The sequence below is a fragment of the Salipiger pallidus genome, assembly GCF_014643635.1.
Taxonomy (GTDB): Bacteria; Pseudomonadota; Alphaproteobacteria; order Rhodobacterales; family Rhodobacteraceae; genus Salipiger; species Salipiger pallidus.
In genome coordinates this window covers 1-55,720 of sequence record NZ_BMJV01000002.1, presented here as the reverse complement: position 1 = coordinate 55,720, position 55,720 = coordinate 1, and the positions used below count along the sequence as shown (strand labels likewise).

The 55,720-nt window shown below is 64.5% G+C and carries 55 protein-coding genes, 2 tRNA genes and 2 pseudogenes (1 of these 59 cut by a window edge); 26 read left to right on the top strand and 33 right to left on the bottom strand.

The window, feature by feature from the left end; translation table 11 throughout:
- Positions 1-21 carry the beginning of a 3-hydroxybutyryl-CoA dehydrogenase gene (locus tag IEX41_RS05905; protein WP_188789320.1) on the bottom strand. It extends 855 nt beyond the left edge of the window, so only the first 21 of its 876 coding nucleotides appear in the window; the start codon lies at positions 19-21; the stop codon falls past the left edge of the window.
- Between the two features lie 154 nt (positions 22-175).
- Between IEX41_RS05905 and IEX41_RS05900 the strand changes: the two genes are divergently transcribed.
- A complete protein-coding gene (locus IEX41_RS05900; protein WP_188789319.1) occupies positions 176-1,003 on the top strand; it encodes a DUF6473 family protein in 828 nt (275 codons plus the stop codon).
- A 230-nt stretch (positions 1,004-1,233) separates the two neighbouring features.
- On the opposite strand, the gene IEX41_RS05895 is transcribed toward IEX41_RS05900, so the two are convergent.
- Positions 1,234-1,518 (bottom strand): YrhK family protein, encoded by a 285-nt coding sequence (locus IEX41_RS05895; RefSeq protein ID WP_188789318.1) that lies wholly within the window; start codon positions 1,516-1,518, stop codon positions 1,234-1,236.
- A gap of 54 nt (positions 1,519-1,572) precedes the next feature.
- Positions 1,573-2,643 carry a phenylalanine--tRNA ligase subunit alpha gene (pheS, locus tag IEX41_RS05890; protein ID WP_188789317.1) on the bottom strand — a complete coding sequence of 357 codons (1,071 nt, stop codon included), beginning with the start codon at positions 2,641-2,643 and terminating at the stop codon, positions 1,573-1,575.
- Positions 2,644-2,767: 124 nt separating this feature from the next.
- On the opposite strand from pheS, the gene IEX41_RS05885 reads away from it, so the two are divergent.
- Together IEX41_RS05885 and IEX41_RS05880 are read left to right on the top strand one after the other, a co-directional pair.
- Positions 2,768-2,844: transfer RNA gene (locus IEX41_RS05885), tRNA-Arg, on the top strand.
- Positions 2,845-3,110: 266 nt separating this feature from the next.
- Positions 3,111-3,338, top strand: a complete 228-nt coding sequence (locus IEX41_RS05880) for a DUF1826 domain-containing protein (RefSeq protein WP_277874166.1) — start codon at positions 3,111-3,113, stop codon at positions 3,336-3,338.
- A 198-nt stretch (positions 3,339-3,536) separates the two neighbouring features.
- On the opposite strand, the gene IEX41_RS05875 is transcribed toward IEX41_RS05880, so the two are convergent.
- The 5 genes and pseudogenes from IEX41_RS05875 to IEX41_RS05855 form a co-directional block, all read right to left on the bottom strand.
- Positions 3,537-4,439, bottom strand: coding sequence for a DMT family transporter (locus tag IEX41_RS05875; RefSeq protein WP_188789316.1), 903 nt, complete (start codon positions 4,437-4,439; stop codon positions 3,537-3,539).
- A gap of 606 nt (positions 4,440-5,045) precedes the next feature.
- A pseudogene (locus IEX41_RS05870) lies at positions 5,046-6,388 on the bottom strand (PepSY-associated TM helix domain-containing protein).
- Between the two features lie 131 nt (positions 6,389-6,519).
- A complete protein-coding gene (locus tag IEX41_RS05865; protein ID WP_229672963.1) occupies positions 6,520-6,819 on the bottom strand; it encodes a hypothetical protein in 300 nt (99 codons plus the stop codon).
- Between the two features lie 3 nt (positions 6,820-6,822).
- On the bottom strand, positions 6,823-7,296 hold the full coding sequence (locus IEX41_RS05860) for a copper chaperone PCu(A)C (RefSeq protein WP_188789315.1): 474 nt from the start codon (positions 7,294-7,296) through the stop codon (positions 6,823-6,825).
- 212 nt (positions 7,297-7,508) lie between these two features.
- The gene (locus IEX41_RS05855; protein WP_188789314.1) at positions 7,509-7,868 is read right to left on the bottom strand and encodes a polyketide synthase; all 360 of its coding nucleotides are present in this window, start codon (positions 7,866-7,868) and stop codon (positions 7,509-7,511) included.
- A gap of 848 nt (positions 7,869-8,716) precedes the next feature.
- On the opposite strand from IEX41_RS05855, the gene IEX41_RS05850 reads away from it, so the two are divergent.
- From IEX41_RS05850 to IEX41_RS05835, 4 genes are all read left to right on the top strand, one after another.
- Positions 8,717-9,289 (top strand): DUF2087 domain-containing protein, encoded by a 573-nt coding sequence (locus tag IEX41_RS05850; protein ID WP_188789313.1) that lies wholly within the window; start codon positions 8,717-8,719, stop codon positions 9,287-9,289.
- Positions 9,290-9,311: 22 nt separating this feature from the next.
- The gene (locus IEX41_RS05845; protein WP_229672962.1) at positions 9,312-9,662 is read left to right on the top strand and encodes a GFA family protein; all 351 of its coding nucleotides are present in this window, start codon (positions 9,312-9,314) and stop codon (positions 9,660-9,662) included.
- A gap of 452 nt (positions 9,663-10,114) precedes the next feature.
- Positions 10,115-10,705, top strand: a complete 591-nt coding sequence (locus IEX41_RS05840; protein ID WP_188789311.1) for a DUF6998 domain-containing protein — start codon at positions 10,115-10,117, stop codon at positions 10,703-10,705.
- Positions 10,706-10,929: 224 nt separating this feature from the next.
- The gene (locus IEX41_RS05835; RefSeq protein ID WP_188789310.1) at positions 10,930-12,708 is read left to right on the top strand and encodes an SLC13 family permease; all 1,779 of its coding nucleotides are present in this window, start codon (positions 10,930-10,932) and stop codon (positions 12,706-12,708) included.
- Positions 12,709-12,712: 4 nt separating this feature from the next.
- On the opposite strand, the gene IEX41_RS05830 is transcribed toward IEX41_RS05835, so the two are convergent.
- Complete coding sequence (locus IEX41_RS05830; RefSeq protein WP_188789309.1) at positions 12,713-13,687, bottom strand: calcium/sodium antiporter; 975 nt, start codon at positions 13,685-13,687, stop codon at positions 12,713-12,715.
- A gap of 361 nt (positions 13,688-14,048) precedes the next feature.
- On the opposite strand from IEX41_RS05830, the gene IEX41_RS05825 reads away from it, so the two are divergent.
- Entirely contained in the window at positions 14,049-14,312 is a 264-nt protein-coding gene (locus tag IEX41_RS05825) for a hypothetical protein (RefSeq protein ID WP_188789308.1), read from the top strand.
- 209 nt (positions 14,313-14,521) lie between these two features.
- Here IEX41_RS05825 and IEX41_RS05820 read toward each other — a convergent pair whose 3' ends face one another.
- The 4 genes from IEX41_RS05820 to IEX41_RS05805 are packed head-to-tail and all read right to left on the bottom strand — an operon-like array spanning position 14,522 to position 18,986.
- Positions 14,522-14,833: an AtuA-related protein gene (locus IEX41_RS05820; protein ID WP_188789307.1), complete on the bottom strand. Its 312-nt coding sequence runs from the start codon at positions 14,831-14,833 to the stop codon at positions 14,522-14,524.
- Between the two features lies 1 nt (position 14,834).
- A complete protein-coding gene (locus IEX41_RS05815; RefSeq protein WP_188789306.1) occupies positions 14,835-16,163 on the bottom strand; it encodes an acyclic terpene utilization AtuA family protein in 1,329 nt (442 codons plus the stop codon).
- Entirely contained in the window at positions 16,160-18,019 is a 1,860-nt protein-coding gene (locus IEX41_RS05810) for a TRAP transporter permease (protein ID WP_188789305.1), read from the bottom strand. Before IEX41_RS05810 ends, IEX41_RS05815 begins: the two co-directional genes overlap by 4 nt.
- Before the next feature lie 4 nt (positions 18,020-18,023).
- The gene (locus IEX41_RS05805; protein ID WP_188789304.1) at positions 18,024-18,986 is read right to left on the bottom strand and encodes a TAXI family TRAP transporter solute-binding subunit; all 963 of its coding nucleotides are present in this window, start codon (positions 18,984-18,986) and stop codon (positions 18,024-18,026) included.
- A 50-nt stretch (positions 18,987-19,036) separates the two neighbouring features.
- On the opposite strand from IEX41_RS05805, the gene IEX41_RS05800 reads away from it, so the two are divergent.
- Complete coding sequence (locus tag IEX41_RS05800) at positions 19,037-20,026, top strand: LysR family transcriptional regulator (RefSeq protein WP_188789303.1); 990 nt, start codon at positions 19,037-19,039, stop codon at positions 20,024-20,026.
- A gap of 299 nt (positions 20,027-20,325) precedes the next feature.
- Here IEX41_RS05800 and IEX41_RS05795 read toward each other — a convergent pair whose 3' ends face one another.
- On the bottom strand, positions 20,326-21,153 hold the full coding sequence (locus IEX41_RS05795; RefSeq protein ID WP_188789302.1) for an oxidoreductase: 828 nt from the start codon (positions 21,151-21,153) through the stop codon (positions 20,326-20,328).
- 96 nt (positions 21,154-21,249) lie between these two features.
- Between IEX41_RS05795 and IEX41_RS05790 the strand changes: the two genes are divergently transcribed.
- Positions 21,250-22,140: an AraC family transcriptional regulator gene (locus tag IEX41_RS05790; protein WP_188789301.1), complete on the top strand. Its 891-nt coding sequence runs from the start codon at positions 21,250-21,252 to the stop codon at positions 22,138-22,140.
- A gap of 501 nt (positions 22,141-22,641) precedes the next feature.
- Here the strand turns inward: IEX41_RS05790 and IEX41_RS05785 are convergent.
- Genes IEX41_RS05785 through IEX41_RS05765 form a run of 5 tightly spaced genes read right to left on the bottom strand, consistent with a single transcriptional unit; the run spans position 22,642 to position 27,568 of the window.
- Complete coding sequence (locus IEX41_RS05785) at positions 22,642-23,547, bottom strand: sugar phosphate isomerase/epimerase family protein (RefSeq protein ID WP_188789300.1); 906 nt, start codon at positions 23,545-23,547, stop codon at positions 22,642-22,644.
- A gap of 29 nt (positions 23,548-23,576) precedes the next feature.
- Positions 23,577-24,413 carry an ABC transporter permease gene (locus tag IEX41_RS05780; protein ID WP_229672961.1) on the bottom strand — a complete coding sequence of 279 codons (837 nt, stop codon included), beginning with the start codon at positions 24,411-24,413 and terminating at the stop codon, positions 23,577-23,579.
- Positions 24,410-25,261 carry an ABC transporter permease gene (locus IEX41_RS05775; protein WP_188789299.1) on the bottom strand — a complete coding sequence of 284 codons (852 nt, stop codon included), beginning with the start codon at positions 25,259-25,261 and terminating at the stop codon, positions 24,410-24,412. The genes IEX41_RS05780 and IEX41_RS05775 overlap by 4 nt, the downstream gene beginning before the upstream one ends.
- A complete protein-coding gene (locus tag IEX41_RS05770) occupies positions 25,258-26,322 on the bottom strand; it encodes an ABC transporter ATP-binding protein (RefSeq protein WP_188789298.1) in 1,065 nt (354 codons plus the stop codon). The genes IEX41_RS05775 and IEX41_RS05770 overlap by 4 nt, the downstream gene beginning before the upstream one ends.
- Positions 26,323-26,326: 4 nt before the next feature.
- Positions 26,327-27,568 carry an extracellular solute-binding protein gene (locus tag IEX41_RS05765; RefSeq protein ID WP_188789297.1) on the bottom strand — a complete coding sequence of 414 codons (1,242 nt, stop codon included), beginning with the start codon at positions 27,566-27,568 and terminating at the stop codon, positions 26,327-26,329.
- 167 nt (positions 27,569-27,735) lie between these two features.
- On the opposite strand from IEX41_RS05765, the gene IEX41_RS05760 reads away from it, so the two are divergent.
- The 7 genes from IEX41_RS05760 (at position 27,736) to IEX41_RS05730 (ending at position 35,601) form a co-directional block, all read left to right on the top strand.
- Positions 27,736-28,869 carry an ROK family transcriptional regulator gene (locus IEX41_RS05760; protein WP_188789296.1) on the top strand — a complete coding sequence of 378 codons (1,134 nt, stop codon included), beginning with the start codon at positions 27,736-27,738 and terminating at the stop codon, positions 28,867-28,869.
- A 295-nt stretch (positions 28,870-29,164) separates the two neighbouring features.
- Positions 29,165-30,235: an ABC transporter ATP-binding protein gene (locus IEX41_RS05755; RefSeq protein WP_229672959.1), complete on the top strand. Its 1,071-nt coding sequence runs from the start codon at positions 29,165-29,167 to the stop codon at positions 30,233-30,235.
- Positions 30,236-30,271: 36 nt separating this feature from the next.
- Positions 30,272-31,243 (top strand): ABC transporter substrate-binding protein, encoded by a 972-nt coding sequence (locus tag IEX41_RS05750; protein WP_188789294.1) that lies wholly within the window; start codon positions 30,272-30,274, stop codon positions 31,241-31,243.
- A 4-nt stretch (positions 31,244-31,247) separates the two neighbouring features.
- On the top strand, positions 31,248-32,984 hold the full coding sequence (locus tag IEX41_RS05745; protein ID WP_229672958.1) for an ABC transporter permease: 1,737 nt from the start codon (positions 31,248-31,250) through the stop codon (positions 32,982-32,984).
- Entirely contained in the window at positions 32,972-34,009 is a 1,038-nt protein-coding gene (locus tag IEX41_RS05740) for an MBL fold metallo-hydrolase (protein WP_229672957.1), read from the top strand. The genes IEX41_RS05745 and IEX41_RS05740 overlap by 13 nt, the downstream gene beginning before the upstream one ends.
- A gap of 3 nt (positions 34,010-34,012) precedes the next feature.
- Positions 34,013-34,585, top strand: a complete 573-nt coding sequence (locus IEX41_RS05735; protein ID WP_188789292.1) for a dual specificity protein phosphatase family protein — start codon at positions 34,013-34,015, stop codon at positions 34,583-34,585.
- On the top strand, positions 34,582-35,601 hold the full coding sequence (locus IEX41_RS05730; protein WP_188789291.1) for a LacI family DNA-binding transcriptional regulator: 1,020 nt from the start codon (positions 34,582-34,584) through the stop codon (positions 35,599-35,601). The genes IEX41_RS05735 and IEX41_RS05730 overlap by 4 nt, the downstream gene beginning before the upstream one ends.
- Before the next feature lie 536 nt (positions 35,602-36,137).
- Here the strand turns inward: IEX41_RS05730 and IEX41_RS05725 are convergent.
- Entirely contained in the window at positions 36,138-37,826 is a 1,689-nt protein-coding gene (locus IEX41_RS05725; protein WP_188789290.1) for an acyl-CoA dehydrogenase family protein, read from the bottom strand.
- A 147-nt stretch (positions 37,827-37,973) separates the two neighbouring features.
- Here IEX41_RS05725 and IEX41_RS05720 point away from each other — a divergent pair, with 147 nt between their 5' ends.
- Complete coding sequence (locus IEX41_RS05720) at positions 37,974-38,744, top strand: sulfite exporter TauE/SafE family protein (protein ID WP_188789289.1); 771 nt, start codon at positions 37,974-37,976, stop codon at positions 38,742-38,744.
- On the opposite strand, the gene IEX41_RS05715 is transcribed toward IEX41_RS05720, so the two are convergent.
- The 4 genes from IEX41_RS05715 to dapF are packed head-to-tail and all read right to left on the bottom strand — an operon-like array spanning position 38,741 to position 42,187.
- Positions 38,741-39,436, bottom strand: coding sequence for a CDP-alcohol phosphatidyltransferase family protein (locus tag IEX41_RS05715; protein ID WP_188789288.1), 696 nt, complete (start codon positions 39,434-39,436; stop codon positions 38,741-38,743). The genes IEX41_RS05720 and IEX41_RS05715 overlap by 4 nt on opposite strands.
- A gap of 39 nt (positions 39,437-39,475) precedes the next feature.
- Positions 39,476-40,099: an FMN-binding negative transcriptional regulator gene (locus tag IEX41_RS05710; RefSeq protein WP_188789287.1), complete on the bottom strand. Its 624-nt coding sequence runs from the start codon at positions 40,097-40,099 to the stop codon at positions 39,476-39,478.
- A 1-nt stretch (position 40,100) separates the two neighbouring features.
- Positions 40,101-41,354 (bottom strand): tRNA (N(6)-L-threonylcarbamoyladenosine(37)-C(2))-methylthiotransferase MtaB, encoded by a 1,254-nt coding sequence (gene mtaB / locus IEX41_RS05705; protein ID WP_188789286.1) that lies wholly within the window; start codon positions 41,352-41,354, stop codon positions 40,101-40,103.
- Positions 41,351-42,187, bottom strand: coding sequence for a diaminopimelate epimerase (gene dapF, locus IEX41_RS05700; RefSeq protein WP_188789285.1), 837 nt, complete (start codon positions 42,185-42,187; stop codon positions 41,351-41,353). Before dapF ends, mtaB begins: the two co-directional genes overlap by 4 nt.
- A gap of 114 nt (positions 42,188-42,301) precedes the next feature.
- Between dapF and IEX41_RS05695 the strand changes: the two genes are divergently transcribed.
- A tRNA-Lys gene (locus IEX41_RS05695) sits at positions 42,302-42,377 on the top strand.
- A gap of 771 nt (positions 42,378-43,148) precedes the next feature.
- Here IEX41_RS05695 and IEX41_RS05690 read toward each other — a convergent pair.
- Positions 43,149-43,295, bottom strand: a pseudogene (locus IEX41_RS05690) (integrase core domain-containing protein); the annotation flags it as partial.
- Between IEX41_RS05690 and IEX41_RS05685 the strand changes: the two are divergent.
- Complete coding sequence (locus IEX41_RS05685) at positions 43,274-43,879, top strand: LysR substrate-binding domain-containing protein (RefSeq protein WP_229672956.1); 606 nt, start codon at positions 43,274-43,276, stop codon at positions 43,877-43,879. The pseudogene IEX41_RS05690 and the gene IEX41_RS05685 sit on opposite strands and share 22 nt — an antisense overlap.
- A gap of 429 nt (positions 43,880-44,308) precedes the next feature.
- Here IEX41_RS05685 and IEX41_RS05680 read toward each other — a convergent pair whose 3' ends face one another.
- The 4 genes from IEX41_RS05680 to IEX41_RS05665 form a co-directional block, all read right to left on the bottom strand.
- A complete protein-coding gene (locus IEX41_RS05680; RefSeq protein ID WP_229672954.1) occupies positions 44,309-45,193 on the bottom strand; it encodes a YihY/virulence factor BrkB family protein in 885 nt (294 codons plus the stop codon).
- Between the two features lie 143 nt (positions 45,194-45,336).
- Complete coding sequence (locus tag IEX41_RS05675) at positions 45,337-46,479, bottom strand: DUF3618 domain-containing protein (protein ID WP_188789283.1); 1,143 nt, start codon at positions 46,477-46,479, stop codon at positions 45,337-45,339.
- Positions 46,472-46,867, bottom strand: a complete 396-nt coding sequence (locus tag IEX41_RS05670; protein ID WP_188789282.1) for a phage holin family protein — start codon at positions 46,865-46,867, stop codon at positions 46,472-46,474. The genes IEX41_RS05675 and IEX41_RS05670 overlap by 8 nt, the downstream gene beginning before the upstream one ends.
- On the bottom strand, positions 46,867-47,427 hold the full coding sequence (locus IEX41_RS05665; RefSeq protein ID WP_188789281.1) for a hypothetical protein: 561 nt from the start codon (positions 47,425-47,427) through the stop codon (positions 46,867-46,869). Before IEX41_RS05665 ends, IEX41_RS05670 begins: the two co-directional genes overlap by 1 nt.
- Before the next feature lie 299 nt (positions 47,428-47,726).
- On the opposite strand from IEX41_RS05665, the gene IEX41_RS05660 reads away from it, so the two are divergent.
- Positions 47,727-49,049 carry a mechanosensitive ion channel family protein gene (locus IEX41_RS05660; RefSeq protein WP_188789280.1) on the top strand — a complete coding sequence of 441 codons (1,323 nt, stop codon included), beginning with the start codon at positions 47,727-47,729 and terminating at the stop codon, positions 49,047-49,049.
- 478 nt (positions 49,050-49,527) lie between these two features.
- Here IEX41_RS05660 and catB read toward each other — a convergent pair whose 3' ends face one another.
- The gene (gene catB / locus IEX41_RS05655) at positions 49,528-50,163 is read right to left on the bottom strand and encodes a type B chloramphenicol O-acetyltransferase (protein ID WP_188789279.1); all 636 of its coding nucleotides are present in this window, start codon (positions 50,161-50,163) and stop codon (positions 49,528-49,530) included.
- 206 nt (positions 50,164-50,369) lie between these two features.
- Positions 50,370-50,828, bottom strand: coding sequence for a DMT family transporter (locus tag IEX41_RS05650; RefSeq protein ID WP_188789278.1), 459 nt, complete (start codon positions 50,826-50,828; stop codon positions 50,370-50,372).
- Between the two features lie 86 nt (positions 50,829-50,914).
- On the opposite strand from IEX41_RS05650, the gene IEX41_RS05645 reads away from it, so the two are divergent.
- Positions 50,915-51,844: a LysR substrate-binding domain-containing protein gene (locus IEX41_RS05645; protein WP_188789277.1), complete on the top strand. Its 930-nt coding sequence runs from the start codon at positions 50,915-50,917 to the stop codon at positions 51,842-51,844.
- Positions 51,845-51,946: 102 nt separating this feature from the next.
- Here the strand turns inward: IEX41_RS05645 and IEX41_RS05640 are convergent, their stop codons facing one another.
- Positions 51,947-52,576, bottom strand: coding sequence for a hypothetical protein (locus IEX41_RS05640; RefSeq protein WP_188789276.1), 630 nt, complete (start codon positions 52,574-52,576; stop codon positions 51,947-51,949).
- A gap of 264 nt (positions 52,577-52,840) precedes the next feature.
- Between IEX41_RS05640 and IEX41_RS05635 the strand changes: the two genes are divergently transcribed.
- From IEX41_RS05635 to IEX41_RS05620, 4 genes are all read left to right on the top strand, one after another.
- Positions 52,841-53,323, top strand: coding sequence for a hypothetical protein (locus IEX41_RS05635; protein WP_188789275.1), 483 nt, complete (start codon positions 52,841-52,843; stop codon positions 53,321-53,323).
- 782 nt (positions 53,324-54,105) lie between these two features.
- Positions 54,106-54,591 (top strand): recombinase family protein, encoded by a 486-nt coding sequence (locus tag IEX41_RS05630; protein ID WP_188789274.1) that lies wholly within the window; start codon positions 54,106-54,108, stop codon positions 54,589-54,591.
- Between the two features lie 6 nt (positions 54,592-54,597).
- Entirely contained in the window at positions 54,598-54,777 is a 180-nt protein-coding gene (locus IEX41_RS21840; RefSeq protein WP_188789687.1) for a recombinase family protein, read from the top strand.
- 20 nt (positions 54,778-54,797) lie between these two features.
- Positions 54,798-55,403: a recombinase zinc beta ribbon domain-containing protein gene (locus IEX41_RS05620; protein WP_188789686.1), complete on the top strand. Its 606-nt coding sequence runs from the start codon at positions 54,798-54,800 to the stop codon at positions 55,401-55,403.
- Here the strand turns inward: IEX41_RS05620 and IEX41_RS21435 are convergent.
- Positions 55,376-55,720: hypothetical protein (locus tag IEX41_RS21435; protein WP_229672950.1), on the bottom strand; the 345-nt coding region annotated here is incomplete at its 5' end. The two genes, IEX41_RS05620 and IEX41_RS21435, sit on opposite strands and share 28 nt — an antisense overlap.

Here is a 55,720-nt window from a genome sequence, read left to right as displayed (position 1 = left end):
GCCGATAGTGCTGATGTCCATGACGGTTTTCCCCTCGCTTAGTCGCGGCAACCATAGGCTTGGGCGGCGGGGCGCTGCAAGGCAGCGAAACGAAATCGGCGAGGATTTTCCGTTTAGGAGAATCGTAATCTCTTTGCCGGAAATTGGCCTTGGGTGAGACTAAAAGGTGGGTGTGATGACTTACGAGGTCAACGCGCATCCCGCACTGGACTACTTCCCCTGCCGCTATGGCAGGTCGAGAGTCCTGTTTCGCGGGCCGCGCAGGCCGCTTGATGCTCCGTATATCGGGTTTCTCGGCGGCACTGAAACTTACGGACGTTTCGTGGAGACGCCGTTTCCGATGCTGGTCGAAGATGAGCTGCAGTATTCCTGTGTCAACTTTGGCGTGGTGAACGCGGGGCTGGATCTGTACCTGCACGATCCTGGGGTTCTGAATGTGGCGGACCGCGCCGATGTGACGGTTCTGCAGATCCTCGGAGCGCAGAACATGTCCAACCGCTTTTACAGCGTACATCCACGGCGCAACGACCGCTTCCTGCGGGCGTCCGAGCGGTTGATGGAGCTATACCCCGAAATCGATTTCACCGAATTCCATTTCAACCGGCATATGCTTGGCCGTCTTCAGGAGATCTCCGGTCAGCGCTTTGAAGAGGTGGTCGCTGAGTTACGTCTGGCCTGGCTGGCGCGGATGAAGCATCTTCTGACCATGCTGCGGGGTAGTGTCGTGCTGTTGTGGTTTGCCGATCACGCGCCACCGGACAAGCCGGTGCGCTCGCTGGCACAGGACCCCTTGTTCATCGACCGGACCATGATCGATGCCCTGCGCCCGCGGGCCGCCGGATACGTCGAGATGCCTCGCGCTGATGCGTGTCTCCAGCGAGGCGGCCCCGGACTGGTTTACAACGAGTTCGAGGAAAGCGCCGCCGCCGAGATCCTTGGCCCGGCAGCACATGAAGCCACGGCCGAGGCACTTATCCCGGTACTGCAGGACCTGCTGGCCTGATAGCGCGCCCCGGCGCGCCGGGCCCCGAGCGCACCACTCAAGGCTGAACAAATTCCTTGCAAGGAATTTGGCGGCGGGTTGCATTGCAGCGCGCATGGAGCCGAAACCCGTCTGGCATGGTGATGGCGGCGACCGGCCCTACAGAGCAGAATTCCAGGTGACAGGTCTGAAGCCCTCCGGGATCATGCTCCGCGGGCGCGAGGTTCTCTGGACGAGGCCGTGTCCGGCGCTCAGTCGTCCTGCGCGCGGTCGGCCAGCCGCTCGAGTTTGCCAAGACGATAGAGCTTGATCTCCCGGGCCAGCCGGAGCGACGGCTTGGCCATGAAAAACACCGAGCCGATGGTGAAGAGCCAGATCGCCTGGGTCTCGTACTGCTTCCAGAAGAACAGGACGGAGCCAATGGTGAAACACACCGCCGCCGCGAAATCGACGGCGGTGTGGGCGATCTCGAACAGGGCATAGACGCGGCGCGAGCGGTGGCTGCGCTGGCGGTTCTCATGGCGAAAGAGTTTCATCTTTGGGGCCTCTGGTTTACCAAAATCCCGGGCCGCGGCCCCGCGAGGACCAGATCAGCGGCTGAGGCCGCCTCGGATCGTCGGCACATCCAGCGAGGCGAAGCCATAGTGGCGCAGCCAGCGCAGGTCGGAATCAAAGAACGCCCGCAGGTCAGGAATGCCGTACTTCAGCATCGCGATGCGGTCGATCCCCATGCCGAAGGCAAAGCCCTGCCATTCGTTCGGGTCGATCCCGCCAGCCTGCAGCACCTTGGGGTGAACCATGCCGGAGCCCAGAACCTCGAGCCAGTCGTCGCCTTCACCGACGACCACCGAGCCGTCCTTCCACTGGCACTGGATGTCCACTTCGGCCGAAGGTTCGGTGAAGGGGAAATGCGAAGCGCGGAAGCGGGTCTTTACCGTGGTGCCGAAATAGGCCGAGAAGAACTCCTCGAGCACCCACTTGAGGTTGGCCATCGAGATATCCTTGTCGATGGCAAGCCCCTCGACCTGGTGGAACATCGGCGTGTGGGTCTGGTCGTAATCCGCACGATAGACGCGGCCCGGGCAGATGATCCGCGTGGGCGCTCCGCCCGCTTCCATCGACCGGATCTGCACTGGCGAGGTGTGGGTGCGCAGCACATTGGGCGCACGGTCGTCACTTTCGGCGCGGTGCATGTAGAACGTGTCCATCTCGGCCCGCGCGGGGTGATGGCCGGGAATGTTCAGGGCGTCGAAGTTGTACCAGTCGGTTTCCACCTGCGGCCCTTCGGCCACGGCAAAGCCCATGTCGGCGAAGATCGCGGTGCATTCTTCCCACACCTGGCTCACCGGGTGGATGCTGCCCTGGCGGCGGTCGCGGCCCGGCAGGGTCACGTCGATCCATTCGGAGTTCAGACGTTCGTTCAGGGCGGCATCGGCAAGGGCAGCCTTCTTCAGGCTCAGCGCCTCGTTGATCTCGTCCTTCATGGCGTTGAGCTTGGGCCCCATGATCTGCCGTTCCTCGGGGCTCATCTTGCCCAGGCTGCGCATCTGCAGGCTGATTTCGCCCTTCTTGCCGACGGCCTGCACGCGCAGGTCCTCAAGCGCTGCCTCGTCGGCGGCGGAAGCGATCAGGTCGATGTACTTGTCGCGCAGGTCATCCATGGTGCTGCCCTCGGGTCTGTTCTGGCGTTTTCCCTAAAGCCGGAGCGTCGCAGACGCAAGACACAGCCGGCGCACAGAGCCGATTGCGCAGGCCAAGGCAAGCGGCTAGAAGATCGCGGCATGCGGCCCGTTAGCTCAACTGGATAGAGCAGCCGACTTCTAATCGGCAGGTTGAGGGTTCGAGTCCTTCACGGGTCGCCATGTGCTGCATTCTGCCGAATCTTCCGTTTGAATTTTGGGCCTTACGGAAACCTGTCCCAAGTTTTGGCGTGCGTGTCCCAATTCCGGCTCCCTCAACAATGAGTTCGACCATGCGCCGGTTGTCAGCGCCACCGGTGTAGCGGGCCACCTCTGCGAGGGTCATGTGCAACGCCATGGCCGCGATCTGAGACGCCGACTTGCCCTGCTCTGCCCAATAGGCGCAGAAGGCTTTCCGCGGGCCGTGCAGCCGTGCATCGACGCCCGCGCTGTTTGCCGCGTCAAAAAAGGAGTTGCCCACGCCAGCCGCCGAGGTTCTGACTGTGCCCACGGGCTCACCCATCGTCCTACGCGGCACACGGTGGCCGGAAAGCCCGCTGTCCGGCCTGCTGCACCGTTCGCCGCCGATTGCCGGGACCGGCGAAACCCGGCTTTTGCTCGTTCTGGACCCCGTGGAGGATTCCGAGCGGGACGCCCGCAGGGAATGCATGCACTGAGCGTACGCCTCGGGGAGTCTTCGTCCCCGAGGCACCCCGCAGCGGTCGAGGTTAGCCGCGTGTCGACAGCCCCGAGCCGCACCAGTGGCGTCACATGCTTGCGACTGCCCGCGCGGGGTCCTTCAGCGCCTCGTGCCTCCCGCGTCCACCCGATGCCCCGAAACCTTCAACGGAATACCCAGCTTCTGTCCCCTACCGTCATGCCCGGACCTGCCGGGCTGGCGATCGTTCCAGCGCCGCAAGCGCCGCGCCGCCCAGAAGAAGCGGCAGGGCGACGAGAAACGCCGGCGCCAGTGGCAGACCGAAGATCAGCATATCCGCCAGAACCGCCCAGATCAGCGCAACGTATTCGAAGGGCGCGAGGCGCGACGCCTCGGCGTAGCGGAAGGCCAGCGTCAGGGCGATATGGGCAAAGCCGCCGAAGAGGCCCGCCAGCACCAGCAACGCCAGCGCTTGCCCGCCCGGCATCGTCCAGCCGCCCACTGCAGTTGCCAGCCCCGCCAGCGCGGAACAGAGCGCGAAGTAGAAAGCGATGGCACCGGGGCTTTCGCCGCTTTTGGCAAGGCTGCGCGTCATCGCAAGGGCAAGCGAAGTCAGGACCGCCGTGGCCACCCCAAGCCCCAACCCGACGAGGTGCTGCAGGTCCAGCGCGCCTCCGCCAAGCTGCGGGCCGACCAGCGCCGCGACCCCGGCAAGCCCAAGCGCGATACCGCCCGCGCGGAACACCGTGGCCCGCTCTCCCAGAAGCAGGACGCCGAAGATCGCGGTCAGAACCGGCGACAGGTAGCCGATCAGCGTCGCCTCGGCCACCGGCAGCCGCGCCACCGCCGCGAAGGACGTAAACATCGCCGCCGCTCCGAACCCCGAGCGCAGCATATGTCCCCACGGGCGGGACGTGCGCAGGCCTGCCGGAAGCTCGCCGCGCAGCCGCAGGAAGATCACGAGGGGGATCATCGCAAAGACCGACCGGAAGAAGACGATCTCTCCGAGCGGCACAGCCCCACTGACCAGCTTGACCGTGATCGCCATGCCCGCGAACAGCAGGCCCGACAACAGACGCAATGCGATCCCCCGCTGGGGATGAAGGGCAGGTTCGTTCATGCGGTGTCCTTTCCAAGCAGGGCACTGCGCTTTAAGTTGACTGCGCCAACAGTGACAAGCGCCAAGTTCGTAGCGCCGCAGATCACGCAGCCGCGCCGTGGCGCATCGACATGGGAAAGCTGTTTCTGGCGGTCCGGGCGCTCCACCGCGGCAAACGCCCGGACCGTAGGATCTATCCGCCCTTGCTGGAAGATGCGCCTTCCTGCGGATCGCGCGGAGCTTGCGCCTCAAGGCCACCCTCACTCGCTACGGCCCCCTGTTGCTACGGCGCTGCGGCCAATAGCACCGAAGTGTAAAGCCTAGCGTTGACGTGAAATGTCCGCTTGGTGCGACTACACCCCATGCGCATGCCTGCACTGACGTTAACCCTCATGCTGGGAACCGCAGCGAACGCCCATCCATCCAGCAGCAGGCCCACGAAGGGTGCATGCTTGGGATCACGGGGGACCGCCTCGGCCTCTTCGTAGAGGTCTTCACCGAAGACGCGGCGGATACGCCGCATCTCGGGTGTGGTCAGCCCCCCGGAACAGCGCCAGGCGCGCGGCACGTGACGCCGGAGGATGGCCCTCGGCGTCGAGTTGCGGTGCGATCTGCATGCAAGCGCCCTCACGAAAGCGCGTGCTTGAGGCGCGGAGCGTTGGACAGCACCAGCAGGTCCACGGCTATCACCGACAGCAGCGCCGCCCCCGCCATAGGGAAGGCCATCGCCAGCACCAGCGCCACCAGCACCGCGCCTTTCCACATCGGCATGTCCGCAGGCACCGGCGGCGCGGCCAGCCGCCCTGCCCTGGCCGGCCGCCGCTTCCACCACAGCACCAGCCCCGAGACGCTGACGAAGATCATCGCGACGATGAAGGCGGTGTTCAGCGCAAAGTTCCAGAAACCGAGATCGCCCTCGTGCAACGCGATGCCCCAGGCCATCGCCTTGGCATAGGTGGAATAGTCGGCATAGCGCACATCGGCGAGCACGTTGCCGGAATAGCGATCGATGTGGATGGTGCGATCCGCCGCCGGGTCCGGCCCGTCGTTCGACATGCTGTCGTGGCTGATCGTCCAGACCCCCATTGCACCGTCCGGCAGGTTCAGGTTGAACCGCCGTTCAAAGCCGAGCCCGTCCGCGAAGGCGGCCACGCTGTCGATGGTCACTGGCCTGTCGATGGCCCGCGTTCTGGCCAGCGAGCCCGACAGCGGCATCGGCGTCTGCTCCAGCGTCCAAAGCACCTCGTTGACACCATCATGGTTCATGCAGGCGTGGGTCTTGTCCGACAGCGGCTCACCCCATTTCTCGGCGGGAAAGGTGTTCCACGCCTGCACCATCTTGCCGGTCCGGATCCCGGCCCAGCTGAGGCCCGAGATCAGGAACAGCACCAGCAGGATCGAGAACCAGAACGCCGTCATCCCATGCAGAGATTTCCACAGCGCCCTCCCGCGCTTGTGCAGCGCCGGCACCAGCATCTCGCGCAGGCCCGAAACACTGCGGGGCCAGTGCAGGTAAATCCCGGTGATGACCAGCAGCAGCCCGAGGCTGGCGGCGGCCTCGATCAGCAGGTCTCCGGTGGTGCCTATGAGCAGCGTGCCGTGGATGTCGTTGGCCAGATCATACCAGCCCGCGCGCCACGGGAAGCTGTGCAGCACAGCGGCGGTATAGGGACCAAGCGTGACACCGGCGGCATGGTCGGGGCCAAGGGGCGCGACATACTGACTGGCGGTGCTGCCCGGCACGGCGGATTGCAGGGCGCTGATCGGCAGCGGCGCCTCGCCGGGGATGACACTACGCTTCTCCTCGCCGATGCCTTGGAAACACGCGATCCAGAGCATGAGGAGGCCAGTCACAGCCATCATGATGAAGGTTTGACGTAGAGCCCGGCATAGAAATGTCAGCGCCACGCGGCGAAATAGAAGGCGCGGTCAAGCTTTTGCGTGTCGGCCGCGTCCAGGCGGAATGTCATGCCTATGTGTCCCTGTCGGACGGAGAGAGCTGAATGCCTTCGGGGTCAGACGGGACGTGGCGGCGCAAAGGCTGCTGCGATGCGTAGGGGCGGGCCGCGGGCAAGGATTTGGTGTTCCCTGCGCCGGAGGATCAGGTGGCGCGCCGCCCCCTCCAGCCGGGCGACGGTGAGATCGGGGAGGAGCGTTGGCACGAGCCCTGACAGAATGCAGGACGCGCTGCGTTGATCGTCGCCGGGCACGTCACCAGTATCATCGTCGGAACTGTCTCACCGCTCGCATCGACGGTGATCTCCTGCGGACCACCCCCGGTACAGATCACGAGGCTCATCTCCTCGGGGCTGGACGCGCGCATGAAGCCGGTCGGCACGATGCTCGTGCCGATCAGCGCCGGAAGCAGCAGCGCCCGTGTTGTCGTCCCGAGGAAGGGCATCGATTAGTGCCCGGAATGGTCCGAATGATCGCCGTGATCGTGGCTGGCCATCGCATCCACTGCGAACTCGACCGCGACCTCGCCCGCGTGACGGAAGACCAGCGTGGCCGGGATCAGGTCACCCTTGGCAGCCTTGTCCTGAAGGCCCATGAACATGACATGCAAACCGTCCGGTTGCAGCGTCACCGTCTCGCCGGGGGCAATGGGCAGGCTCATGATGTGGGTCATCTTTGCGACGCCGTCGGAATGCTCGGTGGTGTGCAGCGTGGTCTGCTTGGCAAATTCGGTACGGACCTCGACAAGCGCGTCAGCCTCGCTGCCGTTGTTGGTGATGACCATGTACCCAGCGGCGGATTTCGCCGTGGCCATCGGCTCCGGCATCCAGGGATGGTCGATATGCAGGCTGCCTGCAGTGGTATCGTGGGCCGCCAAAGGCGTGGCAAGGGCCAGGAAGATCAAGGTCAGGGCGCGTTTCATGGCAGTCCTCTTCTGAATTGGCCGGCAAAGCCGGGCACGGGGGAATGGTGGGGGCATGGGGGCGTTCTGCCCCATGGCCGGATGACGAAAGGTTCTGATCGGATCAGGCGCTCGCGCTGCCGTCTGCCACGCAACTGCATCGCGCGAGAGATCAGGCAGACGGCAAAGGGGTGCGATATGTCGGTATGCTCTCGCCTCCGACCGCAAGAGGATCAGACGGTCGGTGGTGCCCGCGCGTGACGCGGGATCACCGCGGCAAGATCGTGCAGGATCGGGGGCTGGGACACCCATTCCACCGGATCGAGCGAGAGTTCGGCAAGGATGAGGCCGACGGCTGGTTGCGGCAGGCTCGTGAAGGAATGAAGCCGACAGGCCTCACAGCCCTTGCCTCCCGATCCAGCTCCCGGATCACCGCAGATCTCCGAAGCATCGACCCCGAAGGCCTGCGTATAGGCGATGGCAGCCTGCTCGTCCGCAGACACGATGCGATGCGCGAAGCCGGACGTCGCCAGAGCGACGAACAGCAGCGCGACAAGCGCGCCGAGGGGGGATATCCGGATCAGCACTCGCATGGTTTCACTTGCATAGCAGCGATCCGCCAATCCGCAAGCGCCCCGATTGTCGCGCCTCGGGAAAAGCAAGGAACGCTCGGAATATCCATTGTTAGCCGGATGCAGCGCATCATTTGGTCCGCTATCTACCTGCGCTGTCCAGTCCGCTCAGCCAAGGCTTTCGGCGTCAACGTCCTGCAAGCTGCAGACATATCGGCTTGTTGATGTCGCGTTCACAGCAAACCGCAGCTTCGTCCGCATCGCCGACCGTCACCATTCGATTTCGCTGCACAATGTCACGACAGGCCGCTTCTTGGAAGCTGCACCACCGCGACAACAAACCCGTGGGACGGTCGACGAGGGCCGGAAGGCCTGGCCAGGCTCGCGGAACAACGTCACTTTCCAATTGCAGACCCTGCGCGACAGAGCCGACCGGCAGGCGCGGGTCGCTGCTGCTCCGCCTGGGTGGTCACCACCAACAGCATACCAATCACCCCCGGCCCTCTCCGGACGTTCGCCAGGATCACGACTGCCGCAGCACGGCTTCCCCGAACCGGACTGTCACAGGACCGCGCAGCATTGTTCAGGATCGAGAGGTCCGTCGTGCGGACGAAGCAGGCTTTCGCTTTGTGCTGCCCGAATGTCCGTATCAATCAGGTACACGCTGGTTACGTGGCCGTCCTTCGAAGGAGTTGGCCCGCGCGGCGTCGTCGGCTACCGTTATTTCACGGTCGGCAGACACCGAGGCGTCGCTGCTCCCTTTGGAGAGCTAAACCTGCCATCACCATCGAACGGCACTGCACCCATGAGGCGCTGCGTCGTCAAGCCAGCGACCGATGACCGTGGACGGCGCCCGACCTGGATGTGACATGCCCAAGACACCTCTTCCGCTCCGGGCGGATGACCTGACACCCTTCCCACGCAGGCTCTCCCGGCAGCTCGGCACGGCGAGCCCATCGCACCTGACCCTGATGAACATGCTGGCCCGCGCGGCTGGGTACGAGAACGTCCAGCACATGAGGGCCGCGCACGCGGCTGCGCTGCGGCTCGGCCGGACCGCCGACGAGCAGCTCGCCGATCCGCGAACGGTGGAGCGGGCATTGCACCAGTTCGACGACGCTGGCCGGCTCCGGCAGTGGCCGTCCAGGCGGAGCGTCCAGACGCTCGCACTTTGGGCGCTCTGGGCCACCCTCCCATCGAGGCGGCCGCTCCACGAGCATGAGGTCAGCGCAATGCTGTGCGCGGAGCATCTGTTCGAGGATCCGGCGACCCTGCGCCGGACCATGATCTCATGTGGTCTGCTCACCCGTCGACCCGATGGCTCGGATTACCGTCGGCGCGAGCAGGAGCCCCCCGCAGAAGCCAAGGCACTGATCCGCGCGCTCGGGCCAAGACGGAGGACGCGGTCCGAGGTGGTCGCCTTGGAGCGGACCAATGCATAGAGGGTCGTGCCTCTGTGGAGCCGTGAAGATCGCGGTCGAAGGCGATCTTCCACGACCGAACGCCTGCCACTGCGTCGCCTGCCGGAAACACGGGGGCCACTACGGAGCGTCCCTCGAGGTCCCCTGCGCCGCGTTGCACGTGGAGGGCGAAGATTTTGTGCGGTGGTATCATTCCTCCGAGAAAGTTCGGCGGGGATTCTGCCGGATATGCGGCTCGACCCTGTTCTGGGATCCGCTCCACCACGACTGGACGGCAATCGCGATGGGGATGTTCGACGGACCGACCGACACATCCCTGTCGATGCATATCTTCGTCTCGGAGAAGGGTGACTATTACGAGATCGCCGACAAACTGCCGCAGAATGAGACTTAAGGTCTGCCCGTGGGAATAAGCCCATGCCTGATGGCCCTGTGAAGCGGTTCAGTCGTTGCAACAGTGGCCCTGCCAAGCTTTTGGAACGTACCAGAAAGCGGACTTGGCACCTTAGAGAACACCGTTTTAAAACCACGGCGCTATCACTGAATTCGACACCCATTGGATGCGCAGCATCACGCAGTTTTGGGCTCGAAGCCGACATGCGGCGCCGCGGAGCTCCGGAGAGATCACTATGTCGGGGCCGCTCGACGCGACTGGCCTTCCGCGATCACCGCAGGAGTAGTCAGCGCCTGACTCTCTTGGGTTCAATTGGATGCCCTGACCTGCCACTCAAATCTGTTACAAGCTCAAATATCTCCTACAGAACCTGTATAGCTGCCAGCCGCGCAGCCTACATCGCGGGCATTGAGGCAGGGATTTCTCCCCAGGAGCTTCGAGCCCACACAGGGGTGATCGGCGAGGCATTCGTCGCGGACTATCTGGGAGTAAAACTAACCTCAACGAATAACGAACGTGGTTTTGATCTGCTCGATTCAGACGGCCTCCGGGTTTCAGTAAAAACCATCACGACTTCGACCGGTGTTGCCTTCAATGAGGCGACGATTGATCTGGTGGACCGCGTGATCGTGGTCTGGATCGACACCGCGGAAGATCAGCTGGCGATTGAAGTCGTGTTCGATGCGAGCACCGAGCAACTGATGCAAGTCGCAAAAGCTCCGTATCGAGGGAAAAGACGCCTGATGCGCAACGCGATGACCTTCCCTAAGCGCATCTCAACTACTGACCGGTTCGACGTCGGCTCCGTGGTAGACACCTATCAACATGGCAATGTTCTGATCCGTCGTCATGCAACGGGATCATTCACAGCCTTGGTGAACGGCGACCCGCAGCCAGCGCGCCAGTTGCTGCTTGCAATGCGTGATGAGATGGGACTGCCGGACAAAGCAACAAATACAACACGCAGCCTTGGAGCTCAGGTGTTCAGCCACCTCAGAGGCGAGAGCTTTTCGGAAGCTTCTCCCAGCGGCGAGAATGAATGAGGACAGCCCCCGTTGAAACCCGCCCCTGGTTCCATGCACGGAAAGACACTTGCTCAAAAGCTGTCTTGGGTCCAAGCGGAGCCCTCCCTTAGAATCCCTATTCTCACCACCCTCAATAAGTGACATGCTCGATCGTCACTGAGAAGGTGTCGTGGGCCGAGGGCCCGACACCTGCGCCTTGCCGACGGCGCCTTTCCAGCGCGGCGTTTATTCGGGTGCTTCCCATGCTTTTCGATCTCGGTTCCTACGCGCCTCAAGGCGCCCTTCTTCTGGTGGCCGCCGTTTTTGCCCTGTTCCTGACCGAGCGCTTCGCCGCCGAAGTCACCGCTTTGGGGGGTGTCGCCGTGGCGCTCCTGCTTGGTCTTGCGAGCACCGACGATGTGCTCAAGGCGCTGAGCAACTCCGCTCCGGCCACGATCGGCGCTATGTTCGTGCTGAGCGCCGCGCTGGTGCGCACCGGGGTGCTCGAGACGGTGGCCGAATGGCTGGGCCGTGGCATGAGACGGCAGCCGCGTCGCACGATCGTGCTGTTCTTTGCACTCGCGGCGATCGCATCAGCCTTCATGAACAACACCCCGGTGGTGATGATCCTGATCCCGGTCGTCTTCGGACTGGCGCGCCAGCTTGGCACCAGCGCCTCACGGTTCCTCATGCCGCTCAGCTTCGTGGTGATCATGGGGGGCACATGCACCCTCATCGGGACCTCGACCAACATCCTTGTCGATGGGGTCGCCCGCGATCTTGATCTGGCGCCCTTCTCACTTTTCGAAATTGCGCCACTCGGCATCGTTCTGGCGCTCGTCGGCAGCGTCTTTCTTGCCCTGGCCGCGCCGCGCCTCCTGCCCGAGCGGATGGCCCTGGCCGAGATGCAGGCGCCGCGTAGCGGGCGGGCATGGCGGGTCGAGCTGTTCGTGCCCGCGACCTCTCCGCTGATCGGCCGCAAGGTCGGTGACATCCCCGACTTCCGGCGCAGCGCCACCCGGCTGGTGGACCTCATCCGCGAGGATGTCTCGCTGCGGCACAGCCTTCAGGCCCAGGTGCTGCAGCCCGGTGACCGCGTGGTGCTGCATACCTCCGACACCGAGGTGGCAGGCTACAGGGGTGAGAGCTCGCGCAGCCTTGCCATTCCCGGTCTTGAGCCGGCAAATGCGCGGCGTCATCAAGTGGTCGAAGCGTTGGTGAAGGGCCGCAAGGGCGCGGTGGCAGAGCTTGGCTGGCGACGCAGTCACGGCGTCTACCCGATCGCGCTTCACCGAAAAGGCAGCGCGCGCGACCTGCTCGAAGATCGGCTGCAGCTGAAGCCGGGCGATACAGTCCTACTGGACGGACCGGCCGAGGACATCGCGCGCCTTGCTCGGGACGAGGATCTGATTTTGCTGGCACCGCTGCAGGCCCGAGCTTTCCGGCGCAGCAAAGCGCCAATCGCTCTGGCGGTGCTGGTGATGGTCGTTCTGGGCGCAGCGCTCGAGCTTGCGCCGATCCTGCCGCTGGCGATCATCGGAGCGGCTTTGGTCCTCCTGACGAGATGCGTCGAGCCGGATGAGGGCATCGGTGCCATCGACGGCCGTCTGCTGCTCTTGATCGTCAGCATGCTGGTTCTCGGCACCACAATGGAGCGCAGCGGGGCGATGGCGCTGATCGTCGATGGGCTTTCGGGGCCACTGGGACAGCTGAGCCCGATCCTCGCGCTGGCGCTGATCTACGCCGTGACCTCGGTGCTGACCGAGGTGGTCACCAACAATGCTGTCGCGGTAATCATGACCCCGATTGCCGTCGGCGTGGCTGGCGCGCTGGGACTGGACCCGCGTGCCTTCGTCGTGGTCGTCATGTTCGGCGCCAGCGCCAGCTTTGCGACCCCGATCGGCTACCAGACCAACACGATGGTCTACAACGCTGGTGGCTATCGCTTCACCGATTTCCTGCGGCTTGGCCTGCCGATGAACATCATGGCAGGCATCGTCACGGTCCTGCTGGCGCCGGTGTTCTGGCCGTTGCAGCCGTAGGGGATCAGGGCCAGAGCACGTAGAGATAGACGCCATAGCCCGCGGTAAGTGAAAGGCCCTCCCAACGGTCGATGCGGCGCGCGGTCGCTGCGAAGACCACGAGCAGGGCACTCACCCCCACCATCAGCGGCGCATCGAAGGTGACAATCTCGGACGGCACAGTGCCAGGCGCAATCAGCGCCGTGGTGCCCCCAATCCCGAGAATGTTGTAGATGTTGGAGCCGACGATATTTCCGAAGGCCACATCGCCCTGCCGCTTCAGCGCGGCGATCACCGAGGTCACGAGCTCCGGCATCGATGTGCCGACAGCCACGATGGTCAGGCCGATCACCGTCTCACCGATACCGAATGCACGTGCCAGAGCAACCGCCCCATCGACCAGCAGTGCGCCGCCAATCACGACCAGGCCGAGCCCGGCAAGAGCAAGCAGCAGCGGCGCGACCAGCCCGGCGTGGCGCGGGGCTGCTTCGAGATTCGGGTCAGCCAGTGGCAGCGCCGCACTCTCGTCGTGAAGCCTGCCCCGCTTTGCTGATCTACGCTCCTGCCGGAGGACCGTCACGATGTAAACGACAAGGCCCGCGACGCATGCCGTGCCGAAAAGGCGGCCCATGGGGAGTGTGAACGCCAGCGCCGCAAAGAGTGCCGCCACCCCGAGCATCAGCGCCGCATCACGCCGTAGCGTGGCCTCGGAGACGACCACCGGGCAGATCAGTGCCGAAATTCCACCAATCAACAGTATGTTGGCAATATTGGAGCCAACGATATTGCCGTAGGCAATACCCGGAGAGCCGCTGAGTCCGGCCTGCACCGAGGTCACAAGCTCCGGCATCGACGTCCCGAAGCCGACAAGTGTGAGGCCGATGACCAGAGGTGAGACACCCAATCGCTCTGCGGCCTGCACCGCTCCTCGCACCAGCAACTCACCACCAGCAACCAGCAGCACCAACCCCGCGATAAGCGGCAGCCAAGTCTCGACCATTTTGAACTCCGGCACCGACCAACGGCGCATCGCGAATGCAAGTGGCGACACCTATGATGGCCTTCAAGTGCTGGGGAGTTGGCGCGCAGAGAAATTTAAACCTGTCAGTCGTGCATCCGTCACCACATTGCGGTGGCGCAGTGCGCAAGGTCTTCAATCCCTAGAAAGGTGTACAAAGGCTCGGACTCCAGATCACTGCGATCCACCCGAATGGCAGCTCTATAGAAATGGACCCAGCAGAGCTGTGACCGCTTCCTGCGTTGAGCTGCCGTCGGCGACCGGCGCAGCGACCTCAGCCGAGGCTCTGCACGAATGCTCCCCGTCATGGCGGCTGGCAGAGCCATGACGAAAGCCCCCATCCATGCCCAAAATCCGCGTCATCCTGAGCAAGCAGGCCGATCCGGCACTCGACGAGGCCGCAATCATCAAGCGTCTCAAGGAGTTCTACGCCACCTTACAGGACAAGCGGCAGTTTTCCGCAGGCATCCCCCAGGAAGGACTATTCGCCCCGCGAAGCTGCCTAGGCAATCCAAGATTTCGCTGGGGTGCATTCACGGCGTCCTGCCCTATGATAGGGTCCGCAATCCCGGTTTCCGGAGCGCGAGTTTTCATCGAGTTTGGCTGACGTACCCGCACCCCGTTGCCCAGTCATGCTGCGCGCAACCGCAGAGATCCGCTTCGTTGACGCTGCCCTGTAGCGTTAGCATGCCCGACAAATGTCCAGAGAGGCCGTGAGCATCAAGCAGTACCGCCAAGCTGGTCATATAGCCCGCCGCAGCACCGCATGAGCGCTTCGAGCCAATTTTGCCAAAGCCTGCACGGCTCACCCATACACTAGTCAACGCTTGGTAGTTCGAGTGCGAGAAGGGTGGCGCCAAGGCATTTGCCGTGCGCGTCGAGGGCGAGCGAGCGGGTCACGCCACCGGCGAGCGCTCCCCGGATGACGAAATTCAGCGCACAGAGCTGGGGCAGCGCATACCGCGTGACCTCGCGCGCGCCGGTCCGGGCGAAATGGCGGGCGACCAGATCTTCTGTGAGCTGCGCCTCGAGCTGCGGCCAGTCAGCCGGGTCATAGGCGATAACCGCGATGTTGGAGGTGTCGCCCTTGTCACCGGTTCGCGCATGGGCGATGTCGCGTAGCTTCATGTCAGGCCTCAAAAATCTCGTATACAGGCATGCTGTCATCGGTCGGGATAAGACCCGAGGCAACGCCAACGACCTCGCGCACGTGGCCGGTCGCCCCGCCGCCTCCCGAGGGGCCGCAAAGATAGAGGCCCTCGACTTCCTCGGCGATGCTCGAGGCCACCTCCTGCGAGGTGCAGCGCGCCGCGTAACGCATCCGTATTTCCGGCGGCTCGGGAATGGCGGGATCGGGCTCGCTGCCGACCGAGTTGTAGCCGATCAGCTCACCACGCTGTTCATGGATCTCGGCCCCGCGCGCCCGGAGGCGATCCCTGACGATGTCGATGGCAAGGCGGCCCCGCGCGATGCAGCCGGGGCCTGCATAAGAGATCTGGCCTTCACCAATCCAGCCATCGCGATATCCGACCGACACCTTCAGCTTGCCCGTCGGCGCGCGCCCGTCACCGCCCCTGACCGCGATGCGGTCGGGGCCGATTTCCTCGAACGTCACGTGCGAGAAATCGGCGACCACGTCAGGCTGGATGTAGGCGGAGGGATCGTGGATCTCGTAGAGAAGCTGCTCGGTGCATGTCGCACGGGTCACGGCGCCGCCAGTGCCTTCGAGCTTGGTCAGAATGGCGTTTCCATCCGCCTCGACCTCTGCGAGTGGGAAGCCGACATGCGCGAGGTCCGGCACGTCCTTGTGGCCGGGATCCGCGAAGTAGCCGCCGGTGATCTGCGCCGCGCATTCCAGCAGATGGCCCACGAGCGTGCCACGACCGAGCCGGGTCCAGTCATCCATGGCCCAGCCGAAGCTGTGAACGAGCGGGGCGAGGAACAGCGACGGATCTGAAGCGCGTCCGCAGATGACAACGTCTGCCCCTGCGTCAAGCGCACCGACGATGGCGCCGACGCCGATATAAGCGTTGGCCGAGACGAGCTTGTCCCCGAGCGCTCCCGCCGTGCAGTTCGTTTCAATCAAATGCAGACCAGCCACGCGGTCAAGAACGTCGTCGCCCGTGACCGCCGCTACCTTCAGGTCGGTCAGACCGAGCTCCCGGGCGATGGTCCGGACGGCCTCGGCGGCGGCCCGGGGGTTGGCGGCCCCCATGTTTGTCACGATCCGTGTGCCGCCCCTTCGGCATGGCGCGAGCACGGCCCGCATGCGCCGCTCCAGCATCCGATCATAGCCGGACGCGGGATCGGCAAGCTTGGCCTGCTGCGCGAGCGCGATTGTCCGCTCGGCCAGGCATTCGAAGACGAGGAAGTCGAGGTCCCCCCGCTCGGCGAGGTCGATGGCGGGCTCGATCCGGTCCCCGGCAAAGCCCGCGCCTGCTCCTATGCGGATGGTCATGTCAGAGCCTCCCCTCTCGTCCGTCCCACGGCGCGTCCGGCGACGAGCAATGCCAATGCCACGAAGGGGGTGACGGGATTGGGCCAGATCGCGATCGCGATCACCAGGACAAGGAGCAGCGTATCGGCGGCGCGGTTGCCGATCAGTCGCGCCCCGGACAGCAGTGCCGGGATGGCGATGACGAGCGCCAGGCCCGCGAACACCGCCTCGACGATGTCGAGCGCACTGCCCTGCATGGTCATGCCGGGATAAAGCAGCAGCAGGAACGGCACCACATATGTCACCGCCGCTAGCCGCACCGCCTCACCCGCCGCCGGAAGCCAGTTGGTATCGGCGATGCCCGAGCCCACGAAGACTGCCACGCAGACAGGCGGCGTGATCACCGAGATGGTGGCGAAGTAGAACACGAAGAGATGCGCCGCTAGGGGCGCGACGCCCACGGCAGTCAGCGCCGGCGCGAGAACCGCTGCCACGAGGACATAAGCGGCAGTTGTCGGCAGGCCCATGCCCATGATCAGGCAGACCAGTCCGACCACGAGGGCGACCAGAACCGTGGAATCCCCGGCCCAGGTCACGATAAGCGACGACAGGGTCACGCCGATGCCGGTGAGGTTGATCATCGAAACGAGCACCTGCGCCCCGGCGAGCAGCACGCCGATGATCACCATGCCGCGCCCCGCATCCTCTAGGCCCGAGAGTAGCCGGCCCGCCATCTCGCGCGCGGTGAGCCGCCCGGTCTGGGTGGCAAAGAAGGCCGCGAGAAGGCCGAGCACGCCGTAGAAGGCGGAAGTGGCGATGGACCGGCCGAGCCAGATGCCGATCCCGAGGCCGCTCAGCGCAAGCAGGATCGGCAGCACCCGGCGCGGGGCAATGACGGTGCTCCAGCCCGGCATCTCGTCCTCGGGCAGGAGCGCGAGGTTTCGGCGCAGGGCAACGAAATGGACGGTCATGAAGACCGACACGTAGAACAGCACCGCCGGCAGGATGGCCCCCACGATGATGGTCCAGTAGGACATGCCAAGGATCTCGGCCATGACGAAGGCCGCGGCCCCCATGATCGGTGGCGCGATCTGGCCGCCGGTGGAGGCGACCGCCTCAACCGCTGCCGCGAAGGGGCGCGGATACCCGAGGCGGATCATCATGGGGATGGTGAAGTTGCCGGTGGTTGCGACGTTGGCGACGGCCGAGCCCGAGATCATGCCGAAGAGCCCGCTCGCGATGGTCGCGATTTTGGCCGCGCCGCCGGGCTGGCGTCCGCCGACGCGCATGGCGAAATCCATGAAGGCCTGCCCGCCGCCGGTATGCAGCAGCAGCGCGCCGAAGAGGACGAAGGCCGCGATTACGGTGGCGGCGACGCCGGTGAGCATGCCCCAGATGCCGAGATCGCCGAGGAAGATGGTCTCAGTCACGAAGGCGGCGTCAAAGCCACGGTGGCTGAGCGCGCCGGGAAGATGGTTGCCGAAAAGCGCATAGGCGAGCCCGAGCAGCACCAGAACAGGAAAGATAAGACCAACGGTCCGCCTGCCGAGTTCGAGCACAGCGGCCACGAGCCCCACGGTGAGGGCCATGTCGAGGCGGGTGGCCCAGGGCAGCGAGCCCATGATCGTCTCATAGTTCCACACCACGTAGCCGCAGGCGATGACAGTGACCGCGGCGAGGGCCAAGTCCACAGCCAGCCCGACCGGACGCCAGGACGTATCCCGCCCGAGCGGGTAGAGCGCGAAACCGAGACACGAGACGAGAGCAAGAAAGAGAGCCCTCTGGACCAGCCCCTCGAAGGGGCCGGTCGCAGCGGTGTAGAAGACGAAGGCACCGACCAGGACGGCCAGCGCTTTCTGGAAGCGCTCGAGGCTCACGGGATCACCCTTCCGGCTGGAGCTTTTCGGGGAGGTCGTAGCCGTTGTCCTCGAACCAGCGCGCGGCGCCGGGGTGCAGCGGGATGGTACCGTAGTCGAGGGTCATTTCGGCGAGATCGGCATCCTTGATGCTGGCCATCGCATTCGCCTGCGCGGACGTGTCGGCCATGATCGCAGAGACGATCTTGTAGGCGGCCTCCTCGTCCAGTGAGGCGGGGGCTGCGACGCCCACACCGAACGCCCAGGTGGTGTAGGCCGGGATGCCCTCGGCCGCGCCCTCGGGGATGTCGACCACGGAGAGGTCTGGCATTTCCGCGCGCAGGGTCTCGGCCTGTTCGTCGGTCAGGCCCAGCACCTCGATTTCGGTTGCGGTCGCGATATCCATCGTCGAGCCGTCGAGCTTCAGCCCGGAGCCCGACTTGACGTAGCCGGCGACGCGATTGTCCTTGATCGCGCCGACGACATCGGTGGTGGAGCCGCGGGCGAAATCCGCGCTGAGGCCGAGTGTATCGAACACGGCCTCGGTCGTCGCCTCGGTGGACGAGCCACGGATGCCGGGGTTGAACCTCACGCCATCAAGATCTTCGAGACTGTCAACACCGGCATCGGCCCGCACGATCGCGTTCTGGGGTGCGTTGGTGTAGACCCACAAAAGACGCAGATCCTGCTGGTTGCCTTCGAAATCGCTGGTTCCGGCATAAGCGTGCTGCGCTGTGTTGGTCGTTACCAGACCCATGTCGATCTGATCGCGCGACATCCGCTTGATGTTGTCAAGCGTCGCGCCGGTTTCGACGACAGATGCGGACAAACCCTCGGCGTTCTCGTTGATGAGCTGTCCAACCGCCACGAAGTAGCCGTAATGGCTCGAAGATGCCGACGTGGAGCCGATCAGCAGCTCCTGATCCTGCGCGAGAGCCGGGCCGGCCAGAAGAGTCACGCCCAGCAGGGCGCCGATTGCGCGTGTCATATTATCCTCCCTTGATCGCAATCCCCCTCCCGGGGACGCAGGATCAGACGATGCCCCACGAGATCTATTGCGTGAAGTGCGCTTTCGTTCATTATCCGTGCATGGAACACAACAATGTCACACTCGCCGATTACGCGGCCGTCATCGCGCTGCTAGACACGGGTTCTTTCCGCGCGGCCTCTGAGGCATTGCACCTGTCGCCTTCGGCCCTGTCCCGTCAGATCGCCGGGCTCGAGGCGCGGCTTGGCACCCGATTGTTCGATCGCGATACGCGCAATCTGGCTACGACCGCCGCCGGCGAGGTCTTCGGGCGCGTCGCCCGACGGATGCTCTATTCGGCCGAAGACGGCATGGCGGAATTCGAGGCCTTCGTATCGAGTCGGCAGGGCCGTCTGACCATCGCTGGTCTTCCTTCGGTGACGGCCGGTTTGCTGCCGAGGCTGATCGGGGAGTTCTCGGAGGCGCATCCAGGCATCGACCTGCGCATCCTCGATGCCCTGTCCGGCAGCGTGCTCGAGGCGGTCGAGAGCGGCGTTGCCGATCTTGGCTTCACCGCGGGGACCGTGTCAGCGCGCAGCCGGCTCGATTTCCAGCCACTGCTAGATGATAAATTCGTGGCGATCGGGCACCCTGCCGGCCCGCTGGCCGAGGAGCGCGCCTACGCCTGGCACGAGCTCATCGCGATGCCCTTCATCGCCATGGCGGAAGGCACGAGCGTGCGCGAATTGCTCGATGCAGCATGCCTGCGGCTCGGCACGGCACTGTCGCCCCGGTTCGAGGTTGCGCATCTCGCCACCGCTGGGGCGCTGGTCGCGGCCGGGCTCGGCGTGACCGCCCTGCCCACGCTGACGCTACCAGTCCTCAACATGGGCAATCTTATCGAGCGACCAATCACCGATTTCGGTGCGCGGCGTCGTATCGGGCTCGTGCGCAGGACAGGTCGAACGCTCTCACCAGCGGCGAGCGCGTTCGTCGAGCTTGTAAAACGGAGCTCCGGTGGACCTCCTCGGCCCCGTCCCACGACCGAAAGAAAAGTGTGATGAGCCGGTGGATACTGATCTCATCGTGGCCTTTATATCGAACGCCTCAGATGTTCAGTTGATGTGCAGCGAATGGCAGGCTTCTCCGCTCTGCGGGCCCTGCCCTGCCAGATCATGCTGCACGATGCCGCCGATGGCCGGGTGCGACGGAGACCTCGGCCAAGGTGGAGCGCTCGGCCACCGCGCTGCCGCGTGACCGCGTCGTGTCCACAGCAGTCGCTCTTATCTGGTGCCGCGAAAAGCCAAGTCGGGCCCGACGGCGGTGTGTCTTCGGGCCCAAGTACGGCTGGCGTTCGCCTTTAACTGTCGGTGGAGCAGGTGACGGCTTCCCAGTCATCGATTTCCTGGAGCATCGCATGAAGCCGCTTGCGCACCAGGCCGAGCGCGTCGCTGCCGAGCAGAAGCTGCGGCGGGGGAGTGTCCGACATCACGAGGCCGAGGACGGCCTCAGCAAGCTTGGCGGGATCGCCAAGCTGGGCGCCGTCCTTTTCCTGCCGCGCTCGGCGGATCGGGTCGAAGAGACTGTCGTAATCGGCGATGGAGCGTTCGCTCCGAACCATGGATCGACCTGCCCAGTCGGTGCGGAAAGAGCCGGGGCAGAGTGCCGTTACATGCACCCCGAACGGCGCCATCTCGCTGCGCATGACCTCGGAGAGGCCCTGCAGTGCGAACTTGCTGCCACAGTAGTAAGCGATCCCGGGCATTGTGATCAGACCGCCCATCGAAGTGACGTTAAGGATGAAGCCGGCTCGGCGCAGGCGAAACCGGGGCAGAAAGGCCTTGGCCACCGCGACCGCTCCGAAGACATTGACGTCGAACTGGCGCTGCATCTCGGACAGGGGGGATTCCTCCAGCACGCCCTCGTGGCCGTAGCCGGCATTGTTCACGAGGACATCGACCGGCCCGAAATCTTCCTCCGCCCGGGCGACCACCGCGTCGATACGATCGACATCGGCGACGTCGCAAAGAACCGGATGTACGTCGGGAAGACGTTCGAGGAGCGAGGCCCGCGCTGCCTCAGAGCGGACCGTGCCGATCACCTTGTGTCCCGCTTTCCAGGCCGCGCTAGCGATTGCAAATCCGATCCCCGAATTGGCGCCTGTAATGAAGAAAGTCTTGCCTGACATGAAGAGGCCCTCGCTTGCGTGTTTCGATGGATTGACAGATTGTCTTGAACGAACCCGTCGTACACGGCTGATCCTCTCTCATTTTTGCCCGATCCTATGAACTCCACTGATCTCCTCTCCCAAGCGGCAGAAATCGCGCCCCGAGCGGGGTATAACCGCACGATATTGCCTGGCCTGCGCATCCTGCGCTCGGAAGCCGTGCTCGAGGATGTGCCGGTCCTCTACCGGCCCGGTGCGGTCTTCGTGCTGCAGGGCGCCAAGCAGGGCTTTCTGGGCGGGACGGTCTATCGCTACGATGCCGATCACTATCTTGCCGTCTCGGTTCCCGTGCCGTTCCGTATGGCCTCGCAGGCCGATCCCGAACGGCCGCTTCTGGCGCTCTATCTCGAGTTCGACCTGCAGCTGGCCGCTGAGATCGCCGTCGCTCTGGACGCGATGGGAGAGACGACACCGGCGCAGGCCCGGAGCCTCGTCTCCAGCCCGATGGACCCGCGGATACACGCGCTTCTGGGCAGGACCCTTGCCGCGCTCGCGGATCCGCAGGAAGCAACGATCCTGGGCCAGGGACTGCTGCGGGAGCTACATTACCGTGTACTCGTCGGGCCGCAGGGCGGCGCCCTTCGCACCGCCCTGCGGCAACGAGGCCCCTCGGGACGAATACTCGAGAGCTTGGGGCGGATCCGGCAAAGCTTCACCACGAGCCTCTCGGTGCCCGATCTGGCCACCGCGGCCGGGATGAGCGTTGCGTCCTATCATGCCCACTTCAAACAGCTGACGGGCACCTCGCCGCTCCGGTATATCAAGGCAATGCGCCTGCACGAGGCAAGACTGATGATCGCGCGCAACCACGGTTCGGTTGCCAGTGTCGCGGCGGAAGTCGGCTACCAGAGCGCCTCCCAGTTCAGCCGTGACTTCCGCAGGCATTTCGGTCGGAGCGCGATGGAAGAAGCCCGCTGGATGACGGATCACCTGGGCGAAGCGATATGATCTCTTGCGCAGATCGATGGCCCTCATGGCACGCAGCTCGACGCAGACACCCGTGACGAATTTCGCTAAGTGGCTCGCACAGGTATAGGAGTGACCGCTTCCTTACCCCCCTCTGCCCACCAATGCTGCGCACAAGCGCGGAGCTCCGCTTCTTGGAAGTCGCCCTTTAGTGACAACATGCCCGGCGAAATTCCGGAGAGGCCGTAAGCATCACGCAGCACAGTCAGGCTGGTCATGCCCCCCCTGCGGCGCCACATAACCGCCTTGCGTCCGTCTGGTTCGTTAGGCAGGTCGTGAGGCTCAGGCTTTTTCCAGGGCCGTGACGCCGCTTCCAGTCATAAGATCTGGAACTCATCGTCAAAAAGCACTGCAGCTCATATGAGCGGGGGCGATTGCCACCCGCCGCACTCATGTCATGGACCGACGGATTGCGGGCACTCGTAGAGAGAGCGGCTCATTCAGGCGGAACCGTGGGACCGCTGCGAAGGGCCAGAGACGTGTTCAACGCGCGACGCGCGCCATGCGCGCCAAGCGCCGTCCTTCGGCGACGGTGTCGTCTAGGCCGTGCCAGAGATGCTTGTTCAGCTCGACGTTGAAGATCGTCGCGGCCGGGAACTGGCCAAGCGACAGCAGGCGGTCGAACGGCAAATTGCCCCAACCCAGCGGTAAGTGCAGATCCCCGGTACCAAAGCCCATCGCCTCGAACCGGGTGTGTACCGGGATCGTGCCGCTGCGGCCGAAGCTGTCGTGGAGGTGGACGTGCTTGGCAAGCGGGATCAGGGCGGCAACCTCGGCTTCGAAATCTAGTCCCATCGCATCGCATTGCAGGGCCGCGTGGCTTACGTCGAGGCAGGCCACGAGGTTTGGGTCATCCATCAGGCGCAATTCGGCCGCCAGCTGAGAGGGCGAGGCGGTGATACGGTTTCCCTTCTCGGAAAAGATGTTCTCAACACAGAGGATCACACCGGTTTCGCGCGCTTCGGCGGCCAGGGTCATGAGGCTCTCGCGCTGCTGATCATAAAGCCGGGCCATCTGAGCCGAGGAACTTCCGGTGGCGAAAAAGCCTGTGTGCAGCACCATGTGCTCGGCTCCGATTGCGCCGGCGATGTGTAGATGCGCGCGGGCCAACGCCATGTGCAGCGGCAGGTAGGCGGGATCACAGGTGAAGTTCAGGCCGATTGCGGCGTGGGCCGTCCACTGAAACCGGCGATCCTTGAGCGCGGCCTGGAGCGCGGCCAGCCGGTCGGGCATGACACGGCCGTTGAGCACCAGCTCCATCCACAGGAGCGGCACTTCGACCGTGTCGACATCGCGGGCCTCGAGCAGGTCAAGGCTTTCGGAGATGGTCTGCGGCTGGCCGTTGGCGGACTCTGCCGAAAAGCCCAGCCGGATGGGGTCAGAAGTCATGGTTTTTCCTTGGTCTTGAGAAGGTTGGGTCAGAGCTTGCCCATGCCGCCTGCCATGACGTCGTCACGCATGTAGCGGCCACCGAGCAGGAAGACGACCAGCACCGGAATCAGCAGGATCAAACTGACCACAGAGGCGACAGGCATCATCAGCGAGGCCGAGAGGTTGACGAAGAGACGGGTTGGCAGGGTCTGGATGATCGGGGCGCCGACAATGAAAGTGCGTTCAAATTCCTCAAAACTGCCCACGAAGGACAACATGCCGGCAGCGAGCATGGCCGGCATCCCCAAGGGCAAGATCAGGTGGCGCAGGATCTGCCAGCGGCGCGCGCCGAGCGACCGGGCTGCATGCACCAGATCGTCAGGGATGCCTTCGAAGGCCCCCGAGAGGATCCTGATGGTCAGGGGCAGCACGCCCGCGGTCTGCACAAGGATGACCCCCGGTATTGTATAGGCCAGGTCCATACGCAGGAAGACGCGCCCGAGCCCGACCGCGACGACGATGCCCGGGACGATAAGCGGGGCCAGCACGAAAAGCTCAACCAGGCGCTTGGCGCGGAACTGGAACCGCGCGAGGCCCCAGGCCGTGGGCACCGCCAGCACCATCGAGAACAGTGTCACGGCGACGGCGATCACCGAAGAGTTGACGAAGGCGCTGAACAGCGTTTCGTCCATGGTAAAGAGTTCCCAGTGGCGCAGGGAATAGGCGCCAGGCAGGATCGAGGGCGGGAACCAGCCGTTCGAGACCGACCACAAGACGATGATCCCGATGGGCAGGACAAGGCCGAGCAGGACGTAAACCGCCGCGATCCCGCTGAGGGTCAGCTTGCGACGCATGGCGCGCGGGCTTTGGGCTTCTGGCGTCATTGGCGGGACTCCCGTCCGGGGCGCAGGGACAGCGCTGTCAGGGTGTAGTAGGCAGCGAGTACGAGGAAGGCGGCGATAATCAGCACGGTGCCCATCGCGTAGATCTCGGCCCATTTCCCTTCGCGGTAGCTTTCATACATCAGCACGGGCAGCGGCATCGGGTAGGTCGGACCGAGGATCGAGGGGGCCGCAAAGGAGCCGAGTGACTTGACGAAGCACAACAGGGCCGCGGCGGTGATGCCGGGCATGGCCATCGGCAATTCGATCGCGAGGAAGGCCCGCAGCCGCGATGCCCCCAGCGACCGCGCGGCCGGCACCATGTCCGACGCGATGGCGCCGAAAGCGCCGGTGATGATCAGCGCCATGAAGGGCGTGTCCTTCCAGATACTGGTAAGGACGACGGCGATGCCCCACTCATCGCGCACGATGCGCGGCATTCTCAGACCGACATGCATCAGGATGCGGTCGAGGAACCCGCCCTGTTCGACCATGGTGAGCACCATGAAGGCGGCGATGATGCCGGGCACGGCCAGGGGGATCTTGTAAAGCCCGTTCAGCAGTTTGCGGCCGAACATCGGCTGTTGCAGCAGCAAGGCCAGCGGCACGGCGATGAAGAGCGTCAGCACTGTCGGCGTGATGGCGTAGTAAAGAGACATCTGCAGCCCGCGCCAGTAGGCCGGTCTTTCAAAGATCATGGCAAGGTGATCGAAGGTGAAGCCCACGCCGCCCGGGCCGAGCCCGATTGACCCGGTCAGCGCCCACCATAGCGGCAGGCCGAAGGTCAGCAGCAGGAAGCCGATGCCAGGCAGAAGCAGCAAAAGCAGCGAAAGCACGTTCTTGCGGATCATGCGGCCTCACCCGGGGTGTCCTGCAGCGGAGTCGCGTCGCCCATGGCTGAAATGTCGACACGCGTGCCCCTGTCGATAAGCGGCGCATCGCTGTCGCGACGCACCCGGAACGCATGGCCGCCGCAGTCGACGGAATACAGAACGTCAGCGCCTAGAAATTGCAGCTCGGTCACCGTGGCCGGCCCCGAAGTATCGGGGCTGATGCGCAGGGCTTCGGCTCGCAGCGAGACCTGGCTCGGCCCGTGAGCGGGGGCGCGCAGCGCAATGGCCTGCCCCCATGGCGTGCCGGCACTGCGGCCTTCGGCCGTGACCGGCACGATGTTGGTCTGGCCAAGAAACTCTGCCGTGAAGCGCATCTTGGGGTCCAGGTAGAGATCGCGCGGCGTACCCGTCTCGACCACCCGGCCTTCGTTCAGCAGGATGATCCGGTCCGACATCGACATCGCTTCAGTCTGGTCGTGGGTCACGTAGAGCGAGGTCGATCTGGTTTCGCGGTGCAGCTCCAACAGATCTTCGCGCAGCGAATCCCGAAGCTTGGCGTCGAGGTTCGACAGCGGCTCGTCCAGCAGCAGAAGGGTCGGTTGCATCACCAGCGCGCGGGCCAGCGCGACGCGCTGTTGCTGGCCGCCGGACAGGTGGCGCGGCATGCGCCTGAGCAGGGGCGTCAGCCCACATATCCCGACCACGTGGTCGAAGCGGCGGTCTGCCTCGGCGCGGGGAATGCGCTTCATCTTGAGGCCAAAGCGGATGTTGTCGCCAACTGACATATGCGGGAACAGGGCGTAGGATTGGAACACAATCGCCATGTCGCGCCGTTCGGGCGGCAGGTGGGTGACGTCGGTGCCGTCGAGGCGGACTGTACCGCCCGTGGGCTCGATGATGCCTGTGATGATCCGAAGCAATGTGGACTTGCCGCAGCCTGACGGGCCGAGGATGGTCACGAATTCGCCGGTCTGCACCTCGAGCGAGGTGGGAAAGAGCACCGGCGCCTCGGTGTAGCGTTTCGTTATGGCGGTCAGCGATAGCGCGGGCGCCACTGATGTGCCGGAACCCTCTCCCATTCCCCTATTTCTCCAGCACGTTGGCGACGAAACCCTCACGAATGGCCGCATACATGACCGGCGACACCGAGGTGAGCTGACGCGCCGGGTACTGATCCGGAGAGGCAAGCAGCTTCTGCGCCTCTTCGGGGATTAGCGAGCGGTCAAGGTCGGTGCGCGGCGAGCGCGAGGCAAAGCCCATCAGCTTCCACGCCTGATGCTTGGCATCCAGCATTTCATTCACGAAGAGCATCGCACCGGCGAGGTTCTCGGTGTTGGAGGGAATCAGCACGCCTTCGGCGCCGCCGATCTGCCCTCCTTCGAGAATCTCGACCCGGACGGTGTCGGGCAGCTGACTGGTCTGGATGTATGAATAGGTCAGGTCTTCCCACGCGGTGCCGACCGTGGCGATACCGTTGGCCATCAGGTTGAGCGTGTCGGTGTTGCCGTTGGTCAGCTCTGCCGTTTCCAGCAGCCTGTTGAAGTAGTCCCAGACCGGGGCGTAGCAGTCGGTGTCGTCGACGAGGGCGGCGGCGTCTTCATCGGCGATCCGAAGATTGGCCTGCTGCGCGATGCAGTCCTCGGTCATCAGGTTCATGGCGACAGATTTCAGGAAGTTGGAGCCTGACCCGCCACGCAGCGGTGAGGTGATGGCCACCTTGCCGGGGTTTTCGGCCGAGAAGTCGAGCAGCGCCTGGTAGGTGGTCGGCACGTTGTCGACCATAGCCGAATTCCAGGCGATCACGGTCTGGTTCGCGTGGAACGGGACATAGGCACCGCCGTGTTCGATGCCGTGATAGACCGAGGTGAACTGGGGGTTCAGGTTCTGCGTGTTGGGCAGCAGGTCGATCAGGCGAATGTTCGCCATCTGGTCCAGATCGGCAGGCAGATCGGAGGTGAAGTACACGTCCATCGGCGCCGGTTCACCCTCGCGCGAGGTAGCGTCCATCTGCTGCAATCCGGGTGCCGTCTCGACCGAGGCGAAGGTCACGTCGATGCCGTATTTTTCCTCGAACGCGGGAATGATCTCTTCCTGAAACACCACGAGCGGCGCCGGGGGCCAGTAGCTGTAGACGGTCAGTGACCCGGCCTCCTGCGCCAGCGGCACAAGCATGTCGTAGAAATTCTCGGTGGTCAGCGCCGACATGTCGACGGACGTGTCGCGCATGTTGAAGCTGTCGCCATACGCAGGGCTATCGGCTTGCTGGGCGGTCGCACCAGCCGCGCAGAGAGCGAGGCCGGAAATAGTGAGGGTGAGTCGTTTCATGAGGCGGCTCCTTGTGCTCCGCTGGTGTCACGGTGCCCTCATAGCGGTGGTATATGACGCTTTCTTTTCAGAAAGAAAATTATATACCTATTTTGCGGAGAAGCGCCGCGACGGGCACAAAGGCGCTGTCGTCCGCGGAGGACCGCGTTGCAGGAGCACGATGTGACATGAAGATTGACCTGAAGCAGAACCACCGGCGGATCTTGGACATCCTAAGACGCAAGGGCCCGCTGCCGCGGATCGACCTTGTCGAACTGACCTCGCTTCAGCCAGGAACGCTGACACGTCTGTCGCAGGACCTGATCGAGATGGGTCTACTCGAGGACGTGGATTTCGACGCGGTGCCCGGCGTCACAAGCCTTTCCAAGCGCAAGACGCGGCTGTTGCGACTGGACGGCCGCAGCCTTTTCACACTTGGCATCGTCTGCACCGTGGACAGGACCGTTATGGCCTTGTCGTCGCTGGCCGGGGAGGTGGTCGCGCATCTCGCGCTCGATGCCGATATGTCCGATCCCTTCGATGTCGCGCGGGCTGCAGGGGAGAAGGTCGACACCCTGCTGGAAACCGCCGGTGCGACGCGGCAGCAGCTGGTGGCGGCCGGTGTGTCGGTGCCAATCAATTTCCATCGAAGCCCGGAGCGCACCTTCGTTCCCGGGCGATGGACTCACTGGCGTGGCGCGGCGGTGCGCGAGGTTTTTGCCGAGGGGCTCGGCCTGCGGACGTGGATCATCAACGATGCCCATGCAGCGGCGCTCGCGGAAAGCTACTTCGGTGCAGGCAGCACACTGGAGAGCTTCAACCTGGTCTATCTCGGTTATGGCATTGGCGGTGGAAACATCATCGAGCGGCGTCTCTACGCTGGCAGTTTCGGAAACGCAGCGGCTTTGGGCAGCTACTTCCCGCATGGGGCGCGGCGACCTTCGGGGCAGGATCTTCTGGACTATGCCGCAGATCGGGGCCTGCGGGTCGACAGCCTGTTCGACCTCCCCGAAGATCTCTCCCGGCACATTGATCTTGGCCCCTGGATCGACTGGACCTGCGATCAGCTGCATCCGGTTCTCGAGCTGGTGAAGGTGATGTTCGACGGCGAGGCTATCGTGATCGGAGGGCTCTTACCCCCCGAGGTCCTGCAGCGGCTCGCGGAAAGGCTCGAAGCGCGGACGCCGGCACATATGCGTGAGACGCGCTATCTTGCCTCATCCCTTTCACGCCAGGAGTTCCATCTGGCTGCGGCAAGCATCCCCCAGTTCGAAATCACGCATCCTTACGCGTACAAGGGGCAGGTCGTAAAAGGCGCGTGAAACTCGCACCGCGGCTATAGACGCCAAGAATCCCAGCTGGCCGCGTCGGCACGCACTTGCTAAAGACGAGATGCCTTTCAACCAGCTGGGGTAAGCCTGCTGCAGCAAGCCTGTCACGGGTTACGGCCAGCATGTCGTGGCAGCTCATGGTTTCCCCGCCTGCCGCCACGGTGCGGCGCCCACTGTCATGAAAGCTTCAGGGAACCGTCGCATCGGCGTTGTGTCCGCCCGGCATCTGCTGCGGCAACTGCACAGCTGTGCAGTGCCACAGACGACCCGGAAAGGAACCAGCACCGTGAGCGACATCCGCCTCGACACCCTCGGCAAGAACTTTGGCAGCACCCGCGTCCTGCAAGATGTGTCGATGTCCATCGAGGCTGGCGAATTCGTCGCCGTGCTTGGCCCCTCGGGCTGCGGCAAGACCACGCTCCTGCGCTGCCTCGCGGGGTTCGAGCGGCTGACCGAGGGCTCCATCGCCATCGGCGGCAGCACCGTCTCGACCCCCAAGCGACACACCCCGCCAGAAGATCGTGGCATCGGTGTGGTGTTCCAGAACTATGCGCTTTGGCCGCATATGACCGTGGCGCAGAACGTCTCCTACGGGCTGAAGATCGCCGGCATCGCGAAATCCGACCGGGACGCGCGCGTGGCTAAGGTGCTCGACACCGTGGAGCTTGGGCCGCTGGCAAACCGCCGCCCCGCCGACCTGTCGGGCGGCCAGCGCCAGCGTGTCGCCCTAGCCCGCTGCCTTGCCATGGAAAGCCGTGTGGTGCTGCTGGACGAGCCGCTGGCGAACCTCGATGTGCACCTGCGCGGCACGCTTGAGGAGGAATTCGCCCGGTTCCACAAGCGCTCGGGCGCGACCATGTTCTACATCACCCACGACCAGTCCGAGGCGCTGGCCCTCGCCGACCGGGTCGCGGTGATGGACAAGGGGCGCATCCTGCAATTCGCCGCCCCGCGCCAGCTCTATGCCGAACCCGCGAACGAAACCGTGGCAGGCTTCATCGGCGAAGGCACGGTCACCGGCGTGCGCAACCTCTGCCCCATGGGGGGCGGGCGTGCACAGGGCGAACTGCTGGGCCACATTGCGCCGCTGCGCTGCGCGGCGAACCAGACCGCCCTGCCCCGCGCACGCATCACCTTCCACCCCGGCGATCTGCATATGGTGCCCGACCAGCACGGCATCGAAGCCCATGTCATCCGCGCCACCTACCGAGGAGCCTTCCTGCGCACCGAGGTGATGGCCGGGCCGAACGCCGACATCCCCTTCACCCTCAACATCCCCGCCCCGGCCTCGCTGACGCAAGGCCAGCGGATCTCGATCGCCCTGCGCGACGGCTGGGTTCTGCCCGAAGCCGCCTGACCTTTCATCTCCCCTACCGACAAAAGGACGCCACCCATGCGCCTCACCCTCAGCCTCACCGTTGCCGCTTCGCTGCTGTCGAGCGCGGCCTATGCAGAAACCACCCTGACGCTCTACACCAGCCAGACACCCGAGCTGGCGCAGCAGACCGTCGACGCCTTCGAAGCCAAGCACCCGGACATCAACGTGGAATGGACCCGCAACGGCACCTCCGCCCTGATGAACGTCATGCGCGCCGAGATCGAGGCCGGCCAGGTCCAGCCCGACGTGCTGCTGGTGGCCGATGTCATCAACCTTGGCGAGCTGAAGGCCGGTGGCCACCTGATGGCCTACCCCGACGCCCCGGTCGAAGGCTACGCGCCGGAAACCTACGATCCCGACATGACCTTCTTCGGCACCAAGGCGATGACCACCGGCATCGTCTACAACACCAACACCGCCGAGCCCGTGTCCACCTGGAACGAGCTGCTGACCGAGGAAAACCGCGGCCAGATCGCCGTGCCCTCGCCGCTCTATTCCGGGGCTGCGCTGAACCACTTGCACGCGATGCTGGCCAACAAGGATGACGCCTGGGCGTTCTACGAAGGGCTGAACGAGCTCGACATCATGCCCGAGGGAGGCAACGGCCCGGCCACCAACGCCGTCGCCACCGGCATGGCGAAATACGCCATCCTCGTCGACTCCACCGCCCTGCGCGCCAAGGCCGCCGGATCGCCCATCGAGTTCATCGTGCCCGAGGACGGCGTGAGCTTCATCACCGAGCCTGCCGCCATCATGTCCACCACCGAGCACCCCGAAGAAGCCAAGCTGCTGATCGACTTCCTGCTGTCGCAGGAAGCGCAGGAACTGGCGGCCGAGCAGGGCAGCATCCCGATGATGGCCGGCGTCGAAGGGCCCGAAGGCTACCCGGTTCTGGATGAGATCAAGCTGCTTGGCTACGACGCAGACAACGCGGTCGAGATCAACGAAGACGTGCGCGCCAAGTTCGCCGACATCTTCGGCCTCTGATCCCGTGAGCCTTGCAAGCACCAACCCGAAGCGCCCCTCAGGGGCGCTTCGTCTGCCATCCGCCCTGCGCGGAGAGCGCGGACTGCTGATCGCCCTCGTGCTCTTCGTGGGGGCCCTGTCGATCCTGCCGCTGGGCCGGCTGGCCTATGCCGCGCTGTTCCCGAAGGGCGACTTCGACGCCGGGCGCATCATCGACATCCTCGGCAACCGCCGCATCCTCGAAGCAACGCTCAACACCATCTACATCTCGGTGGCGGCAACGCTGGTGGCCACCGTGGTCGGCACCATGGCCGCGCTGCTCACCACGCTCAGCGACATGCGGGCGCGGACCTTGTGGATCTTCGGCTTCGTTCTGCCGCTGATGATCCCACCGCAGGTGACCGCGCTGGCGTGGATCCAGGCGTTTTCGCCCGCCTCACCGGTGCTTGGCCCGCTAGGCCTGGCGCTGGCGCCGGGCATGCGCCATCCGCTTTACTCCATGGGCGGCATCATCTTCCTGCTAGGACTCTACAACGCGCCGCTGGTCTTCCTCTCGGTCCGGGCGAGCCTCTACCGGGTGCCGTCCTCGGTGGTCGAGGCGGCGCAGGCGCAGGGGGCGCGCGGCTTTGCGCTGACCCGCGACATCATCCTGCCGCTGGCGCGGGGTGGCATCTTTGCCGGGGCGGCACTGGCCTTCGTGTCCTCGATCGGCAACTTCGGCATCCAGGCGATGCTGGGCATCCCCGCCCGCGTCTCGACCCTCATCACGCTGATCTACCAGCGGCTCAATTCCTACGGGCCGTCCGCGCTCAACGACATGGCGCTTCTGGCGCTGCTGCTGGCGGTGCTGACGGTGATCGGCATGACCATCACCGCATGGCTTGGCCGGCGCGGAGACAGCCGCGTCGACACCACGCGCCGCCCGGCCCGCCGCAGCCTAGGCCGCTGGCGCCTGCCGGTAGAGGGCGCGGCGTGGCTCTACCTTGCGATCTGCCTTGCGTTGCCGCTGTCGGCACTGCTGTGCACCGCGCTGGTGCGCGGCGTGGGCCAGCCGCTGACCCTTGATACCGTCACCTTCGAGAATTTCGCCAACGCGCTGTTTCACCACGAGGGCATCCGCGAGGCATTCGGCACCTCGATGATGCTGACGCTGGGCACCGTGGCGGTGCTGATCCCGGTGGCCGTGGCCCTTGGCTACGTGCTGAGCTGGCGGCCCGGCTGGATCGCCAAGGCGCTGAACATCGCGTCCGAGTTGGCCTATGCCCTGCCCGGCATCATCATCGGCGTCGCCATGATCCTGTTCTTCCTGCGCCCCCTGCCCTTCATCGGCACCGCGCTCTACGGGACCATCTGGGTGATCTTCGCGGCCTACCTGTCGAACTTCCTTGCCCTTGCGCTGCGGCCCATTCTTGGCGGCTATGCCCAGATCGAACGCAGCCTCGACGATGCGGCGCAGCTCGCCGGCGCAGGCATCTTCGCCCGGCTGCGGGACGTGGTGCTGCCATCGCTGGCACCCTCGGTCATGGCCGCCGCGATCCTTGTCTTCATTACCGCGGTGAACGAGATCCAGACCTCGGTGCTGCTGGTGTCGTCGCGGGCGCAGACCATCGGGCCGATGATCATCTTCCTAGAAGAGGCCGGATCGGCCACGCTTGCCGCCGCCGTGGGCTGCCTCATGGTGGCACTGGTGCTGACGTTGATGATCCTGAGTCTGATCTTCGGCAAGCGCCTGCCCGAGGGGGTGTTGCCATGGAGGGACTGACCATGACCCAAGGCCGCCTCACCGCACTGAGCGGCCTTGGCCGCAAGAGCGCGGCGGTGTTCCTCGTGGAGCTGAAGGGCCGCCGCCTGCTGCTCGACCTTGGTGACGGGCTCGAGGCCGGGGAACGCCCTGACCTGTCGGGCGCAGGCCGGATCGACGCGGTGATCCTCAGCCATGCGCACGAGGATCACGCCAACGGCCTCGACCGTCTCGACGAGATCGGCAACCCGCCGGTTTTCGCCAGCGCCGAAACCCTTCGGCAGCTGCTGCACACGCCGCCCAAGGCCCACGTGCTGCCCGAACAGGGCAGCGCCGAGGTGCTTGGCCTGCCCATCACCCTTGGCCGGGCCGGGCATGCGCCGGGGGGCATCTGGATGCACCTGCCCAGCGCCGGCGGGCTGCTCTATACCGGTGATTACAGCGTCGAGGCACCGCTTTTGCGCTGCGATCCCTTCCCGAGGGCAGACACGGTGATTGCCGATGCCTCCTACGGCGACCGCGACACGCTGCTGTCAGACCAGATCACCGCGCTGGCGCAGGCCGCCGAGGGTGGTGCCGTCCTGCCCTGCCCGCCATTCGGGCGTGGCGCGGATATGGTGACGGCGCTTGGCGCGCTTGGCCTGACCGTGCATGCCTGCGCCGAGGTCGCCGGGGAATGCGAACGGCTTACCGGCCACCGCCCGCCGGTGCGCGACGCCGCCACCGCGCATCCCGGCGACATCATCGTTGCCACCGGGGCCAATGGCGGGACAGGCCTGCCCGGCGCGCTGCGGGAACGGCCCGGCTTTCGCTTCGTGTTCTCGAGCCACGTGCCCCGGACCAGCCCCGCGCGCGTGATGATCGACGACGGGCGCGCGGTCTGGATGGGCTGGAACGTCCATCCCCGCCTGCGCGACCTTGTCTCTCTGGCCGAGACCACCGGCGCGAAACGGCTTTTGCCCGCCTTCGTCGACCTTGCCACCGCCCCGCGCCTTTGCGACGCCTTGGGCCCGCGCCTTAGCACCGACCTGACCACCGAGATCTGAGCCATGCATTTCCTCCCCGACCAGTCCCCCGAGGCCGAACGCCTCGAGGATGACCGCCCCCTGCTTTTCCCGGTGCAGGGCACCGAGACCGCCGGGTTCACCGGCCTTTGGCTGGGCAACCTGACTGCCGCCGAGGATGGCGAAGCGTTGCAGGAGGCGGGAATTTCCGCGTCCCTGAACCTTGCCATGAACATCTTTCCCGGCCCGCTTCAGCGGCCCGACGGCACGTGGGTGCGGCGCTACCAGATCGGCATGATCGACGGGCCGGGCAATGCGCCGCAGACCCTTGCCGCGGCGGTGATGCTGCTGGACGGGCTGGCGCTGACCTTCACTGAAGGTAAGCCGCATTATCCCCCAAGCACCAAGGGCGGGCTGCTGGTACATTGCCGTGGTGGGCGGTCGCGTTCGGTGACCGTGCTGGCGCTGTGGCTGTACTGGCGCCAGCCGGAGCGCTACCCGACCTTCGAAGCGGCGCTGGACGCGATGCGGACCCTGCGCCGGCAGGATGACAGCTACCCGCTGCCGCCGATGCTGGACCTTGCCTCGGACGTGCTTGGCACCGGCCTGCTGCGGTGACGCGGCGCTTCGTCTCTGCCGCCGACGTGGCGCGCCGGGCGGGGGTGTCGCGCTCGGCGGTAAGCCGGGCCTTCACCCCCGGCGCGCAGGTGTCCGAGGCGGCGCGCAAGCGCATACAGGAAGCCGCCGAAGACCTCGGCTACCGGGTCAACCGGCTGGCCCGGACCCTGCACCAGCAACGCTCCGACCTTGTGGGCGTGGTGGGTGGCAACCTCGTGAACCCCTACATCTCGGCGCAACTGGAGGCCCTCAGCGCCGGATTGCAACGCCGGGGCCTGCAATGCCTGCTGCTCAACAGCGGCGGCGGCGGAGACCTTGCGGCCCTGCTGGACTACCGCGTGCGCTCGGTGGTGCTGCTGTCAGGGGCGGCCCCGGACGAGCTGGTGCGGCTGTGCGCCCGCAACGGCGCGCGCATGGTGCTGATCGGTCGGCCTGCCCCACCCGAGGGCACCAGCGCCGACCTCATCCTCGCGGACAGCGCCGCCGGCGGGCGGCTTGCGGCGCGGCGGCTGATCGCGGCAGGCTGCCGAAACGTGGCGGTGGTGCAATCGGCGTCGCGCACCAGTGCCAAGGTGGATCGCGCCGATGCCTTCTGCACCGAGATGCAGGCCGCAGGCGTTACCTTCACCCGCTGGGCCGAAGGGCCGAACAGCTACGACACCGGCTGCTCCGCCGCCCGCGTCCTGCTCGCGCAGCCTGGCATAGACGGCATCTTCGGTGTCACCGACGAACTGGCGCTTGGCGTGCTCAACACCGCACGGTCAGAGATGGGGCGCGACGTCCCCCGCAGTCTGTCGGTCATCGGTTTCGACGACGCTCCGGTGTCCGCTTGGGCAAGCCACGGGCTCACCACCATCCGCCAATCGCTGTCGCAGCTGACCGAGGCGACGCTGGACGCGGTCGAACGCGGCCCGTCGAGCGTCCCGCGCACCGTGCGCCTGCCGGTCACCCTCGTGGAGCGCTGCAGCGTCAGCCCGCGCGGCGCCGCCGCTCCGCTGCGACCAGAAGCCGGGTGAACTCCGCCGCCCGGGGTGGACGGAACCGCGCCGGGGATAGCGATGTGGATGCCGCCAGGTAGGCTCCAGTCGGGCCGAAGCGGCACCAATCGTCCGTCCGTCAGAGGCTCTGCCACCAGCACGTCCGGAAGGATTGCCGCCCCTCCCCGAGGCCTTCCCCGACACGCTGATCGTCGCCACCAAGGCAAAGGCAGTGCAGATGGAACGGCTTGGCTCCGGGCACCCGGCCCCGCCTTAGCAAACCCTCCCAACGCCAAGCTGTTGGCCGAATACCTGTTCAGAGACCGCTGATCCTCGGCCTTATGTGATGAAGAAAGGGACGCCTCGCATGGGCAGCCCCTGCTCGTTCTGCAGTATAAGATTGCCTGCGTCCGGAGGTTGGCGGTGCGCGATCACCGGACTTGGCCAGTCGTGTAGCGCTCCCTCCGTGCGGCGGACCCCCATATCGTCAGCCAAGGAGCCTTCGTGCAATCACTTGCGCCTGGATCTCGGCGTGCAGCCGAGGCAAACCCTCCCCCGGAGGGTTTGCGACATCGTCAGCCAAGCAACCTTCGTGCAATCACCTGCGCCTGGATCTCGGCTGCACCCTCGAAGATGTTGAGGATTCGGGCGTCGCAGAGAATGCGGCTTACCGTATATTCCAGCGCAAAGCCGTTGCCCCCGTGGATCTGCAGCGCGTTGTCGGCGTTGGCCCAAGCCACGCGCGCGCCCAGAAGCTTGGCCATGCCCGCCTCAAGATCGCAGCGTATGCCCTCGTCCTTCTCGCGGGCCGAGAAATAGGTGAGCTGCCGGGCGATCATGATCTCGACGGCCATCATCGCCAGCTTGCCCGACACGCGGGGGAAGGCGATCAGGGGTTTGCCGAACTGCTTTCGATCCTGCGCGTAACGCATCCCCACATCCAGTGCCGATTGCGCCACACCGATGGCGCGGGCAGCGGTCTGGATGCGGGCGCTCTCGAAGGTTTCCATGAGCTGCTTGAAGCCCTTGCCCTCTTCGCCGCCCAGCAGGTTCTCAGCCTTCACCTTGAAGCCGTCGAAGCCCAGCTCGTATTCCTTCATGCCACGATAGCCGAGCACCTCGATCTCGCCGCCGGTCATGCCCTCGGTGGGGAACGGGTCGGCGTCGGTGCCCGGCGTCTTTTCCGCGAGGAACATCGACAGACCCTTGTAGTTGTCCGATCCCGGATCGGTGCGGGCCAGAAGCGTCATCACATGGGTGCGCGCCGCGTGGGTGATCCAGGTCTTGTTGCCGGTGACGGTATAGTCACCGTCTTCCCCCTTCACCGCGCGGGTGCGCAGCGCCCCTAGGTCCGACCCGGTGTTGGGTTCGGTAAAGACCGCCGTGGGCAGCTTTTCCCCGGAGGCGAAGGCAGGCAGCCATTTCTGCTTCTGCTCTTCTGTGCCCCCCGCGATGATGAGCTCGGCGGCAATCTCGGAGCGTGTGCCAAGCGAGCCGACACCGATATAGCCCCGCGACAGCTCTTCCGAGACCACGCACATGGACGCCTTGGACAGGCCGAAGCCGCCGTATTCCTCTGGGATGGTCAGACCGAAAACACCCATTTCGGCCAGCTCCTCGACCACCGCCATGGGGATCAGCTCGTCCTTGAGGTGCCATTCGTGGGCGAAGGGTTCCACCTTGTCGACGGCATAGCGGCGGAACTGCTCGCGGATCATCTCGAGCTCGTCGTCGAGGCCAGTCCTGCCTACGGTGATCTCGGCCGAGCGTTCCTGCATCAGCTCCACCAGCCGGGTGCGGGCCCCCTGGGTGTTGCCGCGCGCCATGAGGGTCTGCACCTCGGCCGTACGGAAGCCGTCCAGCGCCTCGAGACCAAGGCCGAGGTCGGGCAGGCGCACCATCTCGCCCTGGTTCATCTGGATGCCGCCGACGATCTGGCTGAGGTATTCCCCGAAGGCGATCTGCTGGATCAGCTGCTCGACCTCGCCGAAGGTCCCCTCGGAGCTGAGCTTGTCCGCCCAGTACTGCATCTGGCGCAGGGCTTCGACATAGGTGGCCAGCCACGACAGGCCGTGGGCGGCGAACTGGTTGGCCTCGACAAGGCGGCCCGACACGCGACCGTCCTCTTCGACCACGGCGCGCACCGACAGGCGGGCCTGTTCCAGAAGTGCCTCTGCGGGCGGAATGGCCGCGGCGGTCAGGGTCAGCAAGTCTTCGATCAGGATGCCCTGGCTGAGCATCACGTCGGCTCCGTCATGTGCCATGATTCAGTTCCTTCTCCTCGGTCCCCAGCGGCATATCTATTTCGCAACCGCAGCGCAACAAAAATTCACCAAACTATATCTTGGAGTTTTATTATTACTCATTGGATTAATGGAGTCGCGGCCCGACGCGCATGCTATCAGCATGTCATGGACAGCATTCTTACCCTGATTTCGCCTCAAGCACTCCTGCTTTCTCTTATGGTCGCGTCTATGGCGGGCATCGTCAAAGGCATGGTGGGCTTTGCCTTGCCGATGATCATGATCTCCGGCCTTGGCAGTTTCCTTGCGCCCGATCTAGCGCTTGCGGGCCTCATCCTGCCGACGCTGGCCACCAATGCGCTGCAGGGGCTGAGGCACGGGCCCGCAGCCGCGTTCGCCTCGCTGAAGCGGTTCGGGTTCCTCCTGGGGGTGGGCCTGGGGTTCCTGCTGGTCACGTCACAGATGGTCCGGCTTTTGCCGGTGCCGCTGCTGTTCGCGATCATCGGCGGGCCTGTCGCGCTGTTCTGCGTGGCGCAGATCCTTGGCTGGAAGGCGCGCCTGCCCGGCGGCGGCAATCGCCGGATCGAGGCTGCCGTGGGCGCGGTGGCCGGGTCCATGGGCGGGCTGTCGGGCGTGTGGGGGCCGCCCTTCGTGGCCTACCTCACGGCGATCGACACCCCCAAGGCGGAACAGGTGCGCATCCAGGGCGTGGCCTATGGGCTGGGCGCGGTGGCGCTGACCGGGGCGCATGTGATGTCGGGGGTGTTCACGCCGGTTACGGCGGGATTCTCGGCGCTGCTGCTGATCCCGGCGATGATCGGCATGTGGCTGGGCACACTGGTGCATGACCGCATCGATCAGACGCTGTTCCGCAAGATGACTCTGTGGGTGCTGCTGATCGCGGCGCTGAACCTGCTGCGCCGCGCCGTGATGGCTTAGGCCTTGCGGACCGGGATGACCTGCTGCGCGATGCCCGCGAAGATCAGGTAGACCGAGGTCACGATCAGCCCCCAGTGGGCCCAGCTTTCGGGATCGAAATCGACCCATGCCGCCCAGCCCGCCATGCCGGTCCAGACCAGCGCCACCGGCAGCGACACCGCGCGCCAGCGGGCGGTGCGCACCGGGTGGATGAACTTCAGCGGCAGGAACATCGCCACCGACAGTACCGTGACCAGCGTCATGATCACCCAAAAGTTCGGCTGCACCGCAAAGAGCACCAGAACCAGCATGTACCAGCAGCCCGGGAAGCCCTGAAACGAATTGTCATCGGTCTTCATCCGACTGTCGCAAAAATAAAGCGCGCTGGCGAACGTGATGACGATGATCGCGAACCACCCGGTCCAGCCCGGCAGCAGGCCGGATTCAAACAGGGCAAAGGCCGGGATGAAGACATAGGTCAGATAGTCGATGATAAGATCGAGCGTGACGCCGTCGAACCGGGGGGCATTGGCCTTCACATCCCACTTGCGCGCCATGGGACCATCGAGCCCGTCGACGAAGAAGGCGACCACCAGCCACAGGAACATGGCGGCCCAGTCCTCCTGCGCGGCTTCGAGAAGCGCGAGCATGGCAAAGACGGCGCCGGTGGCGGTGAACAGGTGGACGAGAAGTGCCTTGGATGCCTTGGTCATTCCGGCTTCTTGCAGCAAAGAGGCGAGAGGCGCAAACGCTCAGTCAGCCTCAGGCGGATTTTTCATGAGATCCGCAAGCGTTGCGATCTCGTGGCCAATGCCCCCCGAGACATGGCCCGCGGCGGCGAGGCGCGCCTCTTCGGGCTTGTTCTGGCCCAGCTTCCAGGTGCTGTCGACGCTGTCGATGTGCAGCCGGAAGGGCAGGATCATGCGCATCAGCTTGGCGCGTGTGTCCTCGGCAAGCTTGTCCATGCGCCATGGAGCCTTGGGCAGGCGGTCTTCGAAAAAGTCGGACTGGCGGGCCAGAAGGTCCGGCAGTTCCTCCACCGGCAGCGGTACGAGCCGTCCGGTCAGATGCACGGCGACGTAGTTCCACGTGGGCACCTGGTCGGGGCCAAGCCCGTACCAGTCGGGCGACACGTAGCCATCCGCACCGCTGATCACGAGCCGGGCGGAAACGCCGTCCTTCACCACCCGCGAGATCGGATTCGAGCGCACCAGATGCAGATCCGCATGGCTGCCGTCCCCGGAGAGCAGGAAGGGCACGTGGCTCAGCAGCGGTGCCTCGTCGCAGGACACCGCCAGCACACCGAAGGCCCGATCCCGCGCGAAGGCAAGGCTGAGCGTGTCGGGCGTGCCGCGGAATGTGGGATTGGGATGCACCTCAGGCCACGAGCCGCTGGCCGCTGACGCCGGTGATGGTGGCGGTGACGATGGCCCCTTCGGTCTGCGGGGCCGAGAACGTCACTTCGGTGAACTGCTCGGTCCGACCCATGTCTGGCGATTCCATGAGGATGCGGTGTTCGCGCCCCTTCTGGCCTTCAAGATGGCGCGCCACGGCGGCATTCCCGGCCTCGCGCAGGCGTGCGGCGCGAGCCTTGATCGTGGTGCCGTCAACCTTGCTGGGGATCTTCGCGGCGGGCGTGCCCGGACGCGAGGAATAGGGGAAGACGTGCAACCACGTGAGGTCGCACTCCTCCACCAGCTTCAGCGAGTTGAGGAAATGCTCTTCGGTTTCGGTGGGGAAACCGGCGATGATGTCAGCACCGAAGGTCATGTCGGGGCGCAGCTTGCGCGCCTCTTCCGCAAAGCGGATGGCGTCGTCGCGCAGGTGGCGGCGCTTCATCCGCTTGAGGATCAGGTCATCGCCATGCTGCAGGCTGAGATGCAGGTGCGGCATCAGGCGCGGTTCAGACGCGATGGCAAGCATCAGGTTCTCGTCCACCTCGATGCTGTCGATGGAACTGATGCGCAGGCGCGGCACGTCCGTCAGCTTGAGCAGGCGCATGACAAGATCGCCGAGCCGCGGCGCTCCCGGCAGATCAGCGCCCCACGACGTCAGGTCGACCCCGGTGAGCACGACCTCGTTGAAGCCTTCCTGCACCAGCCGCTTGACCTGGTCCACAACGACCCCTGCGGGAACGCTGCGCGAATTGCCCCGGCCATAGGGGATGATGCAGAAGGTGCAGCGGTGATCGCAGCCGTTCTGCACCTGCACGTAGGCGCGGCTGCGGGTACCGAAGCCGTCGATGAGGTGGCTGGCGGTCTCGGTCACGGACATGATGTCATTGACCTGCACGCGCTCGGTCTCGCCGATGAAATCGGTGCGCAGGCCCTGCCACGTGTCGGGGGACATCTTTTCACTGTTGCCGATGACATGATCGACCTCGTCCATGGCGGCAAAGCTGTCGGGGTCGATCTGCGCGGCGCAGCCGGTGACGATGACGCGGGCGTCCGGGTTTTCGCGGCGCAGGCGACGAATTTCCTGCCGGGCCTTGCGCACGGCCTCTTGCGTGACGGCACAGGTGTTGACGACCACGGCATCACCGACGCCGGCCTCGTTGGCCATGCGTTTCATCGCCTCGGTCTCGTAGGCGTTGAGACGGCACCCTAGGGTGGTGAACTTGGGAACGGTCACGATACGTCCTCCAGCCATGCGGTGTTGAAACGTCCGTCGAAGACGTGGGCGGTGGGTCCGGTCATCCACACCCCATCCTCGCGCCAGTCGATGATCAGCGTACCGCCGTCAAGCTCGACGGTCACGCGCCGCCCGGTGAGGCCCCGCCGCGCTGCCGCGACCGCAGTAGCACAGGAGGACGAGCCGGAGGCCAGCGTTGGGCCGACGCCCCTCTCCCACACCCGCATGCGAAGATGATCGGGGCCGACTAGGCTGGCGACCTGCACGTTGGTGCGCTGCGGATAAAGCGGATGGTGTTCGAAGCGGCCATAGGCGGCAAGATCCGCCGCCTCCGCATCCTCGACGAAGAAGGTGCAATGCGGGTTGCCCATGCCGGTGGCCGTGGGCGCGCCCTCGATGGGCAGCTCAAGCGTGTCGATCTCGTGCGCCAGCGGGATCTCGTCCCAGCTCAACTGCGGCTGCCCCATGTTCACGGAAGTAAGGCCGTTCCCGGCATCCTCCGCCAGCAGCTGACCGCGTTCGGTTGTCAGCGTCAAAGCGGTCTTCCCGGACGCGTCCATCAGGTACCGGGCGATACAGCGCGTGGCGTTCCCGCAGGCGCCCGCGGTCGAGCCGTCGGCATTGTAGAATGTCAGGTGCCCGTCGCCCTTCCCCTCTTCGATGAGCGCGAGCTGATCGAAGCCCACGCCGCGATGCCGGTCGGCGATGGCCATGGCCAGCGCCGGCGTCACGGACACGCGCTGCGCACGCCCGTCCAGCACGACGAAATCGTTACCGAGTCCGTGCATTTTCATGAAGGGAAGCATGTCTGAACCTTGTGTCATTGCGCGCATATACGCCCCTTGAGGGTACCAATCCAGAGCAGTTGAAATTTCCATGACAAAAACTGCAATTCGTGGGTTGACCCCACCGGCCACTGACCGTAGAAGCCGCGTCACAGACACAGTGGGCCGTTAGCTCAGTTGGTAGAGCAACTGACTTTTAATCAGTGGGTCGAAGGTTCGAATCCTTCACGGCTCACCACTGTACCCCCCGGATGCTTAAAGGCACTCCCGATCAAGCGCTTAGAGAGCGGCTTGTCAGAAGGATTGCAAGTGTCCCCGGCACCCTCCCGGAATTTCTTCCTATCTTGGACGCACGGCAGGTGCTGCATGATGCCCCGCGCCGTAATGCGCCCTCAGCCCGCTTCGTAAAGCCGGCTGCGACCTTCTACAGCACCTCGGCCCGTCGCGCGATTTCGAACAGCGAATCCCGATCTTCTTGGAGATATAATGATCTTCCCAGATGGCGGACCGGGTTCTCAGAACCCTTCGAATCAAGGTTCCCGATAAAATCCTCTTGGCAATCAAGCCATCTCCACAAAGTTCTCAGGCTCCGCAGACCGCGCAATCCTGCAGCACCTGCCCGAGCGAAAACAGCGCATCGAACGAACGTCGGATTGCGCGCCAGTTCAGGCAGTCATGTGTCACAAACGCTATGGCCGGTCGCGTTCGCGTCACAGCCCTTGGGACGGAAGTAATCAGGATACTCGTAGCGCCTGTCGGTATCAATGAACCACATCTCCGTTAGATCCTTGACGAACTGATCCTTGTGAGGCCGCCCAAAATGAGACCATCAACCGACCTGCTCCCGTTCAACTGCGCGTTTTCAGGTTAGCCCTGGTCAGGGTTTAGTCTTCATTCACCCGTTGGTGATACTCCCTCGGGGTGAACCTGTTGCGGCTCGTGCGGGGCCGTGATGGGTGTCGCCGTCGCGTCGGCCCGAGATTGGCTTTCTTGCGTGGCGCAGGTTGGCGCCTAAGGCATTCGTCCCGCAGGCGGTCATTGCAGCTTTCAACAAAGCCCTCCTGCGTCAGTTTGCCGGGGCGATGCAGTGCCACGCAACCCGGCGCCTCTTCTGCCATTTAAGGATGGCGTTCGATGTCAGCTCCGTTCCGTTGGCGCAGAGCTGGATGCAGGGATAGCGTCGAAACCGGCGGTGCGACCAGGACCAACCCGAGCCTGCGTCCACGAGAGAGAGGCCGACACGGGCCCCAAGCCGGTCCTCGATCCCGGCGATGGTGTCGGCGAGCGCCTCGACAGGCGTTTCGGAGAAAGAGGCAGTGGCCATGGATCGGCCACGATGCGATCCCGCTGGCAGACGCACCGATGGCTCCGCTCTGCGCGCCTGGCGTTGCGTCACGGCTCCTGCACCCTTCGGACCTCGGGCAGGTCACACTTCTGCCCAGCTACCGAAGCGCCGAATGGCTGGGCTGGTTCGAGGCCGCGGGCGTGCCCTGCCCGCCTGTCACCGGGCCGGTCTTCGACAGCTCGGTGGCACTCGCCGAACTGGCGACCTCAGGCGCGGGCGTGGCGCTACTGCCGATCTCGATGTTCGAAAGCTACATCACGAAGGGTCGCCTTGCGCAGCCGTTTGGGGTCACCATTTCGGTCGGAAGTTACTACCTCGCCTGGCCGTCTGACAGGCCTGCCACCCCGGCGATGAGCACGTTCTCCCGTTGGCTGACCGGCCAGAGCGCTGAGTAGCCAGCCAGGTTGTGTCACTCCAAACCCGCCGTGCGCGCTATAGACCGCGGAGCGCGGTGAGCAGCCATTTTGAAGCCCTTCATGCATTATGCAACATGAGGTCCAAGAGCGACGCAAAGGGCGGGGAGCGGCCGTTCGCTGCGCCTGGCGTAAATGGCAGCTTCACACAGGGAACGCGCGATCGCCCCTCTGCTCAGTCCGCCTAAGACCGAGCGAAGCCAACGCGCCGGCACATTGGCAGCTGTGACGCGCTGGAAGCATTTGACCCGAGCGCTAAAGGGTGGGAACAGTCCGGATACCCTTAAACGCTGCCGTAGTTCACCGCGTCCTAAAATAGCTCAGTGCCACTGACAGAAGCGTATCGATCAAATGGAAAAGACAGTGGCCGATAGCTGGCCCAACCGTGGCGCGACGCTTTGTTTGGTCGCCTCAAGGGGCATCATTCCCCTTGAATGCATCGGCCTTCACAGCTCCCCGCGTACCGCGCGGCATGTCCTTTCCGGTGGTTGTGTCGTGCGTGGTCTGCGCTTCCATCTCGGCATTGATCTCGGCGCCCAAAAGAATCACGTAGGCAGATATCCAGAGCCAGAACAACAAGATGATAACCCCAGCCAAAGAACCGAAGGTCTCCTGATACGACCCGAAGTGCTCGGCATAGAGAGAGAATGCGACCGACCCCATAAGCCAAAGCAGGCAGGCAACGAGGGCTCCGGGGGCGATCCATGCCCATTCCGCGGACTTGCGCGAAGGGCCGAACCGATAGATCAGCGCAATCCCTGCGACGACCAGCAGCAGCAGAACACCCCAGCGAACCCATGACACAACGGCTTCAAATACCGGACCTAGCTCGAATATCGCAAGAATGCCTGGCAGGACGAGTAGCGCGCCAATGGCTAAGAGCAGTCCGACGATCAGAAGCAGGGTAAGCGCCAGCGTGGTCAGCTTGAGGCGAATAAAGCCGCGCTTTTCTTTTTCGTCATAGGCAACGTTGAGCCCTTCGATCAGGTGAGCGACCCCTGCCGAGGCGGAATAGAGGGCAAGCAGGATGCCCAAGGCCGCCGCTAGCCCAAGCCCACCGCTTTGCGAGCCCGCCACGGATTTCGCCTGCTCTATCAGGATTTCGGCGGCGCGCTGCGGCAACAGCTCGGTCACTTGCTGGATTTGCGCGGTGACATCGGCGGGGGTGATGAAAAGCCCGGCGATTGCCATGAGCGCCGTGATTGCGGGAAAGATGGCCATCAGCGCATAGAATGCGACACCTGCCGAAACGAGGCTGATCCGATCTGCGACCAACTCGGCCTTAACGCGCAGCATGATGGCTTTCCAGCCAGTCAGGCTGATGTGACGTGGCCGGGTAGCATGGGATCCGTCGTTCGGCATGACAGCGATTTTCCTTGGAACGTATCAAAAATCGCGCCGGAGCCATTGGGCACCGGCGCGAAGTCGTGGTCAGTTGATCACCCCTGCTTGGGCGTGTCGGACGTCACGTCCGGTCGCCCCAGGCTTTGTGCGTCCGCTTCATCACGGACCCGATCCTCAAGACGCTTGCCGGCAGACTTTGCGGCATCGGCAAGTGCGTGCTCGGCTGGCTTGTCACCCGGTGTGCGCTCATCAGCTTCCGCACGAGCCTCGCGCGCAATGCTGTCGCCCTCATCAAGCGCGGCATCAGCCACGGCAACAAGCTTGTCGCTTTCCTCGCGGAAGATCGCGTCTGCTTCGGCGATCAGGGCGTCGCTGTATTCGCCCATGAAATCATCCTCCGCCTTGGTGCGCGGCGCAGCCCCACCAAGCGCGGCACCGGCCGCGAGGGCAAGAGCGCCTGCCACGAGAGGATGGTCACCGAAGAAGTCGGCTGCGCTCGCACCGGCCCGCTTCATTTTCTGGCCCCCGCGTTCCCGGGCGATGAGTGCGCGTTCGCGAGCCTCGATCACGCGGCGGCGAGCGCTTTCCGACATATGCTCGGTCCCCGAGGCGATACGGGCATAACCGTCCTGCAGTACCGATTGGGCCTGCGACGACTTTGCCGAGGCGGAGTCGCGGACGGACTGCCCGGCCTCCCCAACCTTGGTGCGGGCACCCTCCGCCGTCGCGGCCGCGTTGTGACGCCCTTCGTCGAAACCGGCCTTGAGGCGCGCCTGCGTCCGGTCAACGCGATCGCCGAAGGTGTCTGTGTCCTCGCCGTCATCACGATGCAGATCGTCATAGTAGCTGGGACGGTAGGTGGTGCCGTAGCCCGGCTTCCGGGCAGCCCAGTCGGGCCCGGCTGCCACACTTGCAGTAGAGCCCGGGGCGCTGTCTTTTCGGATTTGCCGGCTCAGCGGATCGCCGGCGAGCCCCTTGTCTTCGTTGTCGTAAGAGCGACCGAACATCATCCATGCAAGGCCGGCCGCCGTCAGGGTCAGGCCGATGGGGTTCTGCTTGGCCGACTTCGAAAACGCCTGCCCCATCTCGCTGCCGTGGGTCTGCAGATGGCGGCCCACCTGGGCCACGATCTCGTCTGTCGAAAAGCGGCTCTGAAGCTCGGAAACAGAAGCGGTCAGGCCCTCGCGTTCGCGTTCGATTTCGCGTTCAATCTCTGCCGCCGTTTTGCGATTAGCCATTGGTCGTCTCCCGGATTGCGGACACGTCACGACGGACGTTTTCGGTGGTGCGGGTCGGCGCAAGGCTGCTTGCTTTCAGCTTGCTCATCCCGCCCTTGATCATGATCAGCGCCGCGACAATGGCGACACCGCCGACGATCACGGCCGACCAGAAAGGATGCATGCCTGCGGCGGTAAGCGCGGCCACGAGAGCGGCAGCAATGACGTTGAGACCAACGAGGGTAAAGACGACCCCGCCGACGATTACGCCCACCGCCGTGGCGGCTCCGCTCAGGTTCTCGCCGAGCTCGGCACGGGCGAGTTCCATTTCCTTGCGCACCAGCGTGGTGACATGCGCGATGATATTGCTCACCAGGTTGGTGGTTCCGGTTGTCTTATCGGTCGGCATCAAAAGTCCTCCGGTTCCTGGCGGTGATAGGCGGGGGTGGCAGGGGTCGCAGCAGCGGGCGTCGATGCCGATTGCGTCGGAAAATCAGCAGGGCGGGCGGGAGCTGCTGTCGCAGGACGTGCTGCCGGTTGCGACGCCGTGCTCGTGCTGCCGCTTGTACCAGCTTTGGCGAAACGCGATGCGGCGAAACCGAGAACTGCGGCACCCCCAAGGTAGGCCAGCGGGTTGCGGCGGGCGAAGTCCGACAGGCCGCCTGCCATTTCCCCCAGATCCTTATCGCGGATCGAGTCCGATGCGTCTGCCAGAGTCGAAGCAATCTGAGACATGGTCCGCTCTTGCGGAGAACCGCTGCGCATCTCTTCGGCAGCCTTGCGAAGCGCGTTCGAGACGTCCGAAACCTCGTCCGCCATGTGTCCGCGCTGTTCTTCCTCGAAGCCGCTGGCACGCTGTTTCACTTCGTCCGCTGTATTTCGGGCCTTGGTCCGAAGATCATCGTGCATCTCGCGCGCGGCGCTCTCAGCGGCATGGGTGGTCGGAGTGTCTTGGGAAGGATCTGTCATCCTGGCCTCCTTGGGTTAAGTTGACCGGCGGTGGACGCCGTCATTGTTTCACAACCCGCGATAGTTCGGGCCAGTTCCACTTTTCCCGATTATCTTCGCAGCGCAGCGTTGAGCTGCATTGGTGCAGCTCGCTAACCGTGCGCGACGCCGCCTGCAGCGCGGCATGCCTTTCAGCTCGCACCGGGCTTTGGCCCCAAAGACCGGAGACTTGGCCAAACCGGACGTCCCGGCTTTGAGCGGACGCTTGTTGCTCATACATCCAGTTGGCGCCACGACGCGGCACGCTATCTGGAAGGTGCATGAAGAAGATCCTGCTTTGCACCGCTCTCATGCTCGCCCCGTGTCATGTCCTGGCACAGGATATTGCGACCGAGGCCGATGCCTCGCCTAAGCTTGCGGTCGAAAACGTACCCGATGACGCGGCGGTGGCAACGCGCTTGCAGGCCATCCTCGGAGCGCTCGAATTCGACGGCATCACGGTAGGCGTTGACGCTGGTGTTGTGTCGCTTTCCGGGGAGGTAGGGGACCCATCCGTCAGCCAGAAGGCCGAAAGCATTGCCGAGCGCCTCGAGGGCGTCGTTGCGGTGAACAACAGGCTCACGGCTTCGGGCGACCTTGCCAATCAGTTCAACCCGGCAGTCGATCGTTTCCGCGCGCGGGTCGCGCAACTGATCTCTCGTCTGCCCCTGCTGTTGCTGGCGCTCGCGGCCTTTCTGGTGATCGTCTCCGCAGGCTTCCTTGGGGCGCGTATGCGGTTCTGGGACCGCATCTCGCCCAATGCCTTCATCGCCGAGCTTTATCGGCAGGCGTTCCGCGTGGCCTCCGGGATCGTGGGCATCGTGGTCGCGCTGGATGTCGTGGGGGCTGCGGCTTTGCTGGGCACGATCCTTGGCGCTGCGGGGATCATCGGGCTGGCCATCGGTTTTGCCGTCCGGGATACGGTAGAGAACTTCGTGGCGTCGGTCATGCTGAGCCTGCGCCAACCCTTCCGCCCGAACGATCTTGTGGAGATCGAAGGCGATGTCGGCCGGGTGATCCGACTGACCTCGCGCGCGACGATTTTGCTGTCGCTAGACGGCAACCACATCCGCATCCCGAACGCGAGTGTCTTCAAGGGCAAGATCGTGAACTACACACAATATCCCGCGCGGCGGTTCCTGTTCGATATCGGCATCGACCCCGATGCGGACCTCGAGGCGACGCGCAGCCTAGCACAAGCGACGCTGAAGGCACTGCCGTTCGTACTGGACGATCCCGAAGAGCTCGTTTGGATCGAAAACATCACCGAGTCCGGCGCAATCCTGCGTGTGACCGGCTGGATCGATCAGACCGCAACCGGCTTTTCCACGGCACGCGGGGATGCCATTCGATTGGTGAAGACCGCCATTGAAGAAGCGGGTGTGGCCATACCAGATACGACCTATCGCATCCGCCTTGAGGGGGCAGGGCTTCCGACAGCGTCCTCCGCACCGCCTCCGCGCGAGGCGCCGGTGCCCGGCGCGCCTGCTCCATCGCCGGAGCCACCGGTTCACAAATCGGAGGATGCTGCGCTGATACCCCTTGTCAACGCCGAGCGTCGCGACAGTGACGACCTCCTCGCTACAGGCGCACCGCGTGAGTAGTCGAAAGCCAGCATTTCATGCCAGCGAGCCAGGCTGATACAACGGTTAAGCGGTCCTGGCCCATATCGCTGATGTGCACCAAGCGAAGCATCCAGGTTGCAACCGCAGGGACGTCCCGTAGCCAGTCATCTGCTACGCTTGGTGCAAATGCTGGCTTTGGGCACGGAGTAGTCATGCCCCGCTCCAAGCTCGAATGTCGGCTTTGCGCCGGAACCGACTGTGACTCACATACAACGACAACGGCGGAGAGCTGACCTCCGCTGCACCAGGCACGAAGGTCGACAAAAGCCGGACGTGTCATGGTGACTTGCTTAGTAGGCAGCCCCCCCCCGGCCGCAGCGCGACATGTCCACTGCGTCCGTGGTCCGTCGCCAGGCACAATGACCCGCCCAACTGCATGCGCGCTACGTCGTCGCCAGTGCGCTTGGAGCCTCGTGCCGCCATGGCGCCTGCATGACCTGGGGAGCGCCCACGAGTTTCAGCCGACGCGAACCTGGCACAACCAGTGCCGGTGGAGCGCCTCGATATCCCCGCTTGTCAGCAGCGGCATCGCGAGGCTCAGCTGCGGCTCGGTCCAGTCCCACCACCGCATCTCGAGCAGGCGCGCGATCTGCACGTCCCCGAAGCGCTTGCGGATGACGCGCGCGGGGTTGCCGCCCACGATGGCATAGGGCGGGACATCGCGCGTCACCACGGCCCGCGTGCCGATCACCGCGCCGTCGCCGATGATGACCCCCGGCAGGATAATTGCCTCGGAGCCGATCCATACATCGTTGCCGATCACCGTGTCGCCTGCGGGCAGGTACCCGTTCTCCGCCCCTTCAAAGGCCGGAATCTCGGACATCCAGTAGAAGGGAAAGGTGCTGATCCAGTCGGCCCTGTGGCCCTGGTTGCCAGCCATGATGAAGGTCGCCCCCGAGCCAATGGAGCAGAAGCTGCCGATGACAAGGCGGTCGGCCCCTTCCTCGGTCACGAGGTAGCGGGCGCAGTCGTCGAAGCTGTGGCCGTGATAGTAGCCCGAATAGTAGCTGAAGCGACCCACTGTAATGTTGGGATTGGTGACCTGCTGATCGAGCGTCACCCCGCGAAACGGGCTTTCGAAGTGGTTTTCCATGTGAAGATCTCTGAAGGAATGTGACGTATGCGCAAACGCGCAAACCCGGCGCAGTCGCCTGTGGCGATGCGCGACAGCCCCGGCGCAGTGCCCGGGACCGTATTCAGGATGTTCGGTCTGCTGACTTCATACCTGCTCCTCCGCGGCCCTGAGACCGGTGCCCGCCCTGTATCCCGGATCGTGAAGCGCGCGTAAAGCACGGGCGTTCACCGCGACACCGCGGGCCACTGGACGACGATCGCGCCCAAGAGGACCATCGCTGTCCCGGCCAGCCGCGTCGCATCCACCGGCCGCGCGGCCAGCCCGACGCCGCCCGTCCAGTCAATCAGCAGCGCACCCACCATCTGCCCCGCGATCACGGCGATCATGAAGCTGGCCGCCCCCAGCTTCGGCATCAGCAGGATCGCAGCAGTCACGTAGATCACCCCGGCAATACCCCCGATCCAGATCCATTTCGGTTGCCCTGCCAAGCCGGCAACTGTCGGCAGCGGCACGCGCAAGATCATCAGGACGGGCAGGATACACAGCGCACTGACCACAAGCGACGCAAGCGTCGCCCAGAGCGGATGGCCGAGCGCGCGCCCCAGCGCCGCATTGGCACCACCCTGAAAAGGTACCGCGGCTCCGGTGAGAGCGGCGATGATGACGAGGGGAAGAAATGGCATGACACGCTCCTTTTCGATGTCCCCTCTTGTTTGACCCAATGCAAAGTGCATTTGAAATTCGACTTCGACACAGCAATATGCATCGCATGAATAACTTGCGTGCTATCGACCTCAACCTGCTCGTCGTGCTCGACGCGCTTCTGGCCGAGCGGCATCTGTCGCGCGCGGCCGAGCGACTGAACATGAGCCAGCCCGCAGTCAGCCATGCGCTTGCGCGCCTGCGGATCCTGCTGGATGATCCTCTATTCCACCGCCGCAGGCGCGAGATGGAGCCGACATTGCGGGCTCTGGAACTGTCCGCACCGCTGGCCGAGGCGCTCGCGCAGATCCGCACCGTGCTGGCGCCCGAGGGCTTCGAGCCGACCGAACGCCATGTCTTCCGCCTTGCCATGTCTGACTATGGCACTGCACTCCTGCTTCCAGACCTCATGCAGCGCCTGCGCGCGGAGGCGCCGGGCATTGACCTCGTGGTTACGCAAAAAAGCCGCGAAGGGATGATCGGCGCGGTGGTCGATGGCGAGATCGACATGGCCTTTGGGGTCTTCCCCGATCTGCCATCACGCTGCGTGGCAGAGACTCTTTTCGAAGACGAATATGCCTGTCTTCTTGATCCCTTGGCCCAACCGCAGCCCTATCACGGCCTGACCGAAGCACTCTACTGGGCCGCGCCCCATGTTCTCACGGCGGTCCATGGCGAGGCAGCGACGGAGCTCGATCTGCACCTTCGATCGCACCACAAGCATCGGCGCATCGCATTGGTTCTGCCTCACTGGAACGTGGCGCCGCATGTCGTTCGCGGCACCGACCTGATCCTGACGGTTGCACGCCGATGTCTGGATTCCGTCGGCCCTGACCTCATGATCGCCGCTCCGCCCATCGCGACGCCCTCGATTCCCTTCGCAGCGATCTTTGCCAAACGTCGGCGCACAGATCCTGCGCTGCGCTGGCTGATCGAGCAGGTGCGGCAGGTGAGCGGGGCGCGGCCTGTGCCTCGATCGGAATTGAAGCGGCATTAACGAAAGAGCCTCAGGGGCATCGGGCGTTCGGCAATAAACACAGAAAGGCGGCGGCGCTGGCACGCATGCGAGCGAAGCTGCCCATGCCGCCCACCTCGACACTCATAGCGCCGGCATCGCCTCTCCTGCCCTCCGCACCAGGACGTCCTTGATCGTCATGTGGGCCTCCAGACCCAGCTCCACCCGTGCCTGCTGGACAACTACGACATCCTGGACCACGGCCAGTTCGCGTGGAGCGAACAGCGCCTCCAGAATCTGGCAGATGAGCTCGATGATCAATTCGAGCCGCGACTTAGCCGGAGCCAAATTGTCTTCGACAACTTTGGGCAAGGGTGTGGGCTTCCGGCCGTCCGGTGCCCAGACGAACTGCCGCGGCTCGTTTGGAAGACGCGATTCCCAGCGGATCTGATGGCGCTCGAACAACCACAAGCCCAACGCCAGCGCTTGGCACCCCACTTTCGCCGCGTCGACCCAAGCGCCTTCGGCCTGCACCTGCGCGCGCAGCTTCGTGACCTGTGTCCGCTCCGTCTCTGCTTGTCTAGAGAGCTCGACGACCTCCTGCTTCATCTCGCGCACACGCATTCGGAGGCTGTCAAAGCCTGCCTTCTTCTCTGCGATTGCCACCAGAGCCTTGGTGTTCACCTCGCCTTTTTTCACCGGCCTGTCGATCTGCGCCTGCTGGGCCAAGACTTTGCTCTGCTTTTGCACCAATGCGCCCTGCATCTCGACCATCTGACGCTCCGCGACTCTCTGCCTTCTGCATCACGACATTCCGATAGAGCGCACGCATCCCGACGCGATTATACCGCCCGAGTAATTCCGCGGCCATTCGCGCGGCAAAGGCGCAGGCGCGGCGGTCGGGCCAGCCCCTGCGTATCCCGGCGCTGATCGCAGCGTGTCCGCCCGCACCCGAAGGCTATGAACGCAGGATTGCAAATCCACGAATGCGGGCAAGCCGTTGTTGCTATACTTCTGAGCGCGGGACCGGTGCGCCGGATGCAGATCTCGAGTGACGGCGGATCCACGTCCCGCGGCTCCGCAATCCACAAGGGCAGGCCCCTTGAGTTCGAGCATGAGCTGACGATCATCCTCGCCGGGCGCGCTGCCGAGCGTCTCGCCTTGGCGTCCAGCAGCGCGGGCGCCGGCGGCAGTGTCGAAAGCGATCTTGCCCAAGCCTCCGCCCTCCAGTTGCAGTTTGACGGGGAGTTCGGGCTCGGCGTCAACGGAAACGCTTGGATCGGACCACCTGATCTCAAGCAGCTCTTTCCCGATGACCGTAACCGCCTTCGCGCCAAACTCGACCAGTTCGAGCGCCGCGCCCGCGCCCTGCTCGCCCCGCATCGAGATCTGCTCGAGACGTTGGCTGCACATCGCGTCGAGCATCGCGAACTTCAGGAGGCCGACCTTCGTCCCTGGCTCTCCGGACGGGAGCCGGTGGACCTCGCAGAGGCAGACCTGAGTGGAGGTCCCACCGAGTAGGAGCATGGACACCGGGGCGCGTCCCGCTGGCGCGCTCCCCTGTTCCAGCGGCGATCACATCGCCCGAAGCGCCGTTTTGCCGTAAAGGAATTCGCAAAGTCGCGGCCAAGGCGCGGGGCGCCCCTCGGTTTGCACAAAGGATGGTCGCAAACTTCGCCTCGTGCGGCCATCATCGCCCACGGGCATGCGCAATGGCAGGGACACCGAGGTCGAGGTGGCACAAAACCAAATTGCAGGCATCTTGCAAAGGTCGCCCCATCCTGCATCAAAGCGGCCCGCGCCTGCCGCAATATGGAGAGCTCCCTTCAGGTACTGTTTTGACCAACCGAGCCCGCATGCTGCCGGGGCGTGCAGTCTCGCCACCGCCGCATGTCTCACCCTGCAGTTTTCCACAGAATCCCGACCAGTCGCCACTTGGCACCTTCTCTTGGCAGGCGACCCTGCGCGTGCGCCCGCGATATGTTGATGACAAGAGCAGCCGGGGCAGGTCCCGGACAGATCTTGCAGCTCCCGGTCCTCATCGGCGGGGGAACGAGAGAACTTGGCCAGTGGCACGGGACCGGACAAGACATGTAGACTCAGGAGTGACGCCGCCCGAGGTGCCGTCCCTGGACCGCGCGTCACCCCGGCCCGACATCTTCGAACCGCCAGAGCCATTTCATCCCGCGCTGCGCCATCTCGCCCGTCTGCTCGCGCAGCAAACCGTGCTCGAGAAGATCGCAGTCTCCAATCCGAAGGAGTAGCCCATGACAGCAGATGCACCCCTTCGCGCCGCCATCTAGGTGCGGTACTCAAGCGACCAAAAATCTGCCGCGTCGATCACGGAGCAGGTCCACGTGTGCCGGTCGCTCTGCGCCGATCGCGGCTGGCGAGCGGTGGAAGTTTTCACAGATGAGGCCATGAGTGGTGCCTCGCACCTGCGCCCCGGTTTCCAGGCGATGCAGCAGTCGGCTATGAAGGGCCAGTTCGGGATCATTGACGCAGAGGCGCTCGATCGGCTGTCGCGGGATCAGGAACGTATCGCAGCCCTACACAAGCGCATGAGCTTCCTCGATGTGTCGGTCGTGACCAAGGCCGAGGGCGAGATCAACGAGATGTACATCGGCCTCGGCGGCACGATGTCGGCCCTCTTTCCCGAGCAACGAGCCCAGAAGACACATCGCGGTCTGGAAGGTCGCGTCCGTGATCGGACGCCGTCGGGCGGCATCAGCTATGGCTATCGCGCGGTGCGAGCACTTCGCACCAACGGCACGGTAACCACTGGGTAACGCGAGATCATCGAGAACGAGGCCGCCACGGTTCGGCGCTTCTTTGAGGGCTATGCAGCCGGCTTGTCTGCTCGCGCGCTCGCCGCGGCGCTGAATGCGGAGGGCATCTGCAGCCCTGCGACCGGCGAAAATGCCGGGAACTGGGCACATCCACAATCCCGGGCAACCGGAAGCGTGAAACCGTGATCCTCAACAACGAGGCCTAAATCGGTCTCCTGGTCTGGAATCGGCAGCGGTTCGTCAAGGTTCCCGCGACGGGCAAGCGGCAGGCGAGGCTGAACCCGCCAGAGAAGAGGGTGATCAGACAGGTGGAGCACCTCCGGATCATCGACGACGATCTTTGGCAAAAGGTAAAGGACAGGCAGGGAGCGATCCGTAAGGAGATCACCCCCGCAGCGGTTCAGGACGGTGGACTTCGCCCCGAGCGGGCACGCCGCCAGACCTACCTGCTCTCAGGACTGAAGAAATGCAGATGCTGCGGGGCAAGCTACACACTCATCAACAAGACCCGGTATGGCCGCTTCGCCGTGCGCAATGTGGCAACCGCCATCTGCACCAACCGAATCACCATCCGCCACGACGCCGTCGAACAGCGGGTCCTGGCCGGCCTTCGGGAACGCCTCCTCCACCCTGCCGTCCTCAGAACCTTCGTCGAGGAATACCGCATGGCCCTGAACGCAGCACAAGCCGACACGCGAGCCAAGCGCGCAAAGGCCGAGCTGGAGCTCGCCAAGGTTGAGAAGAAGATCGCCGGTCTCGTTTCGGCCGTCGAGGGCGGCATGTATCACCCCTCGATGAAGGAGAAAAGATGACGGGGCGCGAGGATCGCACCCAAGTTCCGGAGGCACCAGAGCCGACCGTCCTGCGGATGCACCCGAGCCTCGGCGATCTCTACCGCCAGAAGATCAGCCATCTGGTCGACGCCCTTGCAGATCCAGCAGTTCGGGCCCAGGCCGCCGAGGCAATGCGCAGCCTGATTTCCAAGCTCCGAATGGTTCCAGCAGCGGACGCGCCCGATGGAAACGGGATTGCCAGCACTTGCGGCCCGCGGGCTTTGGGGCATGTGGGCTGTTGCTTCCGGTATGGTCTGCGATGACAGATGGGTACTGTGATCGTTGCAAGGCCGTGT

Bases quoted from the DNA above. Each gene is read 5' to 3' on its own strand.
- IEX41_RS05800 (WP_188789303.1), top strand. From the start codon at position 19,037: ATGCCCCACGAGATCTATTGCGTGAAGTGCGCTTTCGTTCATTATCCG.
- IEX41_RS05850 (WP_188789313.1), top strand. From the start codon at position 8,717: ATGCCCAAGACACCTCTTCCGCTCCGGGCGGATGACCTGACACCCTTC.
- IEX41_RS05795 (WP_188789302.1), bottom strand. From the start codon at position 21,153: ATGTCAGGCAAGACTTTCTTCATTACAGGCGCCAATTCGGGGATCGGA.
- IEX41_RS05640 (WP_188789276.1), bottom strand. From the start codon at position 52,576: ATGGTCGAGATGCAGGGCGCATTGGTGCAAAAGCAGAGCAAAGTCTTG.
- IEX41_RS05675 (WP_188789283.1), bottom strand. From the start codon at position 46,479: ATGGCTAATCGCAAAACGGCGGCAGAGATTGAACGCGAAATCGAACGC.
- IEX41_RS05820 (WP_188789307.1), bottom strand. From the start codon at position 14,833: ATGAAGCTACGCGACATCGCCCATGCGCGAACCGGTGACAAGGGCGAC.
- IEX41_RS05680 (WP_229672954.1), bottom strand. From the start codon at position 45,193: ATGCTGCGCGTTAAGGCCGAGTTGGTCGCAGATCGGATCAGCCTCGTT.
- pheS (WP_188789317.1), bottom strand. From the start codon at position 2,643: ATGGATGACCTGCGCGACAAGTACATCGACCTGATCGCTTCCGCCGCC.
- IEX41_RS05735 (WP_188789292.1), top strand. From the start codon at position 34,013: ATGCATTTCCTCCCCGACCAGTCCCCCGAGGCCGAACGCCTCGAGGAT.
- IEX41_RS05665 (WP_188789281.1), bottom strand. From the start codon at position 47,427: ATGACAGATCCTTCCCAAGACACTCCGACCACCCATGCCGCTGAGAGC.
- IEX41_RS05765 (WP_188789297.1), bottom strand. From the start codon at position 27,568: ATGAAACGACTCACCCTCACTATTTCCGGCCTCGCTCTCTGCGCGGCT.
- IEX41_RS05775 (WP_188789299.1), bottom strand. From the start codon at position 25,261: ATGATCCGCAAGAACGTGCTTTCGCTGCTTTTGCTGCTTCTGCCTGGC.
- IEX41_RS05715 (WP_188789288.1), bottom strand. From the start codon at position 39,436: ATGACCAAGGCATCCAAGGCACTTCTCGTCCACCTGTTCACCGCCACC.
- IEX41_RS05720 (WP_188789289.1), top strand. From the start codon at position 37,974: ATGGACAGCATTCTTACCCTGATTTCGCCTCAAGCACTCCTGCTTTCT.
- IEX41_RS05835 (WP_188789310.1), top strand. From the start codon at position 10,930: ATGCTTTTCGATCTCGGTTCCTACGCGCCTCAAGGCGCCCTTCTTCTG.
- IEX41_RS05875 (WP_188789316.1), bottom strand. From the start codon at position 4,439: ATGAACGAACCTGCCCTTCATCCCCAGCGGGGGATCGCATTGCGTCTG.
- IEX41_RS05660 (WP_188789280.1), top strand. From the start codon at position 47,727: ATGAAGAAGATCCTGCTTTGCACCGCTCTCATGCTCGCCCCGTGTCAT.
- IEX41_RS05855 (WP_188789314.1), bottom strand. From the start codon at position 7,868: ATGCGAGTGCTGATCCGGATATCCCCCCTCGGCGCGCTTGTCGCGCTG.
- IEX41_RS05650 (WP_188789278.1), bottom strand. From the start codon at position 50,828: ATGCCATTTCTTCCCCTCGTCATCATCGCCGCTCTCACCGGAGCCGCG.
- IEX41_RS05635 (WP_188789275.1), top strand. From the start codon at position 52,841: ATGCAGATCTCGAGTGACGGCGGATCCACGTCCCGCGGCTCCGCAATC.
- IEX41_RS05645 (WP_188789277.1), top strand. From the start codon at position 50,915: ATGAATAACTTGCGTGCTATCGACCTCAACCTGCTCGTCGTGCTCGAC.
- catB (WP_188789279.1), bottom strand. From the start codon at position 50,163: ATGGAAAACCACTTCGAAAGCCCGTTTCGCGGGGTGACGCTCGATCAG.
- IEX41_RS05895 (WP_188789318.1), bottom strand. From the start codon at position 1,518: ATGAAACTCTTTCGCCATGAGAACCGCCAGCGCAGCCACCGCTCGCGC.
- IEX41_RS05865 (WP_229672963.1), bottom strand. From the start codon at position 6,819: ATGCCCTTCCTCGGGACGACAACACGGGCGCTGCTGCTTCCGGCGCTG.
- IEX41_RS05805 (WP_188789304.1), bottom strand. From the start codon at position 18,986: ATGACACGCGCAATCGGCGCCCTGCTGGGCGTGACTCTTCTGGCCGGC.
- IEX41_RS05825 (WP_188789308.1), top strand. From the start codon at position 14,049: ATGCCCAAAATCCGCGTCATCCTGAGCAAGCAGGCCGATCCGGCACTC.
- IEX41_RS05785 (WP_188789300.1), bottom strand. From the start codon at position 23,547: ATGACTTCTGACCCCATCCGGCTGGGCTTTTCGGCAGAGTCCGCCAAC.
- IEX41_RS05815 (WP_188789306.1), bottom strand. From the start codon at position 16,163: ATGACCATCCGCATAGGAGCAGGCGCGGGCTTTGCCGGGGACCGGATC.
- IEX41_RS05900 (WP_188789319.1), top strand. From the start codon at position 176: ATGACTTACGAGGTCAACGCGCATCCCGCACTGGACTACTTCCCCTGC.
- dapF (WP_188789285.1), bottom strand. From the start codon at position 42,187: ATGCGCGCAATGACACAAGGTTCAGACATGCTTCCCTTCATGAAAATG.
- IEX41_RS05760 (WP_188789296.1), top strand. From the start codon at position 27,736: ATGAAGATTGACCTGAAGCAGAACCACCGGCGGATCTTGGACATCCTA.
- IEX41_RS05740 (WP_229672957.1), top strand. From the start codon at position 32,972: ATGGAGGGACTGACCATGACCCAAGGCCGCCTCACCGCACTGAGCGGC.
- IEX41_RS05770 (WP_188789298.1), bottom strand. From the start codon at position 26,322: ATGGGAGAGGGTTCCGGCACATCAGTGGCGCCCGCGCTATCGCTGACC.
- IEX41_RS05725 (WP_188789290.1), bottom strand. From the start codon at position 37,826: ATGGCACATGACGGAGCCGACGTGATGCTCAGCCAGGGCATCCTGATC.
- IEX41_RS05790 (WP_188789301.1), top strand. From the start codon at position 21,250: ATGAACTCCACTGATCTCCTCTCCCAAGCGGCAGAAATCGCGCCCCGA.
- IEX41_RS05860 (WP_188789315.1), bottom strand. From the start codon at position 7,296: ATGAAACGCGCCCTGACCTTGATCTTCCTGGCCCTTGCCACGCCTTTG.
- IEX41_RS05780 (WP_229672961.1), bottom strand. From the start codon at position 24,413: ATGACGCCAGAAGCCCAAAGCCCGCGCGCCATGCGTCGCAAGCTGACC.
- IEX41_RS05685 (WP_229672956.1), top strand. From the start codon at position 43,274: ATGTCAGCTCCGTTCCGTTGGCGCAGAGCTGGATGCAGGGATAGCGTC.
- IEX41_RS05830 (WP_188789309.1), bottom strand. From the start codon at position 13,687: ATGGTCGAGACTTGGCTGCCGCTTATCGCGGGGTTGGTGCTGCTGGTT.
- IEX41_RS05750 (WP_188789294.1), top strand. From the start codon at position 30,272: ATGCGCCTCACCCTCAGCCTCACCGTTGCCGCTTCGCTGCTGTCGAGC.
- IEX41_RS05670 (WP_188789282.1), bottom strand. From the start codon at position 46,867: ATGCCGACCGATAAGACAACCGGAACCACCAACCTGGTGAGCAATATC.